Origin of the sequence: Halopseudomonas salina, assembly GCF_014637955.1 — a bacterium.
Taxonomy (GTDB): Bacteria; Pseudomonadota; Gammaproteobacteria; order Pseudomonadales; family Pseudomonadaceae; genus Halopseudomonas; species Halopseudomonas salina.
Genome location: NZ_BMFF01000007.1, coordinates 1 through 57671, shown reverse-complemented (window position 1 = coordinate 57671; position 57671 = coordinate 1). Strand labels below are relative to the sequence as shown.

The window sequence follows — 57671 nt, the reverse complement described above, 5'->3', positions numbered from 1 at the left end:
CATTGAAGGCCCGCGCGATGGAGCCGATTTCGTCCCGGCTATTCGCCTGGGCACGCAGCGTGAGATCACCACGTTCCTGTACGGCAAGCATGATGTCTCGTACCGCAATGATATGTCGGGTAATAAAGCTGATCAGTAGCTGTGACACCACGAGTACGGCTAGCATCAACACGAATACGGCGACGGCATACAGGGGGGCTCGAGCCATTGTCAGTTCAAAAAAATCAATGCGCTGCACCCCCATAAGGCGAAGATCACCTTCGCTATTGAGGGCCCATGCGCCGGTAAACGCATCGGCCTCTTTTGAGCCCAGTTCTTCTGCCGGAATCCATGTGGGAGTCGAGAAAGTGCGTGAGCCGGCTTGCATGGCCGCTGGGGGCGTCAGAGCTTGCAACCATGGAAATGCAGTCTTGTCATAGGAGGCTTGTATCAGGGCCTGACCCATATCCCGGCGCTGGTCCTGCAGACTTTGCCGTTCAACCATCAGGGCGACGAGCACTAGAACAAGGGTGCTGGCAAAGGCGACGGCATTGACGGCCCAGAACTTGTATTTCAGAGGAATATGTTGAAGAAAGACCATGCCTGCTCCCAAGGGGTGTTGTTGTGTACCGGGGCGCGATTATAGAGCCCTTACGTTGATATCGGTTGATGCGGGTCAAACTTGACCGCAATGTATGAGTTTTCAGGCGCCGCGTAGCTGTCACTGATCGGTTATACTGCGCGACTGAAAAAGGAACATGCTGATATGACCCAATCGCCTGAACCCCTGATGATCAATCAGGATGCTGAATTAGCCCACTGGTGCTCACAGTGGCTGAAGCTTTCGTACGTCGCAGTAGACACCGAGTTTGAGCGTACTGAAACCTTCTATCCGATTGCAGGCCTGATTCAGGTTAGTGACGGTAGGCAAGCGTTTCTCGTTGATCCATTGGCAATAAGCGATTGGTCCCCGCTGGTCGAGGTATTGCAAAGCCCCAGCGTTATCAAGGTTCTGCACTCGTGTAGTGAGGACATCGAAGTCTTCCTGAAGCTATGCGGCGTGGCTCCGGCCCCGTTGTTTGACACCCAACTGGCCGCAGCCTATCTGAACATGGGTTTTTCCATGGGGTATTCACGCCTGGTCAAGGCGTTGCTGGATATCGATCTGTCCAATGAAGAAACCCGCTCTGATTGGTTGCAACGCCCGCTGAGTGAATCTCAGCTCCGCTATGCCGCGGCCGACGCGGTGCATCTTGCCGAACTCTATCAGCTAATGGCCCCCCGTATTGAAGCGGCCAGCCTGACCCCGTGGTTGCTCGAGGATACGGCCGAACAAGTGGCCGCAGCACAGCGCATCCAGGAGCCGGAAACGGCCTTCATCAACGTTAAGCAGGCCTGGCGTCTGAAGCCTAATGAACTTGCGGTTCTCAAAGTGCTCGCCACCTGGCGTGAGCGTGAGGCGCGCGAGCGTGACCAGGCCCGCAACCGCATGCTGCGTGAGCGTACCTTGTGTCCGCTTGCCCAGCGTCAGCCTGATAATCTGCAAGCGTTGGCACGTATTGAGGACATGCATCCACGTACGGTGCGTCAGCATGGTAGCGAAATTCTCGAGCTTATCCGCCAGGGACAGAATGTGCCTCCAAGTGAGTGGCCTGAGCGTTTGCCTGAGCCACTCCCTGCCGATGCCAACGGGCTGCTCAAGGCCCTGCGCAAGGTGGGGCAGGCCCATGCCGAACGTCTGAATATCGCGCCCGAAATAGTGTTGCGCAAGAAAATCACTGAAGCGCTGGTGAGAACCGGCTTTCCCGCTGGGCCTTATACTCTCCCGGAGGAATTCATTGGCTGGCGACGTGAATTGATGGGAGAAGAGTTACTGGCTATCGCCAATGCCAGGGATGCCAATTCATGAAAGTGATGTGCTCTATCTACCGTAGCAAGCGCAAGCAGGGCATGTACCTGTATGTGCCGCGCAAGACCGATATGGCTGAACTTCCCGAGTCACTCATGCAGTTGTTTGGCGCGGCCGAGCTGGCCATGGATCTGGTGCTGACCGAGCAGCGGACATTGGCTCGGGAGGATATCCACAAGGTACTGGCCAATCTGGAATCCCAGGGATACCACCTGCAGATGCCACCCAGGGAAGATGAGTATCTGATCCATCTACCCGATGAACTGCTGTACCGCAACGACCCGATCTGAAGTTTCCTGTTCAGCCGGGGCTGCAAGTTGGTTCAATACTGGCGTGGCTCTGAACGCAGGGGGTCGAGCAGGTAGCTCAGGCCGTTGTGATCGATTTCTTGCATCAGGGCCAGCAGCCGTCCGATTTCGCCGGACGGAAAACCTTCACGTGCAAACCAGTTCAGATAATGCCCCGGCAGATCCGCGATTTTACGGCCCTGGTATTTTCCGAAGGGCATTTCCCTGGTCACCAGCAATAGCAGATCTTCTGGAGCCATCGTTCTCTCTCGGTTACAAAATCACAGTTTACCAGTATCTGCACAGGAAGCCGGCAAGAGGAAACTCGCGTACCCTGTGGCCATTGCACGTCAACCATCACTCACAGGTAACAGGAACCAATATGATAGTTAAAGCATTGCGAACAGGTCTGGGTAATCTGATCATCTTTCTCGACTTCATTACCCGTCCGAGAAAGATGAAACGGTCAGCCGAAAATCAGGCTGCGGTAGAGCAGGCCGCTGCTGGCCTGGCCCTTTATCAGTTCAGGGCCTGTCCCTTTTGCGTTCGCACCCGCCGTACCCTGCACCGGTTAAATGTGCCTGTGACCCTCAAGGATGCCAAAAACAATCCCGCGGATCGTCAGGCATTGCTCGAGGAGGGTGGCAAAATCAAGGTGCCATGTCTGCGAATCGAGGAAGAAGGTAAAGTAACCTGGCTGTATGAATCAAAGGTGATTGGTGCCTACCTTGAGGACCGCTTCGCTACTGCCTGATTACAAGGTTCCGGTTCCGCGGTAGATGCAGCCGCTGGTGCAGGTTTCTCTGATGGTGATCTGACAGAGTTCCGGCAGTAGCGGCTTGAGTTCCCGCCAGATCCATTGCGCCAGAATCTCGCTTGTGGGGTTTTCCAGACCGGGGATATCATTCAGGTAGTTGTGATCGAGGGTCTCATAGATAGGCTTGAATATGGCTTTGATGTCACCAAAGTCCCTGATCCAGCCAGTATGCGGGTCAGGATCGCCCTGTATATGTACCCCGACCTGAAACGAATGTCCGTGCAGCCTGCCACATTTGTGCCCTTCGGGCACATGCGGGAGACGATGAGCCGACTCGAACGTGAATTCCTTGAATATTTCCATAGGGCTACCTTCATGCTAGGGCTGGGTGAGGGCCGCAATTCTACCCCACCAGGTTCGATACCCACAGCGTTCCGGACGCTACCATTCACGCTGCATGTTGCGCGTGGAAATCTGCTCATTGAGTGTCCAGTAGTCGTACAGCACACCCAACAAAAACAGCCCGCCGGTGAAAAAATACAGTATGGCAGTGATCCATTTGCCCATGTAGAGGCGGTGGGCGCCGAAAATACCCAGAAATGTCAGCAGCACCCAGGTCAGATTGAAATTCACCGGGCCACTGCGGAAGCGTCGGTCAGCGCTGCGGTCCATTGAGGGGATCAGGAATAGATCGACAATCCAGCCGATCAGAAAGAAGCCGAGGGTAAAGAACCAGATGGTGCCGGTAATGGGCCTGCCATAGTAGAAGCGGTGTGCTCCCATGAAACCGAAGATCCATAGAAGGTAGCCGATAGTCTTGCTGTGCGTGTCTGAATAGGCCATCAGGGCCGACCTCTAATCGAATGGGTGACTGTGCGATACTGTGAATGAGGGTAGACCATAAATGATTATCGGGGCATATGCATGGCGACTGCCGAAACTGTGAACTGGATCAAAAAAGCTCAGGACAGGATTACACGCCTGGGCAGCCACACTGTGCGGGTCGGTGTTACCGGTCTGAGTGGTGCGGGCAAGACCACCTTCATCACCAGCCTGATCAATCAGCTGGAAAATCATCAGCGCGGTCTGCTGGCCAGGCGCGCGCCTTTTGATCGGCTGACCTCCGTACGCTGGCAACGCGAAGGGGTGACACGGCCGTTCCCCTATCTCGAAGCGCTTGGCGCGTTGGCATCCAGCCCTGCGCAATGGCCTTCCTCCACGGCAGATCTCGCGCGGGTCGTGATTGATCTGCAGTTCCGGCCCGAGGGCTTGCTGAAATCCCTGCAGGGTAATCGTTCGCTACGTATCGAGCTCCTGGATTATCCCGGCGAGTGGCTGCTCGATCTGCCGTTGCTGGGGCTCGAATATGGACAGTGGTGCGAGCAGATGCAGGCGTTGCTTGACAGCGAACCTCGGCAATCACTAGCGGGCGATTTGCGCGACAGGCTGAGAAATATCGATCCGGCCGCAGTGCATGATCCGGCTCTGCTGAGCCAACTGACAGCTGACTGGACGGCATTCATGCTCCGTTGCCGTACTGAGGGTGGCCTGTCGCGTAATCAACCGGGACGATTCCTGTTGCCGGGTAGCGGCATTGCCGCAGATATGCTGATGTTCGTGCCCCTGCTGAGTGCCAACCGTTACAGCGAGGGTCCCGCCGGGAGTTGGTGGGCGCAATGCAAGGAGCGTTTCAACTACTACCGGGACTTTGTCGTAAAAGGATTTTACGATGCGCATTTCAGGCAGCTCGACAGGCAAATTCTCCTGGTAGACATGCTGACACCCATGCAGGCAGGACAAGCGGCACTGGCGGATTTGAAGCTGGCACTCGAAGAGGTCATGGGCAGTTTCCGTTATGGACGCAATTCGCTGTTGCAGCGCCTGTTCAGTCCAAGCATAAGCCGCATGGCTATCTGCTCCACCAAGGTGGACCAGGTTGCTCCGGCCCAGCAGCGGTCACTGCAACAATGCCTGGAAGACCTGGTAACCGATAGTATTTCTGAAGTGCGACACGGGGGTGTAGAGGTGCAGGGCTTCCCCCTGGCGGCCATCAGGGCTGCGGATCAGGAAGGTGAAACGATGATTGGAGGGCTGGTTGGCCAGACCGCGTTCATTCGCTATCAACCCGTTACGGTGCCTTCGCACCTGCCGCTGGATCTGAAGTTTGCGGGCCCCAGTCTCTTGCATCTTCGGCCGCCTTCGGGCCTGCACCGGAATGAACCCTTCCCGCATTTTCGCATGGATGAGCTGGCCGGGTGGATTCTGGAGGGTCGCCAGCCATGAAGACCGATCGAGAGAAACAGCAGGACGGGCCGCGAATTCTCGAGACATGGGAGCCGGCACCGCAGCAATCTCAACAGGATGCGCGGGTATTGGAAGAGGTTGAATATCACTCCCGTTCAACCGGAACGCCGGTGCCTATGCCTACCGGCATTCACAATGCGCCGCCATTGAGTCCGTGGCCGCGGCGTCTGGGTTTGATGCTGCTATCGGTGGCGCTCGGAGGCGCGGTGGTGGAATGGACCCAATGGTCTCTTTCAGCCTGGTCTTGGAACCCGCTGGCCGGCGCCCTGGTCGGCGGCGTGGGAGTGGTGCTTGCAGGCACCGGATTGCTCGGCTGGAATGCCGTGCGTCGTCAGCGTCAGAGACTGAGCGCCCTGGAGCAGCTGCGCAAGGAGATGCGTGCGGCCTTGAAGGCTCCGGAAGAACGCCTGGCACTGGACTGGCTTGACCGTTTGCAGGCGCTACATGCCAATACGCCACTAGCGGAATCAATGAATAGCGTTTGCGCCGATCTTGATCAGTCTTATACCGCAGAGGAGATCAGCCGTAGGCTGAACGCGCAGTTCTATCAACCTCTGGATGTTCTTGCTCGCAAGCTGATCCGTAACGAGTCGGTAGGAACCGGGATGCTGGTGGCCACCAGTCCCTGGGTATCGGTTGACCTGGTACTGGTGATCTGGCGCAATATCCGAATGATGCAACGGGTTGCTATTTGTTATGGGCTGCCCATAAGCCAGCTTGGCAAGTGGCGTCTGGCACGGCACGTGCTGCGCAATATCGCCCTTGCCGGTGGTAGCGAGATGGCCATTGGGGCACTCAGCGACAGCGTACTTTCCGGCTTGATGGAAAAGCTCGCTGCACGGGTGGGGCAGGGCATCGGTATAGGTCTTTACAGTTCGCGCCTGGGTCACTTCACGCTGGACCTGTGCCGCGCAGTGCCCTTGCCCGACAAGAGCGGACTGGTCGAAGATAACCGCGGTATTATTCAAGGCATCAGGGAAAGGCTGGGACGCACAACGGATGACAGCATATAAATCACGCACGCGATGGTTGTTCGAGCGCTGGTTGAAACAACGCACAACGGAGTTAGGCAACCGCTGGGAAAAGCTGAAAACCCAATTGCTGCCGGCTGATTGGCCGGCACGCTGCGAGCGCGTCAAGCGGGTACCTGAGGGTGATTATGGGCACTGGCAGCCACGGCCCGGTTCGAGCAGCGCCGAACTGGTATTGCTGCTGGCTTCGGTGCCTCTGTATCAGCGGCGCTGGCTAGCCACCTTGCTGGACTCGCCCGCCGCAGGTGCGCGATCGCTGGTGGAGGCGCTGGAGCGTTTGCAACTGGATTGGCGCAGTCAGATCGATCCGCTGCACAGTCATCGGGAATACGCCAGACAGTTGGCGATTCTTGCTGCCCAGCTTGATTTGCCACCGGTTGCGGAGTCGGCATACCTGGAAAATGAACAGCAAATCCACGCTGCCGTGGACGAATTGCTCTTTACTTCCCTGCCCATGCGCCTGCGGGCCGAGCTGCTTAGCCGGTACTCCCCGGGCAACGGTCATTATATTGCCTGGTGGCATCAGCGTTTGCTCGCTCGTGCCGGTGAGCCAGAGCATGAACTCGAAGGTATTGGTGCCGACGACTGGCCGGAGATGCCTCCCGCCTGGCTGGCTATAGGCTGGCTCTGTGGGCTGCGGTTGTTTGCAGAAAACGCCGAATAGCCGCCATCTTATGTGGGTATCCATAGCTGCGCATTCCCTTTTGCTATGATCGCGGATTGCCCTTTGCGGCCTGGCGCACATGCCCTAACATGCCGGGTTTCTTGATTACAGGAATGAAACAATGACATTTGCAGAATTGCTTGCTGCGCTCGCCAGATCGCCGGAGCAGGAAGTGACTATTCCGGCAAGCTGGGCCCAGGGGCGGGCGGCTTACGGTGGCCTTGTAGCGGCTCTCGTATATCAGGGAATGCGGGCTGCTTTGTCTGAAGACCGACCGGTACGATCCTTGGCTATTACCTTTGTGGGGCCAGTTGCGCCCGGGGAGGTCATGCAGGTCGAGGCTCAGGTATTGCGCGAAGGCAAGGCGGTCACACAAATGCTGGGCATGGCGCGACAGAACGGCCAGATAATGTGTATCGTCCAGGGTAGTTTCGGGGCTTCACGTGAGTCGCAAGTCTCCCTTGCAAGCGAGCCGGCTCCCACAGTAAAAGCGGTCAACGACTGCGTAGAAATGCCCTATATCGAGGGGGTCACTCCGGTTTTTCTGCGCCACTTTGCGGTGCGCTGGGCCTTGGGTGACCTGCCTTTCACGAATAGCAAAAAACGCGAAATGGGTGGCTGGATGCGTTTTCGCGAAGACGAAGGCGCCGTACACGAGGCGCATATTCTCGGGCTTGTGGACGTATGGCCTCCAGCCGTACTGCCGCATCTAAAGCGGTTTGCCCCGGCGAGTTCACTGACCTGGACAATCGAGTTCGTGCAGCCCCAACCGGATCAGGGTAATACTGACTGGCTTCTGTACAGGGCCAACATCGATCATGCACGTGACGGTTACGGGCATGCTTCGGCCATGGTGTGGCGGGAAGACGGTACGCTGGTCGCTATTAGTCGGCAGACGGTCACGGTTTTTGGTTAGATTGCTTCGAGCCATTTGCTGGGGGTAGGCGGCCGTCGCTGAACAACTAGGGATGATATGCAGCCAATGGCGAAAACAAGGAATCTTCTCAAGCCCCTGGCAACGCTGGTAGCTGGTTTGCTGGTAGCTGCGTTGACCGCCGTGCTTGCCTTCAATACGCAATGGCGTGGTCAGTTTGATCTGTTCATGTTGTTATTGGCGATCGCCGTAGCCGTCATGGCGATTGCCTGGTATCTGCAGCGCCTGCACACGCTCGAGCTGGAGCGCAACGCTTCGACCACACTTGAGCGTAACCGGGAGGTCATGTCGGCCATCACTGATGCCGTGTTCCGGGCTGATTACTCTGGTCGGCTGGTTTACGTCAATCAGGCCTGGGCGCAGATTGCCGGCAACATGCCCCGTTCCATCCTCGGCTCTTCAATCCTGCATTTCCTGCATGCAGAGGATCAACCGCTACTGGACAATTATCTGCGACGCGTGCGTGAGGGTCATTCGGACACCCTGCGTATCAATCTCAGGCTGCGTCGCGAGGATGGACGTTACCACTGGTGCCGACTTACGGCACGACCCTATTCCACGGTCGAAAGTGGCGAAGTGGTGATCGGTACGCTCAACGATATTCAGCAGCAGCAAGAGCAGATGCGCATACAGTCTGCTCGGATGAGTGTGCTGGACGGGCTGTTGGGGGACGCAGGGATTCAGGACCTGGCCAACCGTCTGGTTCTTGAATGGGAGGCTCTCCAAACCGGCCAGCGCGCATCTATCGTACTGAAAAACGAGATCGGTGGCGCCTTGCAGGTTCTGGCAGCGCCCAATAGCGCTCATGAGCTTATTATTCCCCGCGAGGCGGCTGCCCCCGTTGATCTGAGCTACACGGGGCTGGCTGGTCTGTATCGTGACACCCCGGTATTTATTGATGACATTTCCACAGACCCACGTTGGGCAAAAATGCGCACGCAGGCGAATCAATGCAGTGTTGCAGCCTGCTGGGTTGTCCCTTTTACCGGGGCCGACGGAGCCGTTCTGGGCTGGTTCATCATTCATCTTGATCAAACCGGTAATCCCAATGCAGGGGACCTGCAGCTGCTCGATGAGTTTGCACGGCTCGCTGCCCTGGTGGTACAGAAGTCCCGACTGGCTGACGAGCGGGAAGCGAGCGAGAAACGCTTTGCGGCCATATACGAGCATGCGGCGGTAGGTGTGTTGCTGGTTTCACCCTCGGGTGAGTTTATCAGCGCCAATCCGAGTTACTACGAAAGGTCAGGCTATAGTGAGGAAGACCTCAGGGAATTGACCCCCAACGGTACGCTCTATCGTGAAGACCGGCCGATGATCGAAACCATGTTGCGCGAACTGCGTTATGGAACCTCGAGCAAGTTTACTGTTGAAGCCCGCTATGTTCGCCGCGATGGTGAGCTGGCCTGGATCAATCTGATGGTGACGCTGGTGCGTGACACCGAGGGCGCAGCACAGTATTACGTGATGATTGTGGAAGACATTACCGATCGCAAACGGCATGAGCAGGCCCTCAAGGAAGCCGCCGCCATGTTCGAAAGTAGTCGTGAGGGCATGATGGTGCTCAATGAGCACTTCCGGATCATCAATCATAATCCCGCCTTCAGCATTATTACCGGCCTGGCCGTCGGACGTGCGGTGGGCAAGCGCCCCCTGGTGCGCAGCCGCCTGCTCGATCCCTGGGCTCTGGGACGCAGGGTGCTTCGTGAGCTGCGCACCGAAGGTTACTGGCAGGGAGAGGTGATTATTGATCGGCCGGACGAGTACAACGTTCCTCTGTGGGTAAACGTAACAGCCGTCAGTGATGAGGGCGGTCGAATTAACCGATACATGGTTATGTTCAGTGATCTCAGCGGCTTGCGGCGTAGCCAGGAGCAGCTGCAATACATATCGCATTTTGACAGCCTCACGGGGCTGGCAAACCGCAACCGGGCCATGTTGCGTCTTGAGCAGGGGCTGGTTCAGGCTATACACGATGACGCCAACATCGCTGTGCTGTTCATCGATCTGGACCGCTTCAAGGCGATCAACGATAGCCTTGGACACTCAGTAGGTGACGAGGTACTCCGCCAGGCCGCCGAGCGCCTGAGCACCTGTTGCCCCCAGGAAGCTACCCTGGCCAGGCTTGGCGGGGATGAGTTTCTGGTCATTGCTCCCGGCTTGTCTGCCGCAGCTGTTCGGCACGTAGGAGAGCAGGTCTGTGACGTCATGCGCTCACCGATCGTGCTTGCTGACGGCAGGGAGATATACATTGGTGCAAGTGTCGGGTTTGCCTGCTATCCCGACGATGGCCAGGTCGCAGCGGATCTCGTCCGTCACGCTGATGCGGCGATGGATACCGCAAAGAGCAGCGGGCGCGATCAGGTCTGTGGCTATGATCGAGCCATGACCGAAGAAGCCAGCGCCCGATTCGAGATGGAGCGAGGCCTGCGCAAGGCACTGGAGAATGCTGAGCTGGAGTTGCACTACCAGCCAATAATTCGGGTCAGTAACGGGCGCGCCATTGGCGTGGAGGCATTGGTACGCTGGCGACATCCGGAGCGTGGTCTTATACCGCCGGACCGTTTTATCCCTCTTGCCGAGCACAGCGGCCTGATTGTGCAGGTTGGGCACTGGGTTCTGAATGAGGCGTGCCGGCAGATGGCGCAGTGGGAGCTTGAGGGGGTTGCCCCCGAGCGTGTGGCGGTCAATCTGTCGCCTCGTCAGTTTGTACACCTGGATGTGGTGGAACTGGTCCGCTCAGCTCTTCAAAAAAGCGGGCTTAGCGCCTCGAAGCTGGAGCTGGAAATCACCGAAAGTGCATTGATGACCAGCGCCCATCAGGGAGAGCAAACACTGCATCAGTTGAAGGGGCTCGGGGTAGGTCTGGTAATTGACGACTTCGGCACAGGCTATTCTTCGCTCGCTTATCTGCGCCGTTTCCCGCTGGATAAGCTGAAGATTGACAAGAGTTTTCTTGCTGGCGTGCCTGAGCGGGCCGAGGATAACCAGCTGGTTACAACCATCCTGGATCTGGCGGCCAATATGCGCCTGAATGTAGTCGCAGAGGGTGTGGAAACTGATGCGCAGTGGCGCTTTTTGAAGGAGCGCCACTGCGGAGCCTGCCAGGGTTACCTGTTCTCTCCGGCCCTGCCGGCAGCAGAGCTGGTGGCGTGGCTCAGGGAGCAGTAAAAGGCAAATAGCATCAGGGTTTACGTGCCACAAGCGTGGCACGTAAAGGAGCGGGGTGACCCTCAATAGTCAACCGGGGATCCAGCGGGTCAAGGAAATCAGACAGTGACTGAAACCGCATCCACTCGGTGCTGCGCTGTTCAGCAGTCGAAGTCACGTTAAGATCGATGCAGCGTACATCCGTGAATCCGCTGCGGCGCAGCAACTTTTCCAGCATCGCGACCGAGGGCAAGAACCAGACATTCCGCATTTGCGCGTAGCGGTCCTCAGGCAGCAGGCAGGTGTCTGTATCGCCCTCAACTACCAGGGTTTCCAACACCAGCTCACCACCGGGTCGCAGGCAGCCCTTGAGTTGCAGCAGATGATCTACTGGCGAGCGACGGTGGTATAACACGCCCATCGAAAATACCGTATCGAATCCGCCAGCGGGTTCAGGCAAATCCTCCAGTGTGAAGGGCAATTGCCAGACCGGGGCATCTGGAATGTATTTCTTCACTGAACTGAATTGATTTATAAACAATAGGTTGGGGTCGATACCTATCACCGTTGCTGCACCGCAGCCCCACATGCGCCACATGTGGTAACCGTTGCCGCAGCCTACGTCGAGAACCTTTCTGCCCCTCAGGTCCACGTGAGGGATGACGCGCTGCCATTTCCAGTCCGAGCGCCATTCACAGTCCACCACGAGACCAAATATCTCGAACGGCCCCTTGCGCCAGGGTTGCAAGCCACGCAAGGCGCTTTCCAATTGCTCGCGATCTCCAGTCGCGAGGTCCTGGGCTGAGCCTATCCGCACCGCGTCGCTTACCTCGAAGGAAGATGGGCACGCTGCCGGTAACTGGGCTACGGCGTTTTCCCAGCGCTCCATGTCGCCGTGATTCACATCACGGAGTCGTAGATCAAGAGCCTCGGGAAGGCTGGACAACCAGTGCGCCAGGCTGCTCTGGGACAGATGCTCATATAAAGTCGTGTAATCGATCACTTGTGGGCCATCATCGAGCAGAAATTCAGTGATTGAAACCAGCTATGGCTATGGCTGAAGCCGGCCTTGAAAAGGCGGTCCTGATGAGCTTCAAGCGTGTCAGGTAGCATCACTTTTTCAATGGCACTGCGTTTCTGGGCAATTTCCAGTTCGCTATAGCCGTTCGCCCGTTTGAAAACATAATGCATGGTCTCCAGGTTTTGCTGTGTTCTGGGGTCTGCGAAGGCGAGTTTTTCCGAGAGAATCAGCAACCCGCCGGGCAGTAGCGCGCGATGGATATCTGTCAGAAGCTGGAGACGTTGGGGCGGTGGGATGAACTGCAGGGTAAAGTTGAGCACAACTACCGAACAGGGCTGCAACGCGAGTCGGGTAATATCAGCCTCCATGACCTCTACCGGGGTCAATTCCTCAACCATGGCGTTCTGAGCAAACAAGTATTCCCGACAGCGGCTGATCATGGGTGCGGAGTTGTCTACCGCCATGATCCGGCATCCAGATGCGCGAACGTGACGGCGCATTGACTGTGTCGCTGCCCCTAGCGAGCAACCAAGATCGTAAATGAGGCTATCAGGCCTGGCATATTGCCCGGCAATGAGGCCAATGGTTTCGACGATCGTTGGATAACCCGGCACTGATCTTTTTATCATGTCGGGGAACACACGAACGACTTCGTCGTCAAAAGCGAAGTCGCCGATCTGCGCGCGCGGCTGCGCGAAAAGCTTGTCTGTCTCGGTCATTGCCTGTTTCCAGCCTGGCAGAAAAGCAGGCATATTACCGGAAGTAGCCGCACTTGACAGGATGTGACCCTGACTGCTTCACTGCCGTATCTGGTGGCAACCTGCCATGTTCCGTGTGGAGAGTCCTGGGTCAGAGCCTGCCATGGGAATGGCGCTCTTGTTTAATTGCGCAGCCTATGCGGTTTTTTTGACATTTCGGTCCGTTTTACTGTTCGTTTACGTCTCGAGCAGTGGCATACTGTCGAACATTGGGCTGCAGCACGAAAACTATTGACGCTCCCCAAAGGGAATGCGACGGATAGCGCAAGTGGTAGTGTCGACGCCACTTACAGGAAAAGAGGAAAGGGTATGGCAGTCAAACGCCAAGTGATAGTTGGAGTTGCCTCATTGGCCGCTCTATATGTGGGTGTTAGTAATGCGCTGGGTCTTGGGGAAATGCGGCTGGATTCTTCATTGAATCAACCCTTGAGTGCCACGATTCAGTTGCAGGATGCGCAGGGTCTTTCTGCCTCCGATATCATCGTTTCACTGGCCGCACCTGATGCTTTCGACAGGGCTGGCATCGACAGACCGTTTTTTCTGACCGATCTGCGTTTCGTGCCCGTCGTCGAGAACAACCGGTTGCTTATCCGCGTTGAATCCACGCGGCCGGTGCGCGAGCCCTACCTGAACTTTCTGGTAGAACTGCGTCGCCCCGGCGGTCGGATGCTTCGAGAGTACACTGTGCTGCTCGACCCACCCTTGTATGACCCTCAGGCAGCCAGCATCGCTGCCCCTGTTGCACCGCGAACCCAGCCACCTGTCGTCAGTGCACCTGCTCCCGCGAGTGCTCCTGTGGCACGCCAGGCTGATCAGGCGGTAGCTCAGCCAGCCAGTCAGCCAGCCAGTACGGCACTTCAGTCGCTACCTGACCTGCAACCGCAATCGGGAGCCCGGCAATATACAACCGTCGCCGGGGACAGTTTGTGGGATATCGCGGTCAATCAGCGCCCTGATAGCTCGGTCCCAATCCGGGTAAGTATGTCGGCCATCCACGCTCTCAATCCTGAAGCCTTCATCGGTGGCGATATTGACAAGCTGCGTCAGGGACACACCCTGATCATGCCGACTACAGAGCAGCTTGTGACTGCAGGTGCACCCCAGGAGTTGCTTGCCGGCCGGGATGCGACGCAGGAATCTGTTGCAGAAGCACCAGCCGCACCCTCTGCCGTTGAAGAGCCTGTAGCACCGGTTGCACGTCCTGAAGAGGATGCGAGCGAGTTGGCTGAAGTGCTACCAGCCGAGGAGGCAGAGCCAGCTACAGACCCCGTGGCAGATGCCTCTGAAGTGGCTCCCTCTGCTGAGACTCAATCTGATGCAGCGGTCATTGCAGATACGCTACCTGCTGAAGATTCCGATAGCGCAGAAGTGCGCCTGCGAATCGAGGAGACTACCCTTGAGGCAGTTGATGCAGACTCCGCCGCTCTATTGGGTAGATTGAACGCGCTGGAAAGCCGATTCAACGTTTTGCTCAGCGAGCTTGACGCTCGAGATGCACAGATTGCCAGCCTGCAGGCAGAGCTGGAAGTGTTGCGCGCAGCCAAGGCAGCGGAAGCTGAAATGGATGGCGATCTTGCCGGCACGGCAGGGGCGGGATCTATCGGTTCCGGTGACGCTGGCTCTGGGCCTTCCGCCGCAGGTGGCAGTGATGATCCGACCGCGGGCGCAGTAGCCGCCAATGTATTGCCGGGTGAAGAGCCCGAGGCAACCGCGAGCTCTACTTCCTGGCTCAGTTGGTTGACTCTGCCTCTGGTTTTCATTGCTTTCCTGCTGGGCTGGCTACTATCACGTCGTCGTCATCAGGAAGAGGAGCCAGCTGAAGTCGCCCGGCCAGTGGTAAATGAGCCCCATGGCGGCTTTTCCTCGAACATCACTACTGTGCCTGCCATGGTTGCCCGGCCCGTCGCACAGCCGGCTGCCAAGCCGGTAGTGGATCCCCTGGATGGCGTAGAGCTCTATGTTACCTATGGCCGATTCGCTGAAGCGCGCACCATGCTCGACAAGGCAATTGACGAAGAGCCCGAGCGCCTGGATTTGCGCTATAAGCAGTTGCGCGTTCTGGCCGAGCTGGGTGATGGCGCTGCCTTTGCCGAACAGGAAGAGGAAGTGACTGAGCTAGGTGGCGAAGTCGAGCGTATTGACCAGATCAAGGCGCGGTTCCCGCTCATGTTCAACGACAGGGGTGATGTGGTCGAGCAAGTCGATAGTCTCGAACCGTTGTTGGGTGAGGACGAGGAAGAAAATGCAGCATTCCGCACTGGCATCGATGAAGAGCATGACGAATCGAATACCAGTCAACTGAATCTGAATGACTTCACTCTGGACCCTGACTGGGATCTGATTGACGGTCTGAGTCCCGAGCCCATGCGCAAGAGCAGTAATCGTGAGGCAGTCAACGATACTGACAGAACCATTTCGGAAGAAGAGTTCGAAAGCAGCCTGCACAAGTTTCCCCAAGTAGAGGAGCTTGATGCTGATCAGGACAAGCACTTCAGTTCTACAGACGCCGAACACGACAAGCCGGCAGACAAGAAGTAATAGCTGATTTCTGGCTGTCTAGGTAAAAAGGACTCGATGGCAAACCATCGAGTCTTTTTTTTGCTTATGCAAACAGCCTGTTGGCTACGTCGCGGAAGTGGCTGGCGAAATGTATCTGCATACCTTCCTTCAGGTAATCAGGTAGCTCCTCATATTCGCCCCTGTTGTCTTCAGGAAGTATCAGTTCATGAATGGACTGACGCCGCGCGGCAATGACCTTTTCGCGAATACCTCCCACGGGCAGCACCTGTCCGGTCAGCGTTAGCTCCCCAGTCATGGCCATTGACCTGCGGGGTGACTGGTTGCGTGCCAGGGAAAGTAGAGCGCTAGCCAGGGTGACTCCCGCGCTCGGGCCGTCCTTGGGTGTGGCGCCCTCGGGTACATGCAGGTGAACAAAGGCCTTGTCGAAGAACTCTGGGTCGGCCTTATAGCTTTTCAGGTTGGCGCAAATATAGCTGTACGCTATCTCTGCCGATTCGCGCATCACCTCACCCAGTTTGCCAGTGAGTTTGTAACCACGGTTCAGGGTGTGAATGCGGGTGGCTTCTACCGGCAAGGTTGCTCCGCCCATCGACGTCCATGCCAGGCCGGTAACGATCCCCACACCCTTGAGGGTCCTCTCTTTACGAAAAGGCGCAGAGCCGAGCAGTTGTGAGAGATCCTCGGGCTTGATGCTGATTTTTTGTTCCCGGTCTTCTAGGAGCCGCATCACTGATTTGCGTACGACCTTGGCCAACTGTTTATCGAGATTGCGCACGCCAGCTTCTCTGGCATAGCCCTCTATCAGGGTACGAAGAGCCTTGTCGGTGATGCGCAACTGACTTTTCCGCACGCCAGCGCGCTCCAGCTGTCGAGGCCATAGATGGTTTTTCGCAATGGCCAGCTTTTCCTCGCTGATATAACCCGACAGCCTTATGACATCCATGCGGTCAAGCAACGGGCCGGGAATACTGTCGAGAACGTTGGCAGTGCAGACGAACAGCACCTTGGACAGATCCAGACGCAGGTCCAGATAATGATCCAGAAATTGACTGTTCTGCTCGGGGTCAAGGGTTTCCAGTAACGCCGAGGCAGGGTCACCCTGATGACTGGATCCCAGTTTGTCGATTTCGTCCAGCATTATTACCGGGTTCATTACCCCGACATCCTTGAGCGCCTGCACAAATTTACCCGGCATCGCCCCGATATAGGTGCGACGATGCCCCTTGATCTCTGCCTCATCACGCATACCGCCAACACTGAAACGATAAAAGGGACGACCGAGGCTTTCGGCAATGGAGTGACCGATGCTTGTCTTGCCCACGCCCGGGGGTCCCACCAGAAGCATGATCGAGCCTGAAACGGTTCCCTTGAATGCACCCAGGCCAATAAACTCAAGAATGCGTTCCTTCACATCCTTCAATCCGTCATGGTCGCGATCAAGGATTTTCCGAGCGTGTGCAATGTCCAGATTGTCGGCATGGGTGATGCCCCAGGGTATCGAGGTAGCCCAATCCAGATAATTGCGCGTCACCGCGTACTCAGGCGAACCGGTTTCCAGCACTGATAACTTGTTGAGTTCTTCTTCAAGTTTCTTTTCCGTGGCATCTGGGAGAATCTTGTCATTCAGGCGTTCGCGAAACTGCTCGATATCCGCTGTGCGGTCGTCCTTGGACAGACCCAGTTCCTTCTGAATGATCTTGAGTTGCTCCTTGAGAAAGAACTTGCGCTGGCTATCGCTGATGGTGCGATTGACCTCCGCGCTGATCTCTCCCTGCAGCCGGGCAACATCAATTTCTTTCTTGAGCAACACCAGCACCTTTTCCATCCGCCGCAGAACCGGAATGGTTTCCAGAATATCCTGCAATTCGCTCCCCTTGGCGGAAGTCAGTGTGGCGGCAAAGTCGGACAGTGGCGAAGGCTGGTTTGGGCTGAAGCGGTTTAGATAGTTCTTCAACTCCTCGCTGTAAAGGGGGTTGAGCGGTAGCAGCTCCTTGATTGCATTAATCAGCGCCATGGCATAGGCGCGGACTTCATCACGCTCGTCAGTGGGTGCCTTGGGATACTCAACTTCTACCAGATAAGGCGGTTTACGGCTCAACCACTGGGTGATCCGCACTCGGGTGAGGCCCTGTGCAATAAACTGGATCTTGCCGTCTTCCTTTACAGCATGATGTATCTTTACAGCGCACCCGGTCTCCGGGAGATGGCCGAAGTCGAGCTTGCCGTCTGCCGCCAGCGGGCCATCGACGAAGAACAGGGACAATGCGTGGTGGGGGGTGCCTGAGACCCGTTCGATGGTTTCGGCCCAGGGTGCTTCATCCATGACCACCGGCATGACCTGGGCGGGAAAGAAGGGGCGGTTGCTGACGGGCAGAAGGTACAACCTGTCAGGCAGGCGCTGGTCCGGTATCGCCAGTCCCGTGCCAGCGTTTTCGCCACCGGGTTCGTCCCGTTCGATGTAGTCTGAATGCGCATTGTCGTTGTCGGTCATGGAGCCTCTCTGTTTGCTGCAATTGGGGTACGCCGCCTATAGACAAGAAATGGAGTCGAAGGGTTTGTATTTCAATGGTTGCCACATGGCTTGTGGCGGCCTCGGGCAGGGACTACTATAAAAAACCGTATCTACTGGCCAGTTAGCATGATTCGTACCCGGGTTCTCGACCTTCCCACACAGTGCTCGACCCACGCCCATGCCCAGCACCAATTGATCGTGGGACTCAATGGTTGCGCGGATTTCGAGGTGATGGGGCAGGGTGGTGCGGTCAGTCGCCTACATGCCTGTCTGGTGCCGGGGCATGAAGCCCATGCTTTCTCTGGTAGAGGCAGCAACCATATGTTGATCCTCGATCTGCCTACGGACGGCTCCTCTGCAATGGGATTCACCGACGATGGACTGTCACGCCTGTTTGAAAAGCCTCGCTTTATTCGTCTGGACCAGCGCGTACAAGGACTTCTGGACTTCGCAGCCCACGAACTGACGCGCCCAAGCCGCCTTGAAGGGCCTTTGAATTGGCACCTTGGGGGTGTCTTGCTGCATACCTTGCATGATCGACTGTTCTCGCTACCAGCGCAGGTCCGGCAGCCCCACAGCCTGGATCTGTCACGGCTCGATGCCTATATCCGTCAACGCCTGGACCAGCCGGTCAGTGTTGCCGAGATGGCGGCCCAGGTACATATAAGCCCAAGCCACTTCCATACACTGTTCAGAAAGCGGGCAGGGCAGTCACCACACCAGTACCTGCTGGGCGCGCGGGTCGAAGAAGCGGTTCGCTTGATCTGTCACAGCGCCCTGCCGCTCTCTGAGGTAGCCAGTCGTTGTGGGTTTTCCAGTCAGAGCGCTCTTACCCATGCCGTGCGCCAGCGCTGTGGACTGACGCCGGGCAAACTTCGTGTGAATGGCGGCTATTGAAGCTTCGATACCCTGTGTTTCGGAGTTTTTTGCAACAAAATCCCAGGTTTTTGCAAGATTCGGCCAGAGCCGCCTTCTAAAGTGGCCTGAAGGCGTGTGTGTTTGTCCGCTGGCTGGGACAAGTCGCATGAAAACAACAAGCAAGTTCGTCCGCAAGCCATCTATGGGCTAGGGTTATGAGAGGAAGCATTTCTCATCCCGAACGCGTTGGTTCTCAGCGAGAGCAGTCGGGCGGAAAAGGAGCAGAACAGTATGTTCAAGGCTAGTGAGTCCCTACAGGGCACATTTCTCGATAGTAATCCTGATGAGTTTCTCAAGATCCTCAGCGAAAACTATGCAGTCGACGAAGCGGACTATCTGACCGAGCTGGAGAAGCTGGCCGAGCCCGATGATCTGGCTGCGCTCTCGCAACGGGCGACAAAGCTGATTCAGGACGTTCGCAAGCGCGATAACGCCAGCGACAGCATTGACGCTTTGCTTCAGCAATACAGTCTCGATACTCAGGAAGGCATCATGCTCATGTGCCTTGCCGAGGCCTTGTTGCGCGTGCCCGATGATGACACAGCCGATGCGCTGATTCGGGACAAGCTCAATGCCGCCCAGTGGGACAAACACGTTGGTCAGAGCGAGAGTGCCCTGGTTAACGCCGCCGCCTGGGGCTTGGTCATGACGGGCAAGGTCGTCAATCTTGACAAGCGTCAGGACGGCACACCCGGAACCGTCCTGGGCCGTCTGATCAAACGCAGCGGTGAGCCGGTCATTCGTAATGCGATGCTTCAGGCAATGCGCATCATGGGCAAGCAGTTCGTCCTGGGGCGTAACATCAAGGAAGCACTGAAGAATGCCAAAGAGCAACGCGATCGTGGGTATACCTACTCTTTCGATATGCTTGGTGAGGCCGCGCTGACTCGCGCTGACGCCGCCAAGTACCTGGCTGACTACAGCAGCGCGATCGCCGCATTGGCCGAAGACAAGTACAAGGGAAAGAGCCCCAAGCCCACAATCTCGATCAAACTGTCTGCTCTGCATCCTCACTACGAAAGCGCCCGTGAACAGCAGGTGCTCGAGGAGTTGAGTGAAACTGTGCTCGGATTGGTGCGTCAGGCGCGGGCTGGGGGAGTGGGCATTACCATTGATGCGGAAGAGGCGGATCGTCTCGAGCTGTCCCTGAAACTGTTTAAACGCATCTATAACCATACCGACTCCAAGGGCTGGGGTGATTTCGGTATTGTCGTACAGGCCTATAGCAAGCGCGCCCTACCGGTGCTCTGCTGGCTTACTTTGCTGGCAAAAAAGCAAGGCGATCTGATTCCGGTGCGATTGGTAAAGGGCGCCTACTGGGATACCGAAATCAAATTGTGTCAGCAGGCCGGTCTGGAGGGATATCCCGTCTTTACCCGCAAGGAAGGTACGGATGTGTCTTATCTCGCCTGCGCACGCTATCTGCTCAGCGAACAGACCGAAGGCCTGATCTATTCGCAGTTCGCTACCCACAACGCCCATACCGTCACCTGCATTCTTTCCATGGCGGGTGATCGCCGGTTCGAGTTCCAGCGCCTGCATGGCATGGGTGACGCGCTTTACGATACGGTGTTGGAGCAAAACAGCTGCGCAGTACGTATTTACGCCCCTGTGGGCGCGCACAAGGATTTGTTGCCTTACCTGGTACGCCGTCTATTGGAAAATGGTGCGAACTCATCCTTCGTGCACAAGCTGGTCGACAAGAAAGTACCCATTGAATCCTTGATTGAACACCCGCTGACCAGCCTGCGGCGTCACGCCTCGAAAGCCAACAATCGTATTCCGATGCCGGTCGATATCTATGGCAGCGAGCGACGCAATTCACGGGGTATCAATCTGAATATCCTCTCGCACTGGCTACCACTCAAGGCAGAACTGGACAAGCACATGGACGCGCGCTGGACCGGCGCCCCGCTGGTCGAAGGCAAGCGTCTTTCCGGTGATGCGCGAGCCGTGATGTGCCCCTACGAGCTTTCCCATCAGGTGGGTGAAGTCATATGGGCCACGGCCGAGCAGACCCACAACGCCATTGACAGTCTGGCGGCAGCGTTCCCTGCCTGGAACGCCACGCCGGTAGACACGCGTGCCGCAATACTCGAACGTACGGCTGATCTGCTGGAAAAGCACATGCCGGAGTTGATGGCGATCTGTACTCGTGAGGCGGGCAAGAGCCTGCAGGACGGTATTGATGAAGTGCGCGAAGCCGTAGACTTCTGCCGCTATTACGCAGTGCAGGCCCGCCAGCGTTTTGCGCTCATCACTCTTCCCGGACCGACCGGGGAGAGCAACGAGTTGTATTTACAGGGTCGTGGGGTTTTTGCCTGCATCAGTCCGTGGAACTTTCCCCTCGCCATTTTTCTCGGCCAGGTATCGGCAGCCCTGGTGACCGGCAACACCGTAGTTGCCAAGCCTGCAGAGCAGACCAGTCTGCTGGCGGTGCGCTGTGTCGAATTGATGTACGAAGCTGGTCTGCCCGGCAATGTACTGGCTCTGTTACCGGGTGATGGCAAGCAGGTCGGCAGTGTCATCACTTCCGACCCCCGCATTACCGGTGTTGCGTTTACCGGCTCCACTCAGACTGCGCACGTAATCAACCGTGCCCTGGCCGCCCGTGACAGTGCCATCGCGCCCATGGTTGCCGAAACCGGTGGCCAGAACGCCATGTTGGTCGATTCCACCGCGTTGCCCGAGCAGGTGGTCAAGGACGTGGTGCATTCAGCCTTTACGAGTGCGGGCCAGCGTTGCTCGGCACTGCGTGTGCTGTTCATTCAGGAAGATATCGCACCGCGGGTCATGGAGTTGCTCAAAGGCGCCATGGCCGAGCTGCATGTGGGTAACCCGTTCGAGCGTTCGACCGATGTGGGGCCGGTTATTGATGAGGATGCACGCGGAAATCTGCTCAAGCATATCGAGACCCTGAAGGCCCAGGATCGACTGATTGGCGAGACGCCCCTGCCAGCTAGCCTGAATGGTCATTTTGTAACCCCAACGGCTTTCCGGTTGGACAGTATCAGTCAACTGGACAAGGAGCACTTCGGGCCAGTGCTGCACGTGGTCACCTGGCGCAATAACACGCTGGACAAGATGATTGACGAGATTAATGCTACCGGCTTCGGACTGACCCTGGGTATTCACAGCCGAAACGAAGATACGGCGCTGCATATCGATCGTCGGGTACGCATTGGCAACGTCTACATCAATCGCAACCAGATCGGTGCCGTTGTTGGCGTGCAACCCTTTGGCGGAATGGGATTGTCCGGCACGGGTCCGAAAGCCGGAGGGCCGCATTATTTGCTACGCTTTGTCACTGAACGTACGCGCACCATCAACACGACGGCCGTTGGCGGTAACGCCAGCCTGCTGTCGCTGGGCGATGGTGAGCCATGAGCAGCAACGCGTCAGTCTAGGGCTGACGCCGTGGAACAGAGGGAATTGATCAGTACTTCCCCATACCAATAACAGGACAGGGACCGTCCGACTATAAAAGAGAGAAGAACCCATGACTGGTAATATCGGCATTGTGAGTGCGACCTTTGCGGTCTACATCGCGGTGATGTTAGCCCTTGGCTACGTCGCCTATAAACGAACCACCAACCTGTCTGACTACATTTTGGGCGGACGTTCCCTCGGACCTGGCACAGCGGCTCTTTCGGCTGGCGCTTCGGACATGAGTGGCTGGTTGCTGCTGGGGCTGCCCGGTTACGCATTGGCTGCTGGTTATGAAGCCACCTGGATCGCCGCGGGTCTGCTAGCAGGTACCTATCTCAACTGGCTGATCGTTGCCAGGCGCTTGCGAGTCTATTCCCATGCGGTCAATGACTCCTTGACCCTTCCGGCCTACTTCGAGTTCCGTTTTGAAGACAAGAGCCGCGCATTGCGGGTGATTTCGGCAATTTTCATTCTGCTGTTCTTCCTTTTCTACACCAGCTCCGGTCTGGTTGCGGCAGGCAAGCTGTTTGAAAGTACCTTCGGACTGGATTATCAGACAGCGGTCATCGTCGGTACGCTGGTAATCGTATCCTATACGTTCTTTGGCGGCTTTCTGGCTGTCTCCTGGACAGACGTGATACAGGGTCTGTTAATGGCTGCAGCACTGGTGATCGTTCCAATCATGGCACTCAACTCCATGGGTGGCTGGGGTAATGCCCAGGAGGCCATGGCGGCCAGTAATCCCGAACTGTTGACCTTCTTCAACGATGTCGAAGGCAACCCGTTGGGCTTCGTCGCGATCATTTCGCTGCTGGCCTGGGGTCTGGGTTACTTCGGTCAGCCGCATATCCTGGCTCGTTTCAAGGCTATTGGCGATGATGCAGCGCTGCCGACAGCGCGCCGTATCGCCGTACTCTGGACCGCCGTTTGTCTGGTGGCTGCATTGATGGTTGGCTGGGTAGGCATCGGTTATCTGGGCGAAGCCGGTATTGGCGATGCTGAAACCGTATTCCTGGCGTTGATTCAGGCAATGATGCACCCGATCGTTGCGGGCATTCTGTTGGCAGCAGTGCTGGCTGCAATCATGTCCACAGCGGATTCGCAGTTGCTTGTATCGTCCTCTGCGCTCGCCGAGGACTTCTACAAGGCACTGTTCCGTCGTGACGCCACCCAGTCTGAGTTGGTGTGGGTGGGCCGCTTTGCAGTTGTGGGTATTGCGATCCTGGCCTTGATGTTTGCCTTCAACCCAGAGAGCACTGTTCTCAGTCTGGTGTCCTATGCCTGGGCCGGCTTTGGTGCTGCCTTCGGTCCAGCGGTGATTCTGTCACTGTTCTGGAAGCGCATGAACCGCAATGGTGCGCTGGCGGGTATCATCGTTGGTGGTATCACTGTCGTGGTGTACAAGCAGATTGATACTATCGGGTTGTACGAGATCGTGCCCGGCGTGATCCTGGCGACCATCGCCATCGTGGTTGCGACTCTGCTGAGTGCTCCACCGTCCAGCACCATCGAAGCTACCTTCGATGAGGTAGCCAATCGCTACTAGGTACCGAGGCGGGGTGCTGTCCGCCCCGCACTTTCATCATCCAGTAAACCGCTGTCGACCCTGGCAGCGGTTTATTGTGCAACAGTCTTTCCCTCTTTCAATCTTGCATTCAAACTCTCGCTGATTTCTAATACGGACTGACGCGTCAGTCCGAGAGTGTGGGTCATGTCCTCCGATTCTATTGCATCTTCTGCCAAACGTGGCCGTATGCCTGCGGCAGAGCGTTGTGAGCAAATTCTGGCGGCGGCCATCAAGGTATTCTCCGAGCAGGGTTTCCGTTGCACTGAAGTACAGCAGATCGCGGACCTGGCAAAAGTAGGCAAGGGAACGGTGTATCGTTTCTACCCCACCAAGGACGAATTGTTTCGAGCCGCAGTCGAGGATGTCATGCAACGCTTGACAGCCCAGGTGGATGACGCGGTTCGCACAGTCAATGATCCGTTGGAGCATCTGCGTGAGGGCTTCAAGGCCTACATGGCTTTTTTCCAGTCTCACCCCGAAGCTATAGAGCTTTTCGTGCACGAATCCGCAGAATTCAGAAGAGTGGGCCAGCCACGTTATTTCGCCTATTCGGATATGCGCCGCCAGGCCTGGATCGATGTTTATCAGCAGCTCATCGACAGTGGCCGTTGCCGTGTAACCGATCCGCAGCAAATGCTTGATGTGATTGGCAACCTGGCCTATGGGAGCGTGCTGGTCAACCGCATTTCGGGACGTAACGAATCCCTTGTCGCTATCGCGGATCAGTTGCTCGACATGGTTCTTCACGGGGTCTTGAAACCCGTTGATGCCCATCAATAACAAACGCACATACCTCTTCACCTTCTATTGAGCGATATCGATTTATGCAAAGCGCTACCTCGGTACCTGTACCGTCTTCACCCGGTCCCCTGATCCGCTATCTGGCGGTGTTCGGATTGCTTGGTTTGCTTGCCGGCTGTGGCAGCGAGTCTGCCGATCAGCCCCGCGAGCGGCCTCCGGCTCTGGTCACAGTGGAGGAAGTCGAGCGGACGAATGTCGAGTTGATGCGTGAGTATCCAGCGCGGGTACGCGGGGCACGTGAAGTGGAAGTGCGTGCGCGTATCCCGGGGGTTCTGCAGGAGCGTGTCTATCGTGAAGGTGCCCAGGTCGAAGAAGGGGATCTGCTGTTCATCATTTACCCTGAGCCTCTGCAGATTGTCGCAGAGCAGGCGAAGGCGTCACGGGCCAACGCACAGGCTGAGATGCGTCAGGCCGAGCGCGAGTGGGACCGTGCCCAGCAGTTGTTCGAGCGCGGCGCCATAAGCGCCAGTGAGCGGGATCGGCTCAACTCGCAACTGGATTTTGCCCGTGCTGGCCTGGCGGAGGCCGAGGCGCGCCTGGATGAGGCAAAGCTCAACCTCTCCTACACCCAGGTGCGCGCCCCGATGGCTGGAAGCACCAGCCTTGAAGTGCTGCCTGAGGGCAGCGTACTGGCAGTTGGTGCCTTGCTGACGACCATCACCCGCCAGGACATTGTCCACGTTCTATTCGCATTGCCGGAGAAGGACGCGGCTGTCCAGCGGGCGTCGCAGCTCGAAGAGGAAAGTCAGAGCGCCACAGTGCGCCTGGAACTGGCCGATGGGTCTGAATACAGCCTGCCGGGCAACATCGATTTCACCTCCAGCAACATCGATAGTGCCACCGGCACCATTACCCTGCGTGCGGTTTTTGACAATCCCGACCGCCAACTGATTCCTGGTCAGTTCGTGCGCGTGCGTCTTGTGCTACAGCGGTATGAGAACCAGATAACAGTGCCCACCCAGGCAGTAGGCGCTGATGCTCAAGGCCCACAGGTATATGTGGTGAAGGACAACGCCACCGTGGAAAAACGTGCGGTGGAGCTTGGGGCTATCATCGATGATCGTCAGATCATCTCTGAGGGGCTCCAGCCCGGTGAACGTGTTGTGGTGAACGGTCAGGTGGGTCTGATGCCCGGCATGGCCGTGAAGATGAGCAATGCCGCTGCAGATTCCGATGACGCCGCTACAGCTGGGGGAGAGTAGCTCCTATGCTGCAGTTCTTTATTGATAGGCCCATCTTTTCCACCGTTCTGTCTATCCTGATCCTGATAGCTGGTGGTGCTTCTCTCTCCCAGTTGCCTGTAGAACAGTATCCAGAGGTAGTGCCGCCGCAGATCGTCGTGCAGGCCAGCTATCCCGGAGCCAGCGCCAGCGTCATTGCCGAAACCGTTTCGGCGCCGCTTGAGCAGGCGATCAATGGTGTCGACAACATGCTGTACATGGAGTCCTACAGTGCAGACTCCGGGGCAATGCAGTTGACCGTCCACTTCAAGATCGGTACCGATCCGGACCAGGCTACCATTGATATCAACAACCGGGTGCAGCGTGCTACCGCGCGCCTGCCTCAGGAAGTGCGTAATCTGGGTGTGCAGGTCCAGGCACGCTCGACGTCGATTCTGCAGGTCATTACCCTGTCATCCGAACAGGAGCAGATGGGTACCCTGGAAATCAGCAACTATGCGCTGCTCAACGTACTTGATGAGCTGGTGCGCCTGCCCGGAGTAGGTAATGCCGCGCTATTTGGTGCTCAGGATTACTCCATGCGCATATGGCTGCGGCCAGACAAGCTGGCAGAATATGACCTGACGCCGAGCGACGTCGCCGCCGCGCTGCGCGAGCAGAACGCCCAGTTCGCCGCCGGCAGAATAGGTGCGGAGCCCTCGCCGCCAGGTCAGAGCTTCACCTATAGCGTCAGCACTCCAGGGCGGATGACTACCCCGGAAGCTTTCGAGCAGATTATTCTGCGCAGTGATGTCGAGGGGCGCACCCTGCGTCTGGGGGATGTGGCCCGTGCCGAGCTGGGCGCGCAAAGCTATGATTTCAGCGCAACCTTCAATGCCAAGAACGCCGTGCCACTGGGCATTTACCTGCAGCCGGGCGCCAACGCCCTGGAAACCGCGGAAAATGTCCGGCAGGCGATGGAGCGAATCTCTGCTGATTTTCCCGGGGATCTGCGCTTCGATATCCCCTATGACACCACTATCTTTATTGATGTGTCGATTCGCGAGGTGATCATTACCCTGGTCCAGGCACTGGCATTGGTACTTCTAGTCACCTTTCTGTTTCTCCAGCATCTCAAGGCCACGCTGATTCCGCTGGTGGCCATACCCGTATCGCTGATCGGAACCTTCGCTGGTATGCAGCTGTTCGGTTTCTCGGTCAATCTGCTGACGCTGTTCGGATTGATCCTCGCGATCGGGGTGGTGGTCGACAATGCGATTATCGTGATGGAAAACGCCGAGCGCCTGATCAAGGAAGAAGGGCTCTCCAGTTACGAGGCGGCCAGCAAGACCATGCAGCAGGTCTCCGGCGCCGTTGTAGGTTCGACCCTGGTGCTGGTCGCAGTATTTGCTCCGGTGGCCTTTCTGGGTGGCTTGAGCGGTGAGCTATATCGCCAGTTCGCAGTCACCATTGCAGTCTCGGTAGCGCTGTCCGGTGTGGTTGCCCTGACGTTGACCCCGGCCATGTGTGCGATTTTGCTTGACCGAGCCCAGACAGAGCCATCGCGCGGCTTCGCCTGGTTCAACGACGGCTTCGACCGGCTTACCGATGGTTTTGCAGCGGTGGTTGGCTGGATGCTGGTGCATGCGAAGATCACACTGGTGCTTTTTGCGCTGCTGATCGGCTCGACGCTGTTTCTTCTCGACCGGATGTCCAGCGGCCTGGTACCCCAGGAAGATCAGGGCTTCTTGCTAGCGGTCTACCAGTTACCGCCGGTATCGGCCCTGGGTCGGACCGAGGTGGTACGCGAGGAGGTCAGCGAAAAGATTGTCGCGATGGAAGAGATCAAGGGCGTCACCAGCTTTGCCGGTTTCGATATTCTCAACCGCGGCTTGCGGACCAATACCGGCGTATCCTTTGTGACGCTGATCGACTGGGATGAACGCCCCGGCCAGGAGCATAGCGCACAGGCGGTAGCCAACCGCATCGCCGGGCTGGGCGCCGAACTGCAGGAAGCCAATGTGTTTGCCTTCGTGCCGCCGCCTATCATGGGCCTGTCCCTGACCGGTGGTGTGGAAGGCTACCTGCAGATACTCGGCGATAGCGATCCGCTGGTCCTCAAGGCCGAGGCTGATCGCCTTGTGGCTGCAGCCAATGAGCGTCCGGAACTGACCAACGTTCGCGCTGCGGTCGATGTCGGCATACCGCGCTATGATGCCACCGTGGACTGGGACAAGGCCAAGTCCATGGGTATCGCCATTGATGATATTTTCATCACCATGCGCAGTACCTTCGGCGCGCTGTATGTAAACGACTTTTCCCTCGAAGGCCGTAACTGGCAGGTGAACATGCAGGCTGAGGGCGAGTTCCGCAGTGATCCCGAGGATCTCGGCAAGGTCTTTGTGCGTGCTGGCAGCGGTGAACTGGTTCCACTCGATTCGGTGGTGAACCTGCGGCGAACCCAGGGCATAGACAGTGTCAGCCGTTTCAACCTGTACCCGGCCACCAAGGTTAGCGCCGACCCTGCGCCAGGCTACAATACTGCCGATGCACTGGCGGCCATGCAGGCAGTTGCCGCTGATACCCTTGGCCCACAGGCGCAGCTGGGCTGGGTAGGCGAGGCCTACCAGTTGGTGGACTCGGCTTCATCCGGGGCCATTGCCTTTGCCCTTGGCATCTTGATGGTGTTTTTGATCCTGGCTGCCCAGTACGAGCGTTGGAGTCTGCCTTTGGCGGTCGCCACGGCGATCCCCTTCGGGGTGTTTGGCGCCGTGGTGACTTCCATGTTGCGCGGCTTCCCCAACGATATCTATTTTCAGGTCGGTCTGTTGGTACTCATAGGTCTGGCGGCCAAGAACGCGATCCTGATCGTCGAGTTTGCCGCACAGAACCGCAAGGAGGGTATGTCGCCCTTCGATTCGGCACTGACAGCGGCCCGCCAGCGTTTTCGGGCGATCATGATGACTGCGCTGACATTCATCATCGGCAGCTTGCCGTTGGCAGTGAGTACTGGTGCCGGTGCGGTGAGCCGCCAGGAAATTGGTACCGTAGTAGTTGGCGGCATGCTTGCCGCCAGTACCCTGGCACTGATTTTCGTTCCAGTGTTCTACATGCTGCTGGAGCAGCGCGGCTTCAAGCGTCGGGAATGACCGCCAGCAGGAAGCTGTATTCCTCCGCCAGTTCGCGCATGGCCTGGTAACGCCCGCTGGCGCCACCATGGCCTGCGCTCATCTGGGTGCGCAGGAGCAAAGGGTTGTTGTCAGTCTTGCTGTGACGCAGTTTGGCAACCCATTTGGCTGCCTCCCAGTACTGTACGCGCATGTCGTGGTAGCCGGCAGTGACGAACAGGGCAGGGTAATCCTGCCTCTTGACCTGCTCATAGGGTGCGTAGCTCTCGACCCGTGCTGCCACCAGCGGATCGCGCATATCACCCCATTCCTCGTATTCGCCCACGGTTAGCGGAAGCTCCGGATTACTCATGGTGTTGAATACGTCAACGAAGGGGACGTCGGCGACTGCTGCGGCAAACAGCCCAGGGCGTTGGTTGATCACGTTGCCGATCAGCAGTCCGCCCGCACTACCGCCAGCGATGACCAGTTGGCGTTTGCTGGTAAAGCCGGCAGCGATCAGTTGCTCTGCGCAGGCGATAAAGTCACTGAAGGTATTTTCCTTGTGCTCCAGCTTACCCGCCTGGTACCAGCCTTCACCCAGGTCTGCGCCACCGCGCACATGGGCAATCGCGAACTGCCAGCCACGCTGTAGTAACGACAGCCGCGCATGGGAAAACCATGGATCCATACTTGCGCCGTAGGAGCCGTAGCCATAGAGGTAAAGCGGAGCAGGTCCCGCCTTGGCGTTGCGCAATCTGACCAGGCTGATCGGAACGCGAGTGCCATCGGCGCTGACCGCCCATTCGCGAATGACTTCATAATCCTGGGCATCAAACTCACCCTCGACAGGTACCTGCTTGAGCACCTTTTGTGCACCGGTTGCAAGGTGCAGCGCCAGGATCTGTGCAGGTCGATTCAGGGATTCGTAGCGTAGCCGGACCTGATCGCTCTTGTACTCCTCGCCACCCTGTACGTGGAGGCTATAGACCGCATCGGGCATGTTGACTACGTAGTGGGGCGCTTCAGCGGGGCGCACCTCCAGAGTGACCAGGCCCTGATCACGATAGTGCAACAGCAGCCCCGCGGACTGCACGCTGAAGTCCTCCAGGGTGCGGTCTGGATCGGTCGCTACCAGGCGCTGCCATTTGTCCTGGGCCGGATGCCGCGGATCTGCGCAGTACAGACAGAAGTTCTCACCCTCGGCATTACTACGGATCAGTAGGCCGTCGGGGCCATGGTCCACGTGATATTCATGCCCATCAACACGGGGCGCCATGAGTCTCCACGTACCCTCGGGCTGGTCAGCCGGCAGAACCTGTATTTCACTGGTGTTCTTGCTCGAGCTCGCGAGCATTAGCCATTGTTCGCTGCTGCTGCGATAAACGTGCAGATAGAATCGCTGATCGGTCTCATGAAACAGATGTACCGGCGCCTGCTCTGGATGCAAGCGCCAGAGGTGCGCGGGGCGGGAGGTTTCATCCATGCTGATAGCGAACAGGAAGCTGCTGTCCGCAGCCCAGATCAGACTGCCATCAGCCTGATCGAGCGGCAGTTCGGTAGTTTCGCCGCTATGGATATGCTTCAGATACAGACTGTAGGTTTCGTCGCCCTGGCGATCCAGACTGTAGGCCAGCCATTGATGGTCTGGACTGATCGAGTAGTCGCCCAGTTGCAGAAAGCCATCGCCAGCGAGCCCGTTCAGATCCAGCAGCAAGCTCTCACTTTCGCTATCAATCTCCAGGCTGTTATCAGCCGGCCGCTGGCAACGATAGAAGCGGGGATACTCCGCGTCTTTTTCAGTGCGCTGATAGTAAAGCCATGCGCCCCATATGCCGGGCAGTGACATGTCCGTCTCGCGGATACGGCCGCGTATTTCATTGAACAGAATATCGCGCTGATCATCATGTTCACGCAACCAGTCTTCGGTGAGCTGATTCTCACTTTCAAGATATGCCAGAACATCCGGACTGTCGCGCTCCTCTAGCCAGGCATAAGGATCGGCTGTGGTGTCGCGGCGCGCTGGAATTGGCATCTGGTTGGGACTCCCTGGATAAAAAAGCTATTATAGCCGCACACTCCATCAAGCGACGGTGACTTGCCCGATGTTCAATGAATCAGAGTACGAGACAGTTTGGTTGGTCTACCTGGCGGCAGCCGCATGTGGCTGGCTGGTCTGGTGGAAAATGACCAGCTGGATTGCCTGGTGGTTCGTGCGCGAGCCACTGTGGGTGGCGATGGCAGTGCTGTTGTTCACTCCAGTCAAGGTGGATCCGATGGGATCAGCACAAGCGCCGGGCATTATAATCCTGCTGCTCGATGGCATACTTGATACCGGTGATAACGAGGCGCGAATGCTGGGTGACATCAGCCTGGTGATGGGCGTTGCGCTGGCGGTTTACATCGTTTTCGCGTTGTTGCGTGCGGCCTGGATCCGTTGGCGCCCGGTTGAAACCCGTTACGCTCGGGGTCAGCACTGAATTTGTCTGTATCCCTGCCTGCATATCGCATGGCGCCGCTGTGTAAATCAGCGGCGCCGGGCTAGAGCTCACTCTTCAGTTTTCTGCTCGTACAGCGTTCTGGCCAGTCGCATGATCTGCTCTTGAAACTCGCTGCGCTGCAGATCGGTCATCGGACAGATACCAATCTGTTCAAACAGGCGATAGCCCCTTACCGAGAAAAACAGAATACTTGCCTGAGCCAGACCTAGCGGAGACTCGGCGAGTATATGGAACAGCCCCTGTACATCGTCAGAGGTGGTCTGGAGCAATTCCGGATTACTGGCGGCTGCAGCAAGGATCGCCGAATCCAGGTTCTTTTCCTCATTTGACTCGCTCAGATTGCTCAGCAGCAGCGATTTGAGCTCGCGCATGGGCTCGTCTGGCAGAACGCTCTCATAGGCTCTCCAGCGAACCCGGAAACGCTCCAGGCGGTGCTCGATCATGGCAGCCAGCAGGGCTTCACGGTCTGGAAACAGCGTCTCCAGATCGGCCTGATCGATGCCGGTGCGCTCGCTGAGGCTGGAAAAGGTCAACTGAGACGCGCCGCGCTCACTGACGATGGCTTCGGCGGCGCGGAAGATGGTCAGCTTGCGGTTATCTTCGATTTTTTTTGACTCGGTGCTTTCCACTGCGGGAACCCCCTCTTAGACGTCCTGGTGGCGGGTTGCGAAAAGGCAACACGGGTAAAAGCAACGTCGGGTGATCCCCAAACGGCCTTCCTGATGGGCAATAGGGTACGACTTAAGGTCTTTTCAGGCGAGTTTTTTTTGCTGTAGAAGAGAAGGAGGGTAGCCAAATTTCAGGCAATAAAAAACCCGGCCGGAGCCGGGTTTTTCAGTCAAGCTTCGGAATTAACCGATAACCTGAATGTTTGCTGCTTGCTTGCCTTTAGGACCAGTAGTGATGTCGAAAGACACCTTCTGGTTCTCGGCGAGGGATTTGAAGCCCTGAACCTTGATTTCGGAGAAGTGGGCGAACAAATCATCACCACCGCCGTCTGGAGTAATGAAGCCAAAGCCTTTAGTGTCGTTGAACCACTTAACTGTACCAGTTGCCATTTCGGATAATTCCTATCAAATTAAAAAAACTTGAGCATTGCTCAATTAAAGCGCGGGGAATCAAAGATTACGAGAATGACAAACTTACGTACTGAAAAGTGCGCTTGCAGCCTACTACTCTATCTTGAAAACCTACGCGCTCACTTTGCACCTTAGTGCTGGCCTTGTCAAGCTGGGCTTTCGCCTGGCTCGTTCAGTGCCTGCCGGTACAAAATGAACGAAACTCAGTATACGACAGATTGAAGAAATAACACCCTTTAAGCGAAATTTATTTGTAATTGGGCTGCCACTCGTCGGAATCCATCCTTCAGGTACGGCGGTAGGGGAATACGTCCAGTACCTGTCCATCCTTGATGCGGTCCTGCAAGCCCTTCCAGAAGTCAGCGTCAAAGAGGTCGCCATGTATCTTGGTAAAGGCCCTGCGATGCTTGATATCAGCAAACAGGAAAACGGGGAACTCCTCCGGGAATACATCATTGGGTCCCACCGAGTACCAGGGCTCGGATGCCATTTCCTGCTCGGGGTACACGGCTTCGGGTATGTGCCGGAAGTTGACTTCGGTCAGGTAGCTGATTTCATCGTAGTCGTAGAACACCACGCGACCGTGGCGGGTAACACCAAAGTTCTTCAGCAGCATGTCGCCCGGGAAGATATTGGCAGCAGCCAGTTCCTTGATGGCTTTGCCATAATCCAGCAGTGCCTCGTGGGTCTGGGTTTCGGTGGCGTTTTCAAGATAGATATTCAATGGCGTCATGCGGCGCTCTGTCCAGCAATGACGAACCAGGATCACATCTCCCTCATCTATGACCGTGGACGCCGCCACCTCCAGCAGTTCAGCCAGACACTCCGGCTCGAAGCGCTCGCGGGGGAAGCGGAAGTCAGCAAACTCTTGGGTGTCAGCCAGGCGTCCTACCCGGTCGTGACGTTTGACCAGACGATAACGATCGATGACGGTCGCCCGATCAATATTCTTGGAAGGGGCGAACTTGTCCTTGATGATCTTGAACACGGTATTGAAGCCGGGAAGGGTGAACACGCTCATCACCATGCCGCGCACGCCTGGGGCCATCATGAAACGATCTTCGCTGGTAGCCAGGTGTGAGATAAGGGCGCGATAGAATTCCGACTTGCCCTGTTTGTAGAAGCCGATTGCCGTGTAAAGCTCGGCCATATGCTTGCCCGGCAGCAGTCGCTTGAGAAATGCCACAAGTTCTGCTGGTACTGGCGCCTCAACCATGAAGTAGGAACGGGTAAACGAGAAGATGATCGATACCTGGGATTCGTCGGTGATCAGGGTATCAACACTGATGCCTTCGTTATCCTGATGAATCAGTGGTAGCACGAACGGCCACTGTTCGTTCTGGCTGAGCACGCGGCCCACCAGGTAGGCCCCTTTGTTGCGGTAGAACACCGACTGCACCAACTCTATCGTCAGACCACGATCATTTTGTGCCCAGTCCGGCAGGCCCTTTTGCAACTGCTCTACAATCATCTTGCAGTCAGCGGCATAGTCGACCCAGGGTGTACTGAACTTGTGCTCATCCAGTACCTGGTGCACAAGATTGTCCAGGGAGCCGTCCGAAATGAAACCCCGCGTCAGCGGAATACGCGACGGCGGGCGTCCCGGAGGACGCGTGGTATGCACGAACATGGTCTCATCACTGATCTGATCATGGTGATGCAGGCTGGTGAAAATTGAATTGAACCAAGTCTCCGCCAGCTCGTCATCAAAACGTTGGGCAATGAGTTCTATATAGGCCAGCCGGATCCGGGGCCAGACGGACACATCCAATATATTGCTGGCGGCCTGATTGTGTTCGAGTGCAGCAGAAGTGGCGGCAACGCATTCCTCATACAGGTTGATGCGCGCGGTAGAAGCTTCCTGGATTTCGGTCCAGCGTGCCTCCTCGAAACGACGCCGGGCACCGGCCGTGATCTCGCGAAAGCCTTGGCGGTAACTGTCGAATCCGTCGAGAATGTGTTGAGCGAGGGTAGCAGGGCTGAAAGGCATGGCGTGATCGAACCTGAGTAGGAGAATGCCATCAGGATAGCCAGTCTGGCATCCTGGCGAAAGAGTGAGATGCGGATAGTCAGCCAGTATTAATAGCGGAACAAAAGGATCTGTTGATGAGAAAGAAATACGGCATAACCTTTGGCGTGGTAGCGACGATCATTATTCTCCTGGTGATCCTGCACCTGTCATTGGCCCACCTGGTTCGCTATCTGTTGAATGACAATATGGCACAGATGGGCGACTACACCGGGAGTGTCGAGGAAGTAGAGCTTTTCTGGTGGCAAGGCGCCTATGAATTGCACAACCTGCGTATCGAGAAGATCGAAGGAAACGTGCAGGCACCGCTGCTCCAGGCCCCCTTGATTGATATAGCGATCAGCTGGAAAACCTTGTGGGAACAACGTGCGTTGGTGGCGGTGGTTCGCTTCACCGAGCCGGAACTGACCTTCGTAGACGCCCAGAACGAGCAGGACAAGCAGGTCGGGGAGGGCGTTGACTGGCGAGAAACCCTGCAGGACCAGTTGCCGATCACGATGAATGAGTTGCAGATAGTTGATGGTGTTCTGGCTTTGCGGAATTTCAGTACAGAACCGCAGGTGAATCTCTATGCCAATAATGTGGATCTGACTATTTATAATTTGAGCACAGCTGAAGACCTTGAAGGGACTCGTGATGCGTCAATGGAGGGGACAGGCACGTTTCTTGGGCATGCACCGATGGAAGCAGAGGCTGCATTCGATCCATTGGTACGCATGGAGGACTTCGCGTTCAGACTGCGGCTCACCGAGGTAGAGCTGCCGCGGCTCAACGACTTTGCTTCAGCCTACGGCAATTTTGATTTCCAGGCAGGTAGTGGTGAGCTGGTAATCGAAGCCTCGGTTGAGGGTGGTGAACTTGAAGGCTATATCAAACCGCTAATGCGTGATGTGGAGATCTTCGACTTCGAGCAGGATATCCAGAATCAGGACAAGGGAATTCTGCGGGGTATATGGGAGGCACTGGTCGGAGGCGGGGAATCCATTCTGAAGAATCAGCGCAAAGATCAGTTGGCCACCCGTGTCACCCTCGGCGGTACCCTGAACGATACCGAGGTCAGTCCCCTCCAGGCTTTTTTAGGCATTCTACGAAACGGTTTTATCGAAGCCTTCAGCTCCGGCTTCGATAGCCGAGAGCCGCAGGATGGCTAAGTCGGATGGACGGGCAAAGGCATATCATTCAGTGACTGAATACTACGCATCGGTTCACACTGCGCCCGCGCTCACGTTATAGTCGTCAGTCAACTTTGGTGGTATTGCATGTCCCAGGCGATACCACGCCCTGACTTACCTTGAGGATAGCCGGAATGAAATTCGAAGGTACCCCTTCCTACGTAGCCACAGACGATCTGAAACTGGCGGTCAACGCCGCCATCACGCTGGAGCGGCCCCTGCTGGTCAAGGGTGAGCCCGGTACGGGCAAGACCATGCTGGCCGAACAGTTGGCCGAGTCGATGGGCATGAAACTGATCACCTGGCACGTCAAATCGACTACCAAGGCGCATCAGGGCCTGTATGAATACGACGCGGTGAGCCGTCTGCGTGACTCCCAGTTGGGTGTCGACAAGGTGCATGACGTTGCCAATTATATAAAGAAGGGCAAGCTCTGGGAGGCATTCGAGTCTGAGGAGCGCTCCATTCTGCTGATCGACGAGATCGACAAGGCCGACATCGAATTCCCCAACGACCTGTTGCAGGAACTCGACAAGATGGAGTTCTATGTCTACGAGACCAATCAGACTATCAAGGCCAAGCAGCGTCCGATCATCATTATTACCTCGAACAATGAGAAAGAGCTGCCTGACGCCTTCCTGCGCCGCTGTTTCTTTCACTATATTGCCTTCCCCGATCGCACCACCATGCAGCGTATCGTTGATGTGCACTTCCCCGATATCCGCAAAGAACTGGTTGCCGAAGCCATGGACATCTTCTTCGACGTGCGCAAGGTGCCCGGCCTGAAGAAGAAGCCCTCCACCTCGGAGCTGGTGGATTGGCTCAAGTTGCTGTTGGCGGACCAGATTCCCGAGGCAGTGCTGCGTGACCGTGATCCGACCAAGGCCATTCCGCCGCTCTATGGCGCCCTGGTCAAGAACGAGCAGGACGTGCAGCTGCTCGAACGCCTGGCATTCATGACACGTCGTCAGAACCGCTGAGAAGTCAGATCCGCTAAGAAGGGGGAAGCCCATGCTCTTGGGCCTGTTCAATGAAATGCGGGCAGCAAAGGTACCGGTATCGGTACGCGAGCTGCTCGATCTGATTCGTGCGCTCAAGCACCATGTCGTATTTGCCGATATGGACGAGTTCTACTATCTCGCGCGTACCGTGATGGTCAAGGATGAACGCCACTTCGACAAGTTCGACCGGGCCTTCGGCGCGTACTTCAATGGTCTGCAAAATCTCGATCAACTTCTCGAGGCACTGATCCCCGAGGATTGGCTGCGCAAGGAATTCGAGAAAATGCTGACCGACGAGGAACGCGAGAAGATCAAGTCCCTGGGCGGTCTGGACAAGTTGATCGAGGAGTTCAAGAAACGCCTTGATGAACAGAAGGAGCGTCATGCCGGCGGCAATAAATGGATTGGCACGGGCGGTACCAGTCCTTTCGGTTCTGGCGGCTACAATCCCGAAGGCATACGCGTTGGCGATGCCGGAAAAAGGCAGGGCAAGGCAGCAAAAGTCTGGGATCAGCGCGAATACAAGAACCTGGACGATCAGGTCGAACTGGGTACGCGCAATATCAAGGTAGCCCTGCGGCGCCTACGCAAGTTCGCTCGTCAGGGCTCGCCGGACGAACTGGATATTGATGGCACTATCGACCACACCGCTCGGGATGCTGGCCTGCTGAACATCCAGATGCGTCCGGAGAAGCGCAACGCCGTCAAGCTGCTGCTGTTATTCGATATCGGTGGCTCCATGGATGCGCACATCAAGGTCTGCGAAGAGCTGTTTTCCGCCTGCAGAACCGAGTTCAAGCACCTTGAGTACTTCTACTTCCACAACTGCCCCTACGAGTCGGTCTGGAAAAACAATCTGCGCCGGACCAACGAGCGAACCGCCACGATGGATCTGCTGCACAAGTACGGCCCGGACTACAAGGTGATATTTGTCGGTGACGCAGCCATGGCGCCCTACGAAATTACCCAGCCGGGTGGTAGCGTGGAGCACTGGAACGAGGAAGCCGGCCACGTCTGGATTCAGCGGTTCATGGAGAAATACAAGAAGATGATCTGGATTAATCCGTACCCCAGGGATACCTGGGACTACACCACCTCGACACGCATCGTTCGCGACCTGATCGAGGATCGGATGTATCCCTTGACGCTGGAAGGGTTGGAAGAGGGGATGAAGTTTCTCAGCAAATAAGCGGCAAGTCCCTAGCTGCAGGCGGTCAGGTGGAAACTGAGGTTTTTGTGATTGAGCGTTGAATTGCGCTTGACCGATCTAACCCCGGGCTCATCCTGACAACGCTTGCAGCTTGCAGCTTGCAGCTTGCAGCTCTTAGCCGATTGTCACCTCCGGCAGCGTCGGCCGTTCGATACTGACCTTCTCCGTCGGCGCCATTACTGTCGCTACGCCATCCACCACCTGCTTGTTGTCCTGATTGAATACCCGTGTGGCAATCTTCACGCGGTTCTTCGGTAGTTTCTCGAGTATCTCCAGCTCCACCCGAATCTCGTCGCCCAGGCGTACCGGGCGCATGAAGCTCATTTCCTGTCCGATGTAGATGGTGCCCGGCCCCGGCATTTCGCAGGCGACCGCGGCGGAGATCAGGGCGCCGGAAAACATGCCATGGGCAATGCGGCCCTTGAATGGCGTCGCTGCGGCAAAGGCTTCGTCCAGATGCACCGGATTGGTATCACCCGATACCGCAGCAAACAGGGTGAGGTCTCGCTCGGTGACCAGATGGGTAATCGAAGCGGTGTCGCCCAGGTTCAATTCATCGTAAGTGCGGTTTTCAAGCTGTGGCATCTGTAGGCTCCAAGGCGGGGAAGGAAGCGACCGGCATATGCTTTGCCAGCCAATCGAGCAGGTCACGTACTACCTGTTCACGGTTGATTTCATTGAATATTTCATGGCGCGCATCATCATACAACCGCAGACTTACAGCTGTCAGCCCTGCTTTGATAAGTCGCTGTTGCAACTTGGCCAGGCCTGTACCGACGCTTACCGGATCAGCACTGCCGCCGATGATATGAACAGGCAAGGCCGAAGGTATCCGGCCCAATTGTCTGGTATCGGCGATCTCTAGCAGGCCGCCGAACAGGTCCTGCCAAAGCCGGGCGGTGCAGTTGAAGCCACACAAAGGGTCGGCTATATAAGCATCAACTTGGACGGGATCGCGAGTGAGCCAGTCGAATTCGGTCCGATTGGGTCTGAAAGCATTATTGAACTGGCCAAAACTCAGTTTGCCGAGTGTCTCGGCGGGCTTGTTCCAGCCACGCAGTCGGCCTTCGATACCAGCTGCGATTTTGCCAATCCTGCTAAGCGCAGGGGGGTGGGCGTTACTGCCGCTGAGAATAACGCCGGCCAGTCCTGCTCCGTGGGTCATCATGTGCCCTTGCATGATATAGGAGCCCATGCTGTGGCCCAGAAGAAAGACGGGAAGGCCGTCCGCCAGGGCGAGTGCGTATTGGCGCAGGGCGTCGATGTCCGAGGTCACCTTGCGCCAACCATCAGAGTCAGCGAATTGTCCCGGTTGGTCAGTAATGCTCTGCCCGTGGCCGCGCTGATCCAGGGCAAGCACCGCATAGCCGGCGCCGTTCAGTTGCTTTGCCAGCCACTCATAACGGCCCGCATGCTCAGCCATGCCGTGGCTTATCAGTATCCAGGCGCGAGGCTCAGCGGTACCTGGTAACCACTTATAAACGAACAGCTTCTGCTGATCTGCAGCAGTCAACCAATCGGTCTGGACGTGCATTATTATTGTTCTCCTGATGCGTATACCAAATGAAACGCGGCAGCATTTTGTGTTTTCGTCCAATGCTGGTAATTTTGTGAGTTACGCATAGACGTGAGCCGACTGACAAGCCTGTATGTCAAGCAAGGGGAATCAGCGGAATAATTGTATCGGGATGAGCTCAGTTTTCATCCCGCCAGACCAACACGGGGAAAGAGGACAACAATAATGCAAGCATCGTTCTGGAATGACAAACGCCCGCCCGGCGTGCCTAACGAGATCGACTCTACACAGTACAGTTCCATCATTGATGTATTTGAGCGCTCCTGCAAACAGTTCGCGGATCGTCCTGCCTTTACCAACATGGATACCACCATCACCTACGGTGATCTCGATAGACTGTCCGCCGATTTTGCGGGCTACCTGCAGACCCAGACCGACCTGCAACCGGGTGACCGCATTGCCATCCAGATGCCTAACGTTCTCCAGTTTCCCGTTGCCGTTTTTGGTGCGATGCGAGCCGGACTTGTCGTGGTCAACACCAACCCGCTGTATACCGCGCGGGAAATGCGCCACCAATTCAAGGACTCCGGCGCCCGGGCACTCATCTACATGAACATGTTCGGCCACCTGGTTGAGGAAGTAGCACCCGACACTGATCTCAAATATCTCTTTGAGGCTCGCATGGGCGATATGCTGCCGGCAGCCAAGGGCTGGCTGGTCAACACAGTCGTTAAGAAAGTGAAGAAAATGGTGCCCTCGTTCAATCTGCCCCAGGCAGTGTCGTTCAAGGCGGCGCTAAAGGCAGGCAAGGGCAAGGCTCCCATGCCGGTTAACAAGACTCACGATGACGTCGCTGTATTGCAGTACACCGGCGGCACCACCGGCCCATCAAAGGGTGCGATGCTCACCCATGGCAACATCGTCTCTAACATGCTGCAGGTTTACGCCAACCTTCAGCAGCGTGATGAGAGCGGTGAAAAAATCATGGGTGACAGCAGCGAAATCATCATCTGCCCCCTGCCGCTGTACCATATCTTCGCTTTTACCGCGAACTGCATGTGCATGATGCTGGCCGGTTACCACAACGTTCTGATCACCAATCCACGCGATATTCCCGGCTTCGTCAAGGAGCTGAAAAAGTGGAAGTTCTCCTCGATGATGGGTCTTAACACCCTGTTCGTCGCGTTGATGGAGCATCCCGAATTTGATCAGATCGATTTCTCTCACCTCAAGGGCACCACCTCCGGCGGCACTGCTTTGGTCAAGGCTACTGCTGAGCGCTGGGAAAAGAAAACCCACAGTCGTATCGGCGAAGGCTATGGCCTGACCGAGTGCTCGCCGGTAGTGTGTTCCAGCCCCGGCGGCGGTCTGGCGCGCCTGGGTACCGTAGGTTTGCCGGTACCGAGCACCGCCCTGAAAGTGGTAGACGAGGAAGGTAACGAGCTGCCCATCGGCGAGCGCGGCGAGCTGTGCGTCAAGGGCCCTCAGGTCATGAAGGGCTACTGGCAGCGCGATGACGCCACCAAGGAAAGCTTCGATGCCGATGGTTGGCTGAAAACCGGCGACGTAGCCGTTATTGACGAGGACGGGTTCGTTGCTATTGTTGACCGGATCAAGGATCTGATTATCGTTTCGGGCTTCAACGTGTACCCCAACGAAATAGAGGATGTGGTTGCAGCTCACCCCAAGGTAGCCAACGCTGCTGCTATTGGTGTGCCTGACGAGAAGTCAGGCGAGGCCGTGAAGCTGTTTGTGGTGCCCAGCTCACCGGATCTGACTATCGAAGAGCTCAAGGCTTACTGCCGTGCCAATTTCACTGGCTACAAGGTTCCCAAGCACTTTGAAATTCGTGAATCTTTACCGATGACACCAGTGGGCAAGATCCTGCGCCGCGAATTGCGAGACGTCTGATTTACCCGCTTTAACTTCATCGTTGCCAGCCGTAATGGTTTGCGTATCACAAGAGCCGCCGGATAAAACCGGCGGTTTTTGTTGTCTGTGCCCGGCATGTTCGACTCGGTTATCCCAGTGCTTCAGGATGCTGGTCTGAGCAGGTAAAAACTGCTAGTCTTCGGCGGCTTTTCGACCAAAAAAGCCGTTACAGTCACGAATAAAACAAATGCGACCGCCGCCTTCTGGGCCGGTACGCCCCGACGAATACGCTCAGGAGCAGGCATCCATGCTTGAGAATTTCTGGAAAGACAAATATCCCGCTGGTATCCCCACCGAGATTAATCCGGATCAATACGCCAACATTCTCGATGTTCTCAAACACTCCTGTCAGCGTTTCGCCGACAAGCCTGCCTTCAGTAATCTCGGCAAGACCATCACCTACGGGGAGCTTTATACGCTTTCGGGTCAGTTTGCAGCGTATTTGCAGAAAAACAGTGGCTTGCAGCCCGGTGACCGGATCGCCATTCAGATGCCCAACGTCCTGCAGTACCCCGTAGCAGTATTCGGTGCGATGCGCGCAGGTTTTGTCGTGGTTAACACCAATCCGCTCTACACCCCACGCGAGATGGAACACCAGTTCAATGACTCAGGCGCCAAGCTGCTGGTCTGTCTGGCCAACATGGCGCATCTGGCAGAGCAGGTCGTACCCAAAACCGGGGTCAAGCAGGTCATCATCACTGAAGTGGGCGACATGCTGCCGCCGCTCAAGCGCCTGTTGGTCAACACTGTCGTCAAGCACGTCAAGAAGATGGTGCCGTCCTACAACATTCCCGGGGCAATCAAATTCAACGACGCACTGGCCAAAGGCAAGAATCAGACCTTCCAGGAGGCGACACCCGGAGCTCAGGATATTGCCGTGCTGCAATACACCGGGGGCACCACAGGCGTGGCCAAGGGCGCGATGCTGACTCACCACAACCTGGTCGCCAATATGCTCCAGGCCAAGGCCATGATGGGCTCTACGATCAAGGACGGCGAAGAGACCATCATCTGTCCGCTGCCCCTGTATCACATCTACGCCTTCACCTTTCATTGCATGGCGATGATGATCAGCGGTAACCACAATATCCTGATCACCAATCCGCGAGACATTCCGGCGTTTGTGAAAGAGTTGTCAAAAGTACCCTTCTCCGGTTTTGTCGGCCTGAATACGCTATTTGTCGCCCTGTGCAATGATGAGGCCTTCCGTAATCTCGACTTCAGCCATTTCAAGGTCACATTGTCCGGCGGCATGGCATTGCAACAGGCCACTGCCGAACGCTGGAAGAAGATCACCGGCTGCGCTGTATGTGAAGGTTACGGTATGACTGAAACCAGCCCGCTGGCTACCGTGAACCCGATCGACAATATCCAGCTGGGTACCATCGGCATTCCGGTTCCTTCGACCCTGTGCAAGATCATCGATGATGACGGGCACGAAGTGGCACTAGGTGAGCGTGGCGAGCTGTGCGTCAAGGGTCCGCAAGTAATGAAAGGCTACTGGCAGCGTCAGGAAGCCACTGATGAAATGCTCGATGCCGAGGGCTGGCTGAAGACAGGTGACATCGCGATTATTCAGGAAGATGGGTACCTGCGCATTGTCGACCGCAAAAAGGATATGATCCTGGTCTCGGGCTTCAACGTGTATCCCAATGAGCTGGAAGATGTGATGGCCGCTATTCCCGGTGTAGCCCAGTGTGCCGCGGTAGGTGTGCCGGATGAGAAGTCGGGTGAAGCGATCAAGGTGTTCCTGGTCAAGGCGCCAGGCGCCGAGCTGACCGAGGATCAAGTGAAAGCGCAAATGCGTGATAGCCTGACAGCGTACAAGGTGCCCAAGTATGTCGAGTTCCGCGACGCGCTACCGACCACCAATGTTGGCAAGATTCTGCGTCGCGAATTGCGCGACGAGGAACTGAAGAAGGCCGCCAACCAGTAGAATGCACTAGCGCTGCGGTTCTTGCCGCAGCAACAGGGCCCCGCCAGAGTCATGCCCTGGCGGGGCTTTTTTTATCAGGCAGGTACAGATTCCGACGATGACCGATTTAACCGCGCTGACGGCCAATCTCGACCAGACCATGGCTGCCGATCGCCACCGTATGCAGCGCCAGTTGCAGCAACTGGCCAAGCAATCCGACCCCCAGCGTGAGGCCAGGTGGCTGGAACAATTCCAGCGCTCCTGTGCGCGCGTGGAAGCCCGTCGGAACAGCATCCCAAGGATGCGGTTCGACGACCAGTTGCCGATTGCCGAGCGTCGCGAACAGATACGCGAGGCCATCGAAGCCCATCAGGTGGTCATCGTTGCCGGTGAAACCGGCTCTGGCAAGACCACCCAGATCCCCAAGATCTGTCTGGAGCTGGGCCGGGGCACTCGCGGCCTCATAGGCCATACCCAGCCGCGTCGTCTGGCGGCGCGCAGTGTTGCCAGCCGGGTCGCCGAAGAGATAGGCACGCCCCTGGGCGAGCTGGTCGGTTTCCAGGTGCGTTTTACCGACCAGAGCTCCGATACCACTCTGATCAAACTGATGACCGATGGCATCCTGCTGGCCGAGACCCAGAACGACCGCTTCCTGCAGCGCTATGACACGCTGATCATTGATGAAGCACACGAGCGCAGTCTGAATATCGACTTCCTTCTTGGCTACCTGAAGAGCATCCTGCCCAAGCGCCCTGATCTGAAGGTAATCATCACTTCGGCCACTATCGATCTGGAGCGCTTTTCCGCTCATTTTGACAATGCCCCGGTCATCGAAGTGTCAGGCCGTACCTATCCGGTGGACGTCTGGTATCGCCCTTTGACTGCTGAAATGGACGAGGAGGGTAATCAGGTTGAAGAGGACCTGAGCATCGACCAGGGCATTGTGGCCGCGCTGCAGGAGCTGGAGCAGCATGAGCGTGCCAATGGTCAGCCGCCGGGTGATGCCCTGGTGTTTTTACCGGGCGAGCGGGAGATTCGCGATACGGCCGAGTTCTTGCGCAAGGCCAATATGCGCCATACCGAGATCCTGCCGTTATATGCGCGCCTGTCGGTTGCCGAGCAGCAGAAGATCTTTGCCTCCCATGCGGGCAGACGCGTGGTGCTGGCCACCAACGTGGCGGAAACCTCGCTCACGGTGCCGGGCATTGTCTATGTGATTGATCCGGGCGAAGCGCGCATTAGTCGTTACAGCCCGCGCTCCAAGGTGCAGCGTTTGCCAGTGGAGGCGGTGTCGCAGGCCAGTGCCAACCAGCGCAAGGGCCGCTGTGGCCGGGTCGCGCCGGGTATTTGCGTGCGGTTGTATGCCGAGGAGGATTTCAATACCCGTCCGGAATTTACCGATCCGGAGATACTGCGTACCAACCTGGCCGCAGTGATCCTGCAGATGCTGCATCTGCGGCTTGGGCGCATTGAAGATTTTCCCTTCATCGAGCCGCCCGAAGGTCGGGCGATCAGCGACGGCTTTACCCTGTTGCAGGAGCTTGGTGCGGTTGATCGGGAAGGTGTCATTACCGATGACGGTCGCCAGCTCGCCCGGTTGCCCGTGGACCCTCGGATTGGCCGAATGTTGCTGGAAGCGAGCCGCACCGGCAGTCTGGAAGAAGTCCTTATCATTGCTAGCGGCTTGACCGTGCAAGACCCTCGGGAACGCCCCCTGGAACGACAGCAGGCAGCAGACCAGGCGCATGTTCAATGGCGTGAAGAGACCTCGGATTTCGTCGCCTTTATAAACCTGTGGCGCGGTTTTGAAGAACAGCGCCAGGCGCTCACCCAGGGCCAGTTGCGTAGCTGGTGCCGGCGCAACTTCCTGAATTTTCTGCGCCTGCGCGAATGGCGCGAAACACACCGCCAACTGGTATTAACTTGCCGTGATCTGAAGCTGGAGCGCAACAGTCAGCCGGCTGGGGACGAGGCGGTACACAAGGCCTTGCTGGCCGGTTTGCTCAGCCAGTTGGGCAACAAGACTGAAGAGGGTGATTACCTGGGGGCGCGCCAGCGTCGATTCATGCTGCACCCATCATCGGCCCTGGCCAAAAAACGGCCGCCGTGGGTTATGGTCGCCGAACTTACCGAGACCCGTCGTCTGTATGGACGACTGGCGGCAAAGATCGATCCCCTATGGGTCGAACCGCTTGCCGGGCATCTGGTCAAGACCAGTTACAGTGAACCGCACTGGGAGAAAAAGCGTGGGCAGGTGGTTGCTTACGAACAGGTGACCTTGTACGGCTTGATTATAGTGCCGCACCGCAAGGTGCATTACGGCCCCATCGATCCGGTAGCCTCCCGGGAGATATTCATCCGTCAGGCCCTGGTGCTCGGAGAATGGCATGGCCGCGCGGCGTTCAACAAAGCCAACCAACAATTGCTCGCCGAACTTGATGAGCTTGAAGCCAAGGCACGCCGGCGGGACATTCTGGTCGATGACGAAACCCTGTATGCCTACTTTGATCGTCATTTGCCCGAGCAAATTTACCAGTTGGCCAGCTTTGAACGCTGGATAAAAACCGGCCAGCGAGAAAACCCCCGACTACTGCACATGACCCGGGAGGAATTGCTGCAACGTGATGCCGGTGAGGTGACTGCCGAGCAGTACCCCGATGCCTGGCGCTGGCAGCAGGTCGCGCTGCCGCTGAGCTACCATTTCGAGCCCGGCCATCCCCGTGACGGTGTGACCATGCGCGTACCGGCACCCTTGTTGCGACAGATGCCAGCGGAGCGTCTTGATTGGCTGGTGCCTGGTCTTTTATTCGACAAGTGCGTGGCATTGGTACGTGGCTTGCCTAAAGCCCTCAGGCGCAATTTTGTACCGGTTCCGGATTTTGTCAGGGCTGCGATGGAGCGCATGCCCTTTGCTCAGGGGAATCTGACCCAGGCCCTGGGGCGCGAGCTGACCCGGATGACTGGTACGCGGATAGATGAGCAGGCCTGGGCAGATATCGAGCTTGAGCCGCACCTGTTGACCAATATCGAAGTGGTCGACGCCGAAGGGAAAGTGATTGCCGAGGGGCGTGATTACAGCGCGCTTTGCAGCCAGTTGGCCGGGCAGGTGCAGGATAGGCCAATGCCCACCCCTGCCAGTCGCCCGCAGCAGCAAACCCAGGTAGCCGGCAGCTACGCTTTACCCGAGAGCCTGGTGCGTAACCAGGCCGGCATAGAAGTGACCTTCTGGCCAGCCTGGGTTGAGGAGGGGGATCAGGTTCAGGAGCAATTGTTTGATACCCGGAATCAGGCATTGCAGGCGCACCGTCGTGGCGTGCAACGCCTTCTGCTGGCCGAGTTGAACGAGCAGGCTCGCTTCCTGCGGCAGAAATGTTCGGCCCTGAAGGATGCTGCTATCTACTACCGAGAGCTAGGCAGCCAGCAACAGCTGACTGACGATGTGTTGTTAGCGGCGGTGGATCGTGTGTTTCTGCCCCCGGATCAGCCCCTGCCGCGCGATCCGGCGGCGCTGGCATCAAGCCTGGAGCAGGGGCGTGGAGAATGGGTGGCGGCGGCCGAGAAGCTGGCAGCGGAAACCCTGGCGATACTCAAGGGCTGGCACTCTTTGCAAAAACGCCTCAAGGGCAAGATCGATCTGGCCCATGCGATTGCGCTTAACGATATTCGTGCGCAACTGGCCGCGCTGTTCTTCAAGGGCTTTATACGGGACGTGCCGGCAGAATGGTTGATGCAGTATCCCCGGTACCTCCAGGCGATCGAACAGCGACTCGACAAGCTTCCGGGCCAGGTGCAACGTGACCGGGTCTGGACCGAAGAACTGCAAGAGCTAGTGGCAAGGCATCAGGCCCGGGAGCTCAAGCACCGCCAGGAAGGGCGCCTGGATGATGCTCTGCTCACCTGGCGTTGGATGCTCGAGGAATATCGCGTTTCTCTGTTCGCTCAACAACTGGGTACGCGCATGCCCGTATCGGCCAAGCGATTGTCCAAATTATGGCAGGAGATCCCCGCCTGATCGTTGTGTAGCGTCGGTCATTGGTGACCAATGGAGTGAACTGAACGTCTGTATGCATTATGCTTCGTCTTTGAGCCATTTTTAGCGTACGGCCTGAAGTCAGGCCAGGGTATTACCACCTGCCCGGTAATGCGTTACCCAAAACATTAAAGAGGACCGACCGTGCAAAGAGTCGTGATCAGTGGAACAGGCCTGTACACCCCACCTAACAGCATCAGCAATGAAGAGCTGGTAGAAAGTTTCAACGCCTATGTCGAGAAGTTCAACAGTGACAATGCCGACGCAATCGCCGCCGGCCAAGTGGCCGCGCTGACTCCCTCGAGTACCGAGTTCATCGAAAAGGCGTCCGGTATCAAGAGCCGCTACGTGATGAACAAGAGCGGTATCATCGATATCAACCGCATGAAGCCGGATATCCCGGAGCGTAGCAACGACGAGTGGTCGATCCTCTGTGAAATGGCCATCAAGGCCGGTACCCAGGCCCTTGAGAAAGCCGGCCGAACGGCTGCAGACATCGACGGCGTCATCGTTGCCTGCTCCAATCTGCAACGCGCCTATCCAGCTGTAGCAATCGAAGTCCAGGAGGCTTTGGGTATTGAAGGCTTCGGTTTTGATATGAACGTGGCCTGCTCTTCAGCGACCTTCGGGATCCAGGCCGCAGCCAACTCGGTCCAGCTAGGCCAGGCCCGCGCAATTTTGATGGTCAATCCGGAGATCTGCACCGGTCATATGAATTTCTGTGACCGTGACAGCCATTTCATTTTCGGTGATGCCTGCACAGCAGTTGTGGTCGAGCGTGCTGAAGATGCGGTATCGGACAACCAGTTCGATATTATCGGGACCAAGCTGCTGACCAAATACTCCAACAATATTCGCAATAACTTTGGTTTTCTCAACCGCGCCGACGATAGTGGGGTGGGCGCGCCCGACAAGCTTTTCGTTCAGCAGGGCCGCAAGGTGTTCAAGGATGTATGTCCGATGGTCGCCGAGCTGATTGGTGAGCACCTGCAAGAGTTCTCGCTGCCCGTCAGCGATATCAAACGCTTCTGGTTGCACCAGGCCAACCTCAACATGAACATGCTGATCGCCCGCAAGTTGCTTGGCCGCGATCCGGAGGCACATGAGGCCCCCGTGGTACTCGATGAGTACGCCAACACCAGTTCGGCCGGCTCAATTATTGCGTTCCACAAATACCAGGACGATCTGCCCAGTGGCACCCTGGGTGTTATCTGTTCATTCGGGGCCGGTTACTCCATTGGCAGCGTCATAGTGCGTAAGCACTGAGCACTGCACGATCGTCCTCTGTCACCAGATTGTCATCATGCTGACATCCAGTTGACACCTGACAAGCACACTATATCTTGGTGACACAGGTCAAGCGTTGGCTACGCGGCTTGTTATCCAGGTACTGCTCCTTGAACCTCGCCATCCCAGGCGGGGTTTTTTTTTGCAAATCCACTGCTTGTAGCGCATACATCGATTGCGTCGAAAAGTTCCCGCACATTCAAAACTTCATCGGTCTGTAACCGTTTTGTCATATGGGATTTCCATAATCTCCCCAGTCGAAACAACGACGGCACGTCACCATAAGCTGGCGTTTAAAATACCTAGGAGAGTACTGATGAATAAGAAGCTGCTTGCGATTGTTATTGGGGCCGCTGCGGCCATGCCGGTAATGGCTATGGCTGATGTGAGCGTTTACGGTCGTGCACACATTTCTGTTGATCATCTATCTGTTGATAATGTTGAGACTGCCCCAGGAGTATTTGATGACTATTCCGAGGTAAACCTGTCAAGCAACTCCTCTCGCCTGGGCTTCAAGGGTGACCACGAAATCAACCCGAACCTGAAAGCTTTCTTCCAGATCGAACAGCAAATCGATTTCGGCACCGACAACGGTGAAACTCTGGCCACACGCGATACCTTCGTTGGTCTGGGCGGTAACTTCGGTAGCGTTCGTGCAGGCCGTTTCGATAGCCCCTTTAAGGCAGCACGTGGTCCGGCCAACCTGTTCGGTGACCAGGTCGGTGACATGCGTAACCTGACTCGCGTTGGTAACGCCCGCTTTGACGAGCGTTATGACAACACCATCGAATACACCACTCCTGACATGAGCGGCTTCTTCGGCAAGCTGGGCTACTCCCTGCACGAGACCGATGTTGCAGGCCAGGACGTTGATACCAACACTCTGAGCATGTCGTTGAACTATGAAGGTTCGGCTGCCGAAGCTTCTTTGGCATACGAGACTGCTGATGAAGATACCGGCCGTGGCGAGCGTAACGGTGTACGCTTTGCTGGTGCTTACAAGATTACCGACGCCATCAAGGGCGTGGCGTTCTACCAGACTGTTGATTACGAAAACGACAACGTTACTCAGGCAGTACGTGATCAGTTGACTTCCGATACCTTTGGTTTGGGCGCTGAGTTCAAAGTAGCTTCAGCAACCGCCATCAAGGGCATGTGGCTGACCCGTGAGGCCGATGCTGACGAGTTTGACAGCACCCTTTGGGTAGTAGGCGTTGAGCACAAGCTGGACAAGGCTGTTCGCGTCTATGCCAACTACGCCATGACTTCAAACGATGACAACGCTTCTCGCACGCCTTGGGGTCAGGCACGTACTGCTGATCCAGCTGGTGCAGCTGGTGAAGATGCAACTGGTCTGACATTAGGTCTGCGTTACGACTTCTGATCAGCTTCCAGAGCTTTACCAAAAAGGGTTATGCCTCTGGCATAACCCTTTTGTCATATTAGTGACATCTTTCCGTCTTATTATTGCTATATCCGCACTGCGGAAGATTTTCCGATCTATCGAATATTCATACCTATCAAGGAGTTGTCATGCGCAATCTGTTCGTAATCGCTGTTGCCTGTATGCTTGCCGCCTGTGCACAGCGTGAGCCGGTCAAACTCTATTCCGGCGCCGAGCAGCCGACTGGCCAGATCCTTGTAGTTGAAATGCCTTATACACTGGAAGTGCTAAACATCAACGGTAACCCTGTACCTGAAGCCAACCGTATGAGCGGTAATCAGGACCGCAAGCTCGAGCTGCAACCAGGCGAGTATCGAATCAATGCCTACTACGAAAACGTATACGATATTAATGGCGGACTGAGCAGCGAAGTCGTTCGTACGCGCAGTGCCACCTACACGATCAATGGCAAGGCTGGTGAAGTATGGCGGCTGGACTTCGACGCGCCGATGAACCTGAAAGAGGCGGAAGCCATGAAAGACGATTTCGCCGGTTGGTCGCTGAATAAAGCTACGGGTGAGAGATATGCCACTGAGCCTGGTCCGGCTTACGTTTCTCTGGTAGGTCAATTGATGGGTGGCGGAAGTGCCCCAACCTACGATACTGAAGTCAAACCCCTGGGTGCTGCCAATCAGGCCCCGGCAGCGGCGCCAGTCGCACCAGTAGCTTCGTCACAGGCGACTGCAGCAAAAACACTTCCGCATAACGACGCCACCCTGACTACCTTGCAGCAACTTTGGTTGCTCCTCGGTCCAGAGAGTAGAGACGCGTTTCTCGAGTGGGCGCAGCAGTAAGTTTTCTAGTGGTGCTCCAGCCCGGCTTCCAGCCGGGCTTTTTTGTTACGCATCAGAGAGTTCGGAAGCTGCGATTTGCTGGTGCGCTGTGGCATGCTATCTAAATGAAAATACGTCAGCTTGTACGCATACAGGATATTCCCGGTAACCAATGGGACGGCCTGCTTGATTGTGATTATCCCTTCCTGCGCCACGGTTTCCTTGCTGCCTTGGAGGATAGTGGTTCGGTGTGTGCTGAACGGGGCTGGGAGCCGGCACACCTGGTTGTCTTCGACGAGGCTGATCAGCTACAGGCGGCATTACCGCTGTATCGCAAGATGCACTCCTACGGCGAATACGTATTCGACTTTCAGTGGGCCCAGGCATGGGAGCGCAGTGGTCGCGATTACTATCCCAAATATCTTGCCGCAGTGCCGTTCTCTCCTGTGCAGGGCCCTCGGCTACTCGCCCGCTGCTCGCAGAGCCGAGCGCTGATTCTGGAATTCCTGGATCAGGAGCTGAGTCAGGCCGGGCTCTCCGGCATGCACCTGCTGTTCAATCAAGATGACGGAAATGATGCTCTCGAGGCCGCTGGGTGGGTCCAGCGACTGGGGTGCCAGTTTCACTGGTTCAACCGTGGTTATGCAGGCTTTGATGATTTTCTGGGTGCCTGTAACTCCCGCAAGCGCAAGAATTTTCGCAAGGAGCGGCTGGCGGTTACCGAACAGGGCATCAGTTTTCACTGGCTGGCTGGCGCCGAGCTGACATCGACGGTGTGGGACCAGTTTTATCCATTTTATGCTGCAACCTATCTCAAGCGCGGGCAACATCCGTACCTTACCCCCGAATTCTTCCAGATGCTGGGTGAGTCGATGCCCGAGTCCATTCGCCTGGTGTTTGCACGTCAGGAGGGCCGAGATGTGGCCGGCGCCTTTTTTCTGGCCGATCAGGACTCGCTCTATGGCCGTTACTGGGGCTGCCTGGAAGAATATGATCGGCTGCATTTCGAAACCTGTTTCTACCAGGGTATGGAGCGTTGTATTGCCGAAGGCTTGAAGCGCTTTGACGCGGGTGCCCAGGGCGAGCACAAGTTGATCCGTGGCTTCGAACCGGTACTAACCCAGTCCTGGCACAAACTGCAGGAGCCTTTGCACGACGCCGTGGCAGATTTTCTGGTGGGTGAGCGCGAGGGAGTGAAGGCCTACCAGTTGGATGCCCAGCAATATCTGCCGTACCGCCAGACCGAGTAGAGCCGGCTTCATCGAGCGGGAGCTCGACGGTCCCGGAGCTCGGAGTCTCGTAGAGGCTCGGCGCCCCCGGGAGGTTCGAGCTCCTGCTCGTACAATGCTGTCAGCCAGCTCCGATATTCCAGTTTGAACGCGTGCGTGGCCGAGGAGTTTTTATCGAGCGGGGGCTTTAGTGCCCCACAACTCTAGTTTCCAAGGAAATCTGCCCCGCCGAGACGTTATTCAGCCGCCGCTTCGACCCGCTCAACGCTCTGGATCGTGACCGGATTGGTGGGTACGTTCTGGTGGCCACGCGTGGTAGCAGTAGGCACCTTGGCAATAGTCTCAACCACGTGCTGGCCATCAATGACTTCAGCAAATACGGCATAACCGAAGTCACGACCGCCGTGATTCAGGAAATCATTATTGCCCAAGTTGATAAAGAATTGGCTGGTGGCACTGTCAACTACCTGAGTGCGCGCCATGGCGACGGTATATCGGTCGTTGCGCAGCCCGTTGTCCGCTTCGTTCTTGATCGACTTGCCAACCGCTCGCTGGTTCATGTCAGGGGTAAAGCCGCCGCCCTGGATCATGAACCCGGGGATTACGCGGTGGAAAATCAGTCCGTCATAATGACCTGCATCTGCATAGCGTAGAAAGTTCTCCACACTGACAGGCGCAGCTTCAGCGTTGAGTTCCATTTTGATATCGCCATGGCTGGTTTTTAGCAGTACCTGAGGATTTTCCGCCAGGGCAGGGGCCGCTGCCAACAGTAAGGTGCATGTGGCGATAAGGCGTTTGAACATGGTTGGTCTCCGTGAAGATAAAAATCGTGTCGCTCAGCCGTTGTTTCCGGCAGGGGAAGAAGAACCCGACTGGGCCAAAAAGTCCAGTAGCAGAGCGTTGAATTTCTCGGCCTGATCAATAGGCGTGCCGTGACGGGAATCCTCGATAACCTCAAGGTGAGCGTCGCCCAGGTGGCTGACATATTCCCGTTTTCTTTCAACCGGTGTGTAATCCTGATCAGCAGCAATCACCAGCACTGGACAATTGATCCGATCCAGTCGCTCGGTCACTCCCCAGCCAACCAGGGCGCGCAATGAGGCCAGATAGGCTCGACGGTCGTTTTCCATCCAGCGACCTTCAAAGGTCTCGCGAATGTCCTGTTGCTCGGGTTTGGGAAACAGGGTCTTGGCCAGCCCCTTGGCTACAGCGCTCAATGGCAGAATGTGAGCAAAGAACAGCCGTTGGGCAACCATCAGATACTCTTTTGGACGCCTGGGTATCAACTCGGGACCGCTGTTGACAATGGTCAGACTGGCGGGCACCTCGGGGTGGTCGGTAGCCAGTTGAAAGGCGATCATGCCGCCCATGGAGATACCCACTATATGTGGTTTGACTAATTGCATATGGTTGATGAACGCCAGACAATCCGCAGCAAAGGCCTTGACGCTATAGCCTCCGGCCGGCTTGTCACTTTTACCGTGGCCACGCATATCCAGAGTCAACACCCGGTATTGCGGCAGCAGCGCGGGTATCTGGTGCTCCCAGTCGCGACCACTGGAGCCCAGTCCGTGAACGAGTAAAACCGGATCACCTTCGCCCTGGTCGGTATAGTGCAGATTGCAGCCATTGAGTTGCAGGTAGGCCATGAGTCCTTTCCTTGATGGAACCCCTTGGTTAAAGCGGGTTTTGGGTATAAGAATATGACGATGCCTTGCCAGTATCGGTTTGTCATCGTCCGTAGCGGTTGTGCTGTTGTAGACAGCCTGTGCCGAACTTTTTACTCAGGCAGAGTCCAAAAGGTAACCGGTTAGCCGGAATTCTGTAAGGAGATTTACCATGAAACAGTTACTTCTTGTCGGTTTGTTGGCTATTTCGATGCCTTTGCTGGCTCAACAGCCGCTGGGGTTTCCCGTGGATGTCGATCTCAAAGCCCCGGGCCTTGATCTGAATACCTCCAGCACCGGCAATATAGGCAATGTGGCTACGGTGACGCTGGAGAACCTGGACCGACGTCAGATTTTTTGTGTAGCCACCTTCGTCAACGGTCCCGAGAAGCCGTCACCTCTGCGCGTCAGACTGGCCCCTGGGGAAAAAACGGTACTGACCCAAGCCTTTCAGCGCGACATCATCCGCGTTCGCGTGGGCATAGAATGTAACGAAGCCTGACCACCTTTGGTCAATCCGCCATCGAATGCTCGACCAACAGATCGGCCAGGATCTGGGTGGCGGGGCCAAGGGGCTTGTCCTTGTTGGCATAAAGATAGAGAAAGTGCGAGCGCCTGGCACCCTGTTGCAAGCGCAGAAGAGCCAGCCGACCCTGCTGCAGCTCCAGGGTGATTTCGTGCTCGGGTAACCAGGCGAACCCCAGGCCGCTGGCAACCAGGGTTGCAGCGGTACCCAGGCTCGCGACCGTCCACCTTTGTTCTGCGCCAAGCCAGCCTGCATCAACTGGGTGGTGTCCAGAGTCGCGAATGACTACCTGAAGCTGGGTTTGCAGATCCTCGTGGGTGAGTTCACGATTCAGCTGATGCAAGGCGTGGTCCGGATTGGCCACGGCAACAAAATCGACGGCGTTGATCTGATGGGGCAGGTAGCCGGCAATGCTCATGCCTGAAATAGCCAGATCAGCAGAACCATCGAGTAGGCAATCTTCAACGCCCGAAAGTACTTCTTCGCGCAATTGCACCCGGCAGCCCTGGCTGAGGGGCATGAAGGCTTGCAGTGCATTCGCCAGGCGGCTGGTGGGGTAGGCCGCATCCACCACCAGCCGAACTTCCGGTTCCCAGCCCTGATCCATATTGAAGGCCAGACGCTCCAGCTGACTTGCCTGCTGAATCAGATTGCGTGAACGGCGCAGCAGCACTTCACCAGCCTCTGTAAGCGTGGCCTTGCGACCGATGATTTCCAGCAGGGGAACGCCCAGCTGCTCCTGCATACGGGCGATGGTATAGCTCACCGAGGACTGTGAGCGATGCAATACCTCTGCAGCCTGTGCGAACCCGCCGCTATCAACCACAGCCTGCAGGGTGCGCCATTGTTCAAGGGTAACGCGTGGAGCTTTCATGCTATGGCCTTGGCAATTTCCTGGATAAGGGGATTATGAGGCGGATGGCAGCTGCTGGCGAGAGACTAGCGGTATTCACCCGGCGTCAGGCCGGTCCATTTCTTGAAGGCGCGGTGAAATGCCGAGGGCTCGGAGAAGCCCAGTAGCACTGCCAGATCCTGAATGGTCATATCCTGACGGGACAGGTGATATATCGCTATATCCCTTCGCAGATGATCTTTCAGTTCCTGATAGGAGGTGCCTTCGTCGCGAAGATGCCGCCTGAGTGTGGGCGGGCTCATATTCAACTGGCTGGCGATCGACTCCATGTCCGGCATTTCCACACCCACGTTGCGACCAATCACCTGACGGATACGCCCGGACAGGCTGTTGCCAAAGTCCCTGCGTGACAGCAGGTCCGACGGTGATTGCTCGAGAAAGCGCTTGAGCGTTCGGGCATCCTGAATCAGTGGCTCCTGCAGGTAGCTGTGCGGAATGGCCAGGGCCGTTGCAGGCTGGCCAAAATGCAGCTTGCAGCCGAAGATCAACTGGTACTCCTTATGCTGCCCGGGGATCGAGTAGGCGAATGTTGCTCGCTCCAGGGGGATACGCTTGCCGATCAACCAACTGGCCAGTCGGTGCCAGATAACCAGCAGGGACTCGGTCAGAAAGTGGTCAGGGTCATCCATCATGCTGGTATCGATCTCCAGCCAGACCAGATCTTCCTCCGTGCGCATGCTGATGCTGGGGTTGTCGGCAAAAAGGCTGTAAAACAGCATGCCGCGCTGAAGTGCACGTTCCAAGGTGCCACAATAAATCAGCGCATGGCACATCATCGCAAAGGTACCAGGGCGGCTGCGCACGGGCCCGAACCCCATCAGCTCATCCTCAAGGGTCTCCCACAACAGTTTGATCAAGTGAGCATACTGGTCAGCATCCACCCGCATACGTGGCTGTTCGAGAAGATCCGGATTGATCCCGGCCGCACTCATGAGAGTCCTGCTGTCGTGCCCATGACGCTCGGCACCGTACAGCGCGGCGCGGACAAAATGGATGGCGACTGACCTGTTGTTCATCTGCTGCGGGGTTCTCCTGAAGGCTGCTGTCGAGTTAGCCACACCGCTAGTCGACCCGCAACCGAATACAGGCGGGCAAAATGGTCAATCGCGATGAGCGCTGGAGTCATTGAGCGCGGCTCTTCAGGAGGCTAGTCTGAATTGACAATAAACAGGAGCTCCGCCATGCAGCGCACCCATTTCGATACCGAACACAACATGTTTCGCGAATCCTTCCGCACCTTCTTGCAGAAAGAGGTCGTGCCCAATCAGGAAGCCTGGGAAGAGGCCGGGATGGTTGATCGGCAGGTGTGGGAAAAGGCTGGGGCGATGGGTTTTCTGTTGCCCTGGGCGGATGAAGAATATGGCGGGTCAGGTCTCAAGGACTTTCGGTACGAACAGATCATGAGCGAGGAGCTTGCCTACATCAACGAGCCCGGTTTCATGCTGCCGCTGCATTCGGCTCTTTGCGGTCCCTACATTACCGAATACGGCAATGAGGAACAGAAGCAACGCTTCCTCCCTGCAATTATTCGCGGCGAGTGCATCCTCGCTGTCGCCATGACCGAGCCTGGTGCGGGTTCCGATCTGGCGGGCATGCGCACCACGGCAGTAGAGCAGGCTGACCATTACGTGCTCAACGGCTCCAAGACCTATATCTCCAACGGTATCTTGGGCGACCTGATCATTGTGGCCGCCAAGACTGACCCGTCCAATAAACATGCGATGGGGCTATTCCTGGTCGAGCGTGGCATGCCCGGTTTTGAGCGAGGCCGCAAGCTGAAGAAAATGGGCATGCATAGCCAGGACACCGCCGAGCTGTTCTTCAACGACGTCAAGATCCCCAAGGCCAACCTCCTGGGCGACGGCAAGGCAGGCTTCATCTACCTGATGCAGATGCTTGCCCAGGAACGCCTGACCAACGCCTGTGGCGCGGTAGCAGGCGCCGAAGCCGCCTTCCGCGCTACGCTTGAGTACGTCACCGAACGTAAAGCCTTCGGCAAGCCCATAGCCGAGTTCCAGAATACCCGCTTCAAGCTCGCAGAGCTGCGTACCCAGATCGATGTAGCGCAGTGCTTTGTCGACCGCTGTGTCATGGACCACAACCAGAAAAAGCTGACTGCCGAGATTGCCGCTGAAGCCAAACTGTTTACCACTGAGCTGCTGGGCAAGGCGGTGGACGAGGGCGTGCAGTTGCATGGCGGAGCGGGTTATATGTGGGAATACCCGATTTGCCGGATGTATGCCAATGCACGGATCCAACGAATCTTTGCCGGCACCTCCGAGATCATGAAGGAGATTATCAGCCGGGGGTTGAAGCTGTAGGCGGGAAAGCGAAAGTCAAAATGGATTCCCGCCTTCGCGGGAATGACGGGGGTGACGGGAATGACGGGGGTGTGGGGACAGCAATGACGGGTTGGTACGCGGGAATGAAGGGTATGACGGGTATGCGCAAAGCGTGGCGTCAGAAGGCGCTACTCCGCGATATCTTCAAACGTCATCCTCGCGAAGGCGGGGATCCATTGTCGGGTCGGTCCGGACGAATGGGTGGGCGCACCAGCACCAAGGTTGTTGAGCCGGTCACATAGGTAACACCACAAACCGGCCACATAGGTAACACCTATGTTGGCCGTATTACTCGTCCCC

45 protein-coding genes (1 of these 45 running past the window's edge) are annotated in these 57671 nt (G+C 56.7%); 28 read left to right on the top strand and 17 right to left on the bottom strand.

Translation table 11 applies throughout. The features are described from left to right. Positions 1 to 580, bottom strand: partial view of a methyl-accepting chemotaxis protein gene (locus IEV54_RS14685; RefSeq protein ID WP_150278959.1) — the start only. Its footprint begins 866 nt before the window's first position; only the first 580 of its 1446 coding nucleotides appear in the window; the start codon lies at positions 578 to 580; its stop codon lies beyond the left edge, outside the window. A 165-nt stretch (positions 581 to 745) separates the two neighbouring features. On the opposite strand from IEV54_RS14685, the gene rnd reads away from it, so the two are divergent. Next, positions 746 to 1888, top strand: a complete 1143-nt coding sequence (gene rnd, locus IEV54_RS14680) for a ribonuclease D (protein ID WP_223825538.1) — start codon at positions 746 to 748, stop codon at positions 1886 to 1888. Next, the gene (locus IEV54_RS14675; protein WP_150278960.1) at positions 1885 to 2178 is read left to right on the top strand and encodes a YcgL domain-containing protein; all 294 of its coding nucleotides are present in this window, start codon (positions 1885 to 1887) and stop codon (positions 2176 to 2178) included. The genes rnd and IEV54_RS14675 overlap by 4 nt, the downstream gene beginning before the upstream one ends. 32 nt (positions 2179 to 2210) lie before the next feature. Here IEV54_RS14675 and IEV54_RS14670 read toward each other — a convergent pair whose 3' ends face one another. After that, complete coding sequence (locus tag IEV54_RS14670) at positions 2211 to 2435, bottom strand: DUF3820 family protein (RefSeq protein WP_150278961.1); 225 nt, start codon at positions 2433 to 2435, stop codon at positions 2211 to 2213. 122 nt (positions 2436 to 2557) lie between these two features. Here IEV54_RS14670 and IEV54_RS14665 point away from each other — a divergent pair, with 122 nt between their 5' ends. After that, entirely contained in the window at positions 2558 to 2929 is a 372-nt protein-coding gene (locus IEV54_RS14665; protein WP_150278962.1) for a glutaredoxin family protein, read from the top strand. Here the strand turns inward: IEV54_RS14665 and queD are convergent, their stop codons facing one another. Then, entirely contained in the window at positions 2930 to 3295 is a 366-nt protein-coding gene (queD, locus tag IEV54_RS14660) for a 6-carboxytetrahydropterin synthase QueD (RefSeq protein WP_150278963.1), read from the bottom strand. A gap of 78 nt (positions 3296 to 3373) precedes the next feature. After that, complete coding sequence (locus IEV54_RS14655; protein WP_150278964.1) at positions 3374 to 3775, bottom strand: NINE protein; 402 nt, start codon at positions 3773 to 3775, stop codon at positions 3374 to 3376. A gap of 81 nt (positions 3776 to 3856) precedes the next feature. Between IEV54_RS14655 and IEV54_RS14650 the strand changes: the two genes are divergently transcribed. From IEV54_RS14650 to IEV54_RS14630, 5 genes are all read left to right on the top strand, one after another. After that, positions 3857 to 5215 (top strand): YcjX family protein, encoded by a 1359-nt coding sequence (locus IEV54_RS14650; protein ID WP_150278965.1) that lies wholly within the window; start codon positions 3857 to 3859, stop codon positions 5213 to 5215. After that, entirely contained in the window at positions 5212 to 6249 is a 1038-nt protein-coding gene (locus IEV54_RS14645) for a DUF697 domain-containing protein (RefSeq protein WP_150278966.1), read from the top strand. The genes IEV54_RS14650 and IEV54_RS14645 overlap by 4 nt, the downstream gene beginning before the upstream one ends. After that, positions 6236 to 6931 carry a hypothetical protein gene (locus tag IEV54_RS14640; RefSeq protein ID WP_150278967.1) on the top strand — a complete coding sequence of 232 codons (696 nt, stop codon included), beginning with the start codon at positions 6236 to 6238 and terminating at the stop codon, positions 6929 to 6931. Before IEV54_RS14645 ends, IEV54_RS14640 begins: the two co-directional genes overlap by 14 nt. A 121-nt stretch (positions 6932 to 7052) precedes the next feature. Beyond that, positions 7053 to 7847 (top strand): acyl-CoA thioesterase, encoded by a 795-nt coding sequence (locus IEV54_RS14635; protein ID WP_150278968.1) that lies wholly within the window; start codon positions 7053 to 7055, stop codon positions 7845 to 7847. Between the two features lie 66 nt (positions 7848 to 7913). Further along, the gene (locus tag IEV54_RS14630; RefSeq protein WP_188434471.1) at positions 7914 to 11033 is read left to right on the top strand and encodes a bifunctional diguanylate cyclase/phosphodiesterase; all 3120 of its coding nucleotides are present in this window, start codon (positions 7914 to 7916) and stop codon (positions 11031 to 11033) included. A gap of 13 nt (positions 11034 to 11046) precedes the next feature. On the opposite strand, the gene cmoB is transcribed toward IEV54_RS14630, so the two are convergent. After that, positions 11047 to 12015, bottom strand: a complete 969-nt coding sequence (gene cmoB, locus IEV54_RS14625; protein WP_150278970.1) for a tRNA 5-methoxyuridine(34)/uridine 5-oxyacetic acid(34) synthase CmoB — start codon at positions 12013 to 12015, stop codon at positions 11047 to 11049. Next, positions 12012 to 12752: a carboxy-S-adenosyl-L-methionine synthase CmoA gene (cmoA, locus tag IEV54_RS14620; RefSeq protein ID WP_150278971.1), complete on the bottom strand. Its 741-nt coding sequence runs from the start codon at positions 12750 to 12752 to the stop codon at positions 12012 to 12014. The genes cmoB and cmoA overlap by 4 nt, the downstream gene beginning before the upstream one ends. 348 nt (positions 12753 to 13100) lie before the next feature. On the opposite strand from cmoA, the gene IEV54_RS14615 reads away from it, so the two are divergent. Beyond that, entirely contained in the window at positions 13101 to 15329 is a 2229-nt protein-coding gene (locus IEV54_RS14615; RefSeq protein WP_150278972.1) for a type IV pilus assembly protein FimV, read from the top strand. Positions 15330 to 15393: 64 nt separating this feature from the next. Here the strand turns inward: IEV54_RS14615 and lon are convergent, their stop codons facing one another. Next, a complete protein-coding gene (lon, locus tag IEV54_RS14610; RefSeq protein ID WP_150278973.1) occupies positions 15394 to 17802 on the bottom strand; it encodes an endopeptidase La in 2409 nt (802 codons plus the stop codon). Positions 17803 to 17949: 147 nt separating this feature from the next. On the opposite strand from lon, the gene IEV54_RS14605 reads away from it, so the two are divergent. The 6 genes from IEV54_RS14605 (at position 17950) to IEV54_RS14580 (ending at position 28847) form a co-directional block, all read left to right on the top strand. Further along, positions 17950 to 18720 carry an AraC family transcriptional regulator gene (locus IEV54_RS14605; protein ID WP_150278974.1) on the top strand — a complete coding sequence of 257 codons (771 nt, stop codon included), beginning with the start codon at positions 17950 to 17952 and terminating at the stop codon, positions 18718 to 18720. Between the two features lie 252 nt (positions 18721 to 18972). Further along, positions 18973 to 22128 carry a bifunctional proline dehydrogenase/L-glutamate gamma-semialdehyde dehydrogenase PutA gene (gene putA, locus IEV54_RS14600; RefSeq protein ID WP_150278975.1) on the top strand — a complete coding sequence of 1052 codons (3156 nt, stop codon included), beginning with the start codon at positions 18973 to 18975 and terminating at the stop codon, positions 22126 to 22128. A gap of 112 nt (positions 22129 to 22240) precedes the next feature. Further along, positions 22241 to 23716 (top strand): sodium/proline symporter PutP, encoded by a 1476-nt coding sequence (gene putP, locus IEV54_RS14595; RefSeq protein WP_150278976.1) that lies wholly within the window; start codon positions 22241 to 22243, stop codon positions 23714 to 23716. Positions 23717 to 23881: 165 nt separating this feature from the next. Beyond that, on the top strand, positions 23882 to 24517 hold the full coding sequence (locus tag IEV54_RS14590; RefSeq protein ID WP_150278977.1) for a TetR/AcrR family transcriptional regulator: 636 nt from the start codon (positions 23882 to 23884) through the stop codon (positions 24515 to 24517). Positions 24518 to 24561: 44 nt separating this feature from the next. Continuing rightward, complete coding sequence (locus IEV54_RS14585) at positions 24562 to 25740, top strand: efflux RND transporter periplasmic adaptor subunit (protein WP_150278978.1); 1179 nt, start codon at positions 24562 to 24564, stop codon at positions 25738 to 25740. A 5-nt stretch (positions 25741 to 25745) separates the two neighbouring features. Continuing rightward, positions 25746 to 28847, top strand: coding sequence for an efflux RND transporter permease subunit (locus IEV54_RS14580; protein ID WP_150278979.1), 3102 nt, complete (start codon positions 25746 to 25748; stop codon positions 28845 to 28847). Here the strand turns inward: IEV54_RS14580 and IEV54_RS14575 are convergent. After that, positions 28831 to 30840 carry a S9 family peptidase gene (locus IEV54_RS14575; RefSeq protein ID WP_150278980.1) on the bottom strand — a complete coding sequence of 670 codons (2010 nt, stop codon included), beginning with the start codon at positions 30838 to 30840 and terminating at the stop codon, positions 28831 to 28833. The two genes, IEV54_RS14580 and IEV54_RS14575, sit on opposite strands and share 17 nt — an antisense overlap. Positions 30841 to 30910: 70 nt before the next feature. On the opposite strand from IEV54_RS14575, the gene IEV54_RS14570 reads away from it, so the two are divergent. Beyond that, positions 30911 to 31285 (top strand): MFS transporter, encoded by a 375-nt coding sequence (locus tag IEV54_RS14570; protein ID WP_150278981.1) that lies wholly within the window; start codon positions 30911 to 30913, stop codon positions 31283 to 31285. Positions 31286 to 31353: 68 nt separating this feature from the next. Here IEV54_RS14570 and IEV54_RS14565 read toward each other — a convergent pair whose 3' ends face one another. The 3 genes from IEV54_RS14565 to aceK all read right to left on the bottom strand — a co-directional run bounded on the left by IEV54_RS14565 (position 31354) and on the right by aceK (position 34375). After that, on the bottom strand, positions 31354 to 31935 hold the full coding sequence (locus IEV54_RS14565) for a TetR/AcrR family transcriptional regulator (RefSeq protein ID WP_150278982.1): 582 nt from the start codon (positions 31933 to 31935) through the stop codon (positions 31354 to 31356). A gap of 222 nt (positions 31936 to 32157) precedes the next feature. Next, entirely contained in the window at positions 32158 to 32364 is a 207-nt protein-coding gene (locus tag IEV54_RS14560) for a cold-shock protein (protein ID WP_028615072.1), read from the bottom strand. 307 nt (positions 32365 to 32671) lie between these two features. Next, a complete protein-coding gene (gene aceK, locus IEV54_RS14555) occupies positions 32672 to 34375 on the bottom strand; it encodes a bifunctional isocitrate dehydrogenase kinase/phosphatase (RefSeq protein ID WP_150278983.1) in 1704 nt (567 codons plus the stop codon). Positions 34376 to 34491: 116 nt separating this feature from the next. On the opposite strand from aceK, the gene IEV54_RS14550 reads away from it, so the two are divergent. From IEV54_RS14550 to IEV54_RS14540, 3 genes are all read left to right on the top strand, one after another. After that, the gene (locus IEV54_RS14550) at positions 34492 to 35565 is read left to right on the top strand and encodes a DUF748 domain-containing protein (protein ID WP_150278984.1); all 1074 of its coding nucleotides are present in this window, start codon (positions 34492 to 34494) and stop codon (positions 35563 to 35565) included. A gap of 155 nt (positions 35566 to 35720) precedes the next feature. Further along, a complete protein-coding gene (locus tag IEV54_RS14545) occupies positions 35721 to 36566 on the top strand; it encodes an AAA family ATPase (RefSeq protein ID WP_150278985.1) in 846 nt (281 codons plus the stop codon). 31 nt (positions 36567 to 36597) lie between these two features. Then, entirely contained in the window at positions 36598 to 37776 is a 1179-nt protein-coding gene (locus IEV54_RS14540; RefSeq protein ID WP_150278986.1) for a vWA domain-containing protein, read from the top strand. 135 nt (positions 37777 to 37911) lie between these two features. Here the strand turns inward: IEV54_RS14540 and IEV54_RS14535 are convergent, their stop codons facing one another. After that, complete coding sequence (locus IEV54_RS14535; RefSeq protein WP_150278987.1) at positions 37912 to 38382, bottom strand: MaoC/PaaZ C-terminal domain-containing protein; 471 nt, start codon at positions 38380 to 38382, stop codon at positions 37912 to 37914. Continuing rightward, positions 38369 to 39331, bottom strand: a complete 963-nt coding sequence (locus tag IEV54_RS14530; RefSeq protein ID WP_150278988.1) for an alpha/beta hydrolase — start codon at positions 39329 to 39331, stop codon at positions 38369 to 38371. Before IEV54_RS14530 ends, IEV54_RS14535 begins: the two co-directional genes overlap by 14 nt. A gap of 207 nt (positions 39332 to 39538) precedes the next feature. On the opposite strand from IEV54_RS14530, the gene IEV54_RS14525 reads away from it, so the two are divergent. The 7 genes from IEV54_RS14525 (at position 39539) to IEV54_RS14495 (ending at position 51944) form a co-directional block, all read left to right on the top strand. Beyond that, positions 39539 to 41224, top strand: coding sequence for a long-chain-fatty-acid--CoA ligase (locus tag IEV54_RS14525; protein WP_150278989.1), 1686 nt, complete (start codon positions 39539 to 39541; stop codon positions 41222 to 41224). A 268-nt stretch (positions 41225 to 41492) separates the two neighbouring features. After that, positions 41493 to 43181: a long-chain-fatty-acid--CoA ligase FadD1 gene (gene fadD1, locus IEV54_RS14520; RefSeq protein ID WP_150278990.1), complete on the top strand. Its 1689-nt coding sequence runs from the start codon at positions 41493 to 41495 to the stop codon at positions 43179 to 43181. 97 nt (positions 43182 to 43278) lie between these two features. After that, on the top strand, positions 43279 to 47172 hold the full coding sequence (hrpA, locus tag IEV54_RS14515) for an ATP-dependent RNA helicase HrpA (protein WP_150278991.1): 3894 nt from the start codon (positions 43279 to 43281) through the stop codon (positions 47170 to 47172). A gap of 162 nt (positions 47173 to 47334) precedes the next feature. Continuing rightward, positions 47335 to 48456, top strand: coding sequence for a beta-ketoacyl-ACP synthase III (locus IEV54_RS14510; protein WP_150278992.1), 1122 nt, complete (start codon positions 47335 to 47337; stop codon positions 48454 to 48456). 337 nt (positions 48457 to 48793) lie between these two features. Next, entirely contained in the window at positions 48794 to 49861 is a 1068-nt protein-coding gene (locus tag IEV54_RS14505; RefSeq protein WP_150278993.1) for a porin, read from the top strand. 149 nt (positions 49862 to 50010) lie between these two features. After that, positions 50011 to 50715 (top strand): DUF2057 family protein, encoded by a 705-nt coding sequence (locus IEV54_RS14500; protein ID WP_150278994.1) that lies wholly within the window; start codon positions 50011 to 50013, stop codon positions 50713 to 50715. A gap of 104 nt (positions 50716 to 50819) precedes the next feature. Continuing rightward, complete coding sequence (locus IEV54_RS14495; protein ID WP_150278995.1) at positions 50820 to 51944, top strand: GNAT family N-acetyltransferase; 1125 nt, start codon at positions 50820 to 50822, stop codon at positions 51942 to 51944. Between the two features lie 215 nt (positions 51945 to 52159). Here IEV54_RS14495 and IEV54_RS14490 read toward each other — a convergent pair whose 3' ends face one another. Both IEV54_RS14490 and IEV54_RS14485 read right to left on the bottom strand, forming a co-directional pair. Then, positions 52160 to 52726, bottom strand: coding sequence for a peptidylprolyl isomerase (locus tag IEV54_RS14490; protein WP_150278996.1), 567 nt, complete (start codon positions 52724 to 52726; stop codon positions 52160 to 52162). 33 nt (positions 52727 to 52759) lie between these two features. After that, positions 52760 to 53572: an alpha/beta fold hydrolase gene (locus IEV54_RS14485; protein ID WP_150278997.1), complete on the bottom strand. Its 813-nt coding sequence runs from the start codon at positions 53570 to 53572 to the stop codon at positions 52760 to 52762. 190 nt (positions 53573 to 53762) lie between these two features. Here IEV54_RS14485 and IEV54_RS14480 point away from each other — a divergent pair, with 190 nt between their 5' ends. Continuing rightward, entirely contained in the window at positions 53763 to 54092 is a 330-nt protein-coding gene (locus IEV54_RS14480) for a hypothetical protein (protein WP_150278998.1), read from the top strand. Between the two features lie 10 nt (positions 54093 to 54102). Here the strand turns inward: IEV54_RS14480 and IEV54_RS14475 are convergent, their stop codons facing one another. Together IEV54_RS14475 and IEV54_RS14470 are read right to left on the bottom strand one after the other, a co-directional pair. Beyond that, entirely contained in the window at positions 54103 to 54990 is an 888-nt protein-coding gene (locus IEV54_RS14475) for a LysR family transcriptional regulator (protein ID WP_150278999.1), read from the bottom strand. A gap of 65 nt (positions 54991 to 55055) precedes the next feature. After that, positions 55056 to 56045, bottom strand: a complete 990-nt coding sequence (locus IEV54_RS14470; protein WP_150279000.1) for an AraC family transcriptional regulator — start codon at positions 56043 to 56045, stop codon at positions 55056 to 55058. Positions 56046 to 56210: 165 nt separating this feature from the next. On the opposite strand from IEV54_RS14470, the gene IEV54_RS14465 reads away from it, so the two are divergent. After that, positions 56211 to 57350 carry an acyl-CoA dehydrogenase family protein gene (locus IEV54_RS14465; RefSeq protein ID WP_150279001.1) on the top strand — a complete coding sequence of 380 codons (1140 nt, stop codon included), beginning with the start codon at positions 56211 to 56213 and terminating at the stop codon, positions 57348 to 57350. The last annotated feature ends 321 nt before the right edge of the window (positions 57351 to 57671 follow it).

Coding starts and splice junctions, on each gene's coding strand:
- IEV54_RS14590 (WP_150278977.1), top strand. CDS start 23,882: ATGTCCTCCGATTCTATTGCATCTTCTGCCAAACGTGGCCGTATGCCT.
- IEV54_RS14550 (WP_150278984.1), top strand. CDS start 34,492: ATGAGAAAGAAATACGGCATAACCTTTGGCGTGGTAGCGACGATCATT.
- putA (WP_150278975.1), top strand. CDS start 18,973: ATGTTCAAGGCTAGTGAGTCCCTACAGGGCACATTTCTCGATAGTAAT.
- IEV54_RS14475 (WP_150278999.1), bottom strand. CDS start 54,990: ATGAAAGCTCCACGCGTTACCCTTGAACAATGGCGCACCCTGCAGGCT.
- IEV54_RS14490 (WP_150278996.1), bottom strand. CDS start 52,726: ATGTTCAAACGCCTTATCGCCACATGCACCTTACTGTTGGCAGCGGCC.
- IEV54_RS14500 (WP_150278994.1), top strand. CDS start 50,011: ATGCGCAATCTGTTCGTAATCGCTGTTGCCTGTATGCTTGCCGCCTGT.
- IEV54_RS14505 (WP_150278993.1), top strand. CDS start 48,794: ATGAATAAGAAGCTGCTTGCGATTGTTATTGGGGCCGCTGCGGCCATG.
- IEV54_RS14665 (WP_150278962.1), top strand. CDS start 2,558: ATGATAGTTAAAGCATTGCGAACAGGTCTGGGTAATCTGATCATCTTT.
- rnd (WP_223825538.1), top strand. CDS start 746: ATGACCCAATCGCCTGAACCCCTGATGATCAATCAGGATGCTGAATTA.
- IEV54_RS14650 (WP_150278965.1), top strand. CDS start 3,857: ATGGCGACTGCCGAAACTGTGAACTGGATCAAAAAAGCTCAGGACAGG.
- IEV54_RS14675 (WP_150278960.1), top strand. CDS start 1,885: ATGAAAGTGATGTGCTCTATCTACCGTAGCAAGCGCAAGCAGGGCATG.
- IEV54_RS14670 (WP_150278961.1), bottom strand. CDS start 2,435: ATGGCTCCAGAAGATCTGCTATTGCTGGTGACCAGGGAAATGCCCTTC.
- IEV54_RS14655 (WP_150278964.1), bottom strand. CDS start 3,775: ATGGCCTATTCAGACACGCACAGCAAGACTATCGGCTACCTTCTATGG.
- IEV54_RS14525 (WP_150278989.1), top strand. CDS start 39,539: ATGCAAGCATCGTTCTGGAATGACAAACGCCCGCCCGGCGTGCCTAAC.
- IEV54_RS14630 (WP_188434471.1), top strand. CDS start 7,914: ATGGCGAAAACAAGGAATCTTCTCAAGCCCCTGGCAACGCTGGTAGCT.
- IEV54_RS14560 (WP_028615072.1), bottom strand. CDS start 32,364: ATGGCAACTGGTACAGTTAAGTGGTTCAACGACACTAAAGGCTTTGGC.
- fadD1 (WP_150278990.1), top strand. CDS start 41,493: ATGCTTGAGAATTTCTGGAAAGACAAATATCCCGCTGGTATCCCCACC.
- IEV54_RS14535 (WP_150278987.1), bottom strand. CDS start 38,382: ATGCCACAGCTTGAAAACCGCACTTACGATGAATTGAACCTGGGCGAC.
- IEV54_RS14575 (WP_150278980.1), bottom strand. CDS start 30,840: ATGCCAATTCCAGCGCGCCGCGACACCACAGCCGATCCTTATGCCTGG.
- IEV54_RS14465 (WP_150279001.1), top strand. CDS start 56,211: ATGCAGCGCACCCATTTCGATACCGAACACAACATGTTTCGCGAATCC.
- putP (WP_150278976.1), top strand. CDS start 22,241: ATGACTGGTAATATCGGCATTGTGAGTGCGACCTTTGCGGTCTACATC.
- IEV54_RS14605 (WP_150278974.1), top strand. CDS start 17,950: ATGATTCGTACCCGGGTTCTCGACCTTCCCACACAGTGCTCGACCCAC.
- IEV54_RS14470 (WP_150279000.1), bottom strand. CDS start 56,045: ATGAACAACAGGTCAGTCGCCATCCATTTTGTCCGCGCCGCGCTGTAC.
- IEV54_RS14635 (WP_150278968.1), top strand. CDS start 7,053: ATGACATTTGCAGAATTGCTTGCTGCGCTCGCCAGATCGCCGGAGCAG.
- IEV54_RS14570 (WP_150278981.1), top strand. CDS start 30,911: ATGTTCAATGAATCAGAGTACGAGACAGTTTGGTTGGTCTACCTGGCG.
- IEV54_RS14615 (WP_150278972.1), top strand. CDS start 13,101: ATGGCAGTCAAACGCCAAGTGATAGTTGGAGTTGCCTCATTGGCCGCT.
- IEV54_RS14480 (WP_150278998.1), top strand. CDS start 53,763: ATGAAACAGTTACTTCTTGTCGGTTTGTTGGCTATTTCGATGCCTTTG.
- IEV54_RS14485 (WP_150278997.1), bottom strand. CDS start 53,572: ATGGCCTACCTGCAACTCAATGGCTGCAATCTGCACTATACCGACCAG.
- queD (WP_150278963.1), bottom strand. CDS start 3,295: ATGGAAATATTCAAGGAATTCACGTTCGAGTCGGCTCATCGTCTCCCG.
- IEV54_RS14545 (WP_150278985.1), top strand. CDS start 35,721: ATGAAATTCGAAGGTACCCCTTCCTACGTAGCCACAGACGATCTGAAA.
- IEV54_RS14640 (WP_150278967.1), top strand. CDS start 6,236: ATGACAGCATATAAATCACGCACGCGATGGTTGTTCGAGCGCTGGTTG.
- aceK (WP_150278983.1), bottom strand. CDS start 34,375: ATGCCTTTCAGCCCTGCTACCCTCGCTCAACACATTCTCGACGGATTC.
- IEV54_RS14585 (WP_150278978.1), top strand. CDS start 24,562: ATGCAAAGCGCTACCTCGGTACCTGTACCGTCTTCACCCGGTCCCCTG.
- IEV54_RS14580 (WP_150278979.1), top strand. CDS start 25,746: ATGCTGCAGTTCTTTATTGATAGGCCCATCTTTTCCACCGTTCTGTCT.
- lon (WP_150278973.1), bottom strand. CDS start 17,802: ATGACCGACAACGACAATGCGCATTCAGACTACATCGAACGGGACGAA.
- IEV54_RS14495 (WP_150278995.1), top strand. CDS start 50,820: ATGAAAATACGTCAGCTTGTACGCATACAGGATATTCCCGGTAACCAA.
- IEV54_RS14530 (WP_150278988.1), bottom strand. CDS start 39,331: ATGCACGTCCAGACCGATTGGTTGACTGCTGCAGATCAGCAGAAGCTG.
- IEV54_RS14540 (WP_150278986.1), top strand. CDS start 36,598: ATGCTCTTGGGCCTGTTCAATGAAATGCGGGCAGCAAAGGTACCGGTA.
- cmoA (WP_150278971.1), bottom strand. CDS start 12,752: ATGACCGAGACAGACAAGCTTTTCGCGCAGCCGCGCGCGCAGATCGGC.
- hrpA (WP_150278991.1), top strand. CDS start 43,279: ATGACCGATTTAACCGCGCTGACGGCCAATCTCGACCAGACCATGGCT.
- IEV54_RS14645 (WP_150278966.1), top strand. CDS start 5,212: ATGAAGACCGATCGAGAGAAACAGCAGGACGGGCCGCGAATTCTCGAG.